Consider the following 57027-nt stretch of genomic DNA (forward strand, 5'->3'; position numbering starts at 1 on the left):
CGCTTTCGCGGGCAAGCCTCGCTCCTACGCTAGCGGGACGTGTTTCAGGTCGAGCGGCGCATAAACCCCGCAAACTCCGCCCACCGCCAACCGCAGCCATCCCCCCCGTAGGAGCGGGACGTGGTTTTGCGTAAAGCGTGAAACACCGGTCGCCGTTGGCCGCAAGCGGCAAGGCTTGTCCGCCGCGCGCCGCCAGCCTTGCCGCAAACCGGTGTCGAGGCCCGGCCCTGGGTGTCTCCAGGACCTGGCAGCGCGGCGGCATGCAAATTGCTCCCCAGCCCGGGACAGCCCTTACATGCAGGTACCCAATCATGTTGGTCAGTGCCCAGAAAACCTCGGCGATCCAGCCCACCCAGCGGTCCGACATGGACCCCAGCACCGCGGCCGCCAGCGCCCTGTACAGCGGCTTGATGCAGAACGTACAGAATGCGACGACCTTGCAGGCATCCCAGGCCGTGCAACAGGCCGGCAATACGGTCAGCGACAATGTCGCCGCGGCCTTCGCCAAGACGCGCGTGCTGCTGCAAGCCACCCCGCCGACCGCCAGCACCGCGCAGGCGAACAGCGCCACCCAGGGCTCGGCCCTGGACGAGTTCAAGGACTACATGAGCAAGTCCCCTGAACAGCGCATGCGCGACAGCATCCTCGAAGAGATGGGCATTACCGAGCAAGACCTGAAAAACATGCCGCCGGAGAAACAGCTCGCGGTGGCCCAGGAAATTGCCCAGCGGCTGCAGGACAAGCTGAAGCTCGCACAAGTCGAGAAAGACGCCAACGGCATCGAGAAACAAGTCACCGACACGTTCCTCGCGGCGCTTTAATCGGCCAGTCGACCCCGGGCTGCTCTCGGCAGCCCCGGTTTCATCTGCGCTTTACGCCGACGCACTCAACCCTGGCCCAGCATATCGAGCAAGGCCCGCAGCGCCGGCGACGGCTCACTGCCCTCGGCCAGCACCAGGGCAAAGGTGCGCTGGATCGGCACGCTCAATGGCAATACGCATAGCCCCTGGCGATGTTCCGGCAAGGTCATTTGTGGCACCAGGGTCACTCCCACCTGCTCGCGAACCAGGGTAAAGGCGCTGCTCCACTCCCGCACCTCGACTCGCACATCCGCCAGCTGCAGGCCGACGTCCGCGGCCAGGCTGCGGGCGTTGACCGAACAGCCGCCCGTGGCCAGCACAAAGGGTTGGCTCACCAGTTCCTGCAAGGTCACGCCCTGCTCCTGGCCACGGCGTGCCAGGGCATGCCCCGCCGGCAGCACCGCCACCCAGGCATCGCGCCCCAGCAGGCCGGCACTGCGCTCGGGCGGCGGGTTGAGCACCACCCCGACATCGATCAAGCGCGCGTCGAGCAAAGCCTCGACCTCGTCGTCGCTGACCTCCAGCGCCACCACCTGGATGCCCGGATACAACTGCTTGAAGCGCCGTAGCAGCGGCGGCAAGAAAGTCGCCAGCACCATGGGGAAGCTGGCCAGGCGAATGGTGCCGCGCTGAATGTCACGGCAGGCGTCCGCCGTGTCACGGATGTTCTGCAACGCCGCGAGCATCGACCGCGCCTGCTCGAGCACTTGCTCGCCGACGGCGGTCGGCAGGGCCTGGCGGCTCTCCCGGGTGAACAGTTGCACGCCCAGGTTGTCCTCAAGCTGCGCCAGGGCCTGGCTGGCGCCGGATTGGGTCATGCCGACCCGCTCGGCGGCGCGGGTGATGTTGCCGCTGTCCGCCACGGCCACCAGCAAGCGCCAGTGCATCAGGTTCATCATGCCAGTAGCTGTCCTTATGGAAGTTTTCTGAAAGATTAATTTTACTGAGAACGGCGCGGACTATGACACTGGCAAACCCTTTTCTGGAGAGCCCCCGATGAACCTGTATTTCTCGCCCGACGCCTGCTCGCTGGCCCCGCACATCGTGCTGCGCGAACTGGCCCTGCCGTTCAAGCTGATCCGGGTCGACAACCGCAACAAAACCACGGCCGACGGCGCCGATTTCCTGGCGATCAACCCCAAGGGCTATGTGGCGGCGCTGGAGCTGGACGACGGCCAGGTGCTGACCGAAGGCCCGGCGATCCTGCAATACCTGGCCGACCTCAAGCCGCAAGCGGGCCTGGCGCCAGCCAATGGCAGCTGGCAGCGCTCGAGGTTGCAGGAAATGCTCAACTTCATTTCCAGCGAGGTCCATGGCGGCCTCGGCTGGCTGTTCAACAGCGAGCTTCCCGTAGCGGCCCAGGCGCTGATTCGGCAAAAGCTGTTCAAGCGCCTGGCGTTGCTGGAGGGCACGCTGCAACAGCAGGAGTACCTGCTGGGCGAAGCCTTCAGCGTTGCCGACGCCTACCTGTTCACCGTGCTGCGCTGGACCGCCGGCTTCGCGATCGAACTGGAGCAATGGCCGGCGCTGTCACGCCTGCAGGCGCGAATCGCCCAGCGCCAAGCGGTGCAAGCGGCGCTGGCGGCCGAAGCGCGGTAATGCGCTGCCCGTCCGGCCCACCCTCGCCGCTCGATTAATCAGCAAGCAAAAACAAGGAAGCCCGCAGGGCGGGCTTCGTAGCGGGTCAATGACCGAAAATATTGTGTTCGGCCTTCTTGGCTTTCTTGTCCGCGCGCTTTTCATCAGCGCTGCGGCTGGGCTTTTTCTTGGCCGTCTTTTTGGCATTCATACCTTTGGACATGATGCACACTCCACTCGCGAGGGATTCGTTCGTCAGGTATACACCTATCCCGCGCGCTCCGTACTTTTATAATTCACCGCCCCGACCCACCTGCGAAACCTCATGCCTGACATCCAATACCTGCTGCTCGCCGACACCCTGCGACCGCTGCTGAACAAGTTCTATCGCGCCCACAATTCGCCGATGCGCGCCGCCAGCGACGGGCAATCCTGGGTAGCGAAACGGGGAACGATCATCGCCGGGCTGAACCTTGTGCCTGCGGCCCAGGGGTATTGGCTGACCGGGCTGTTCGTCGACCCGGCCCACCGCGGGCAGGGCGTGGCCGGCCGTTTGGTCGAGCGGGCACGAAACAGCAACGCAGGCCCGGTCTGGCTGTTTTGCCACCCGGACCTGCAAGGCTTGTATCAACGCATGGGGTTTACCCCGGCCTCGGCCCTGCCCCAAGGCCTGGCGGACCGGCTGGCCCGCTACCAGCGCAGCAAGCCGCTGGTCGCCATGGGCCACGGCGGCTGATCGAGAAGGCTCAATCGTCGGCGTTGGGATCGAGCTCGGGGAACATCACTTCGGTGAAGCCGAACTTGCTGAAATCGCTGATCCGCGATGGATACAAGCGGCCGATCAGGTGGTCGCATTCATGCTGCACCACCCGCGCATGGAACCCCGAGGCCAGCCGCACGATGGGCTCGCCCCTGGGGTCGACGCCTTCGTAGCGGATGTGCTGGTAACGCTCGACCGCGCCACGCAGCCCCGGCACCGACAGGCAGCCTTCCCAGCCCTCTTCCAGCACCGGGCTCAGGGGCGTGATCAGCGGGTTGATCAGGATGGTCTGCGGCACGGCCTCGGCTTGCGGATAACGCTCGCTGTGCTCGAAACCGAAGATCACCAGTTGCAGGTCGACACCGATCTGCGGCGCCGCCAGGCCCACGCCGCCGACGCTTTCCATGGTCTGGAACATGTCGTCGATCAATTGCCACAGCTCGGGGCTGTCGTACATCTCGGGCGGCACCGGCGGTGCGATGCGCAACAGGCGCTCGTCGCCCATTTTGAGGATTTCACGGATCATGTTCAGGCTTCGTCAGTGGTCGGCTTGAGCGAGTGGTCCCGGCCCAGTCCCGATATGTGTTGTTTGGGCTCGTCGTGCTCGCCGGGCACCCGTTCTCCCGGGTTCTTGCCGTCGGACGACATGTGTTCGATCGCCGCATTCATCTCGGCCCCCAGCAACAGCACCGCCGAGGAAATATAGAAGTACAGCAGCAGGACGATGATCGCGCCGATACTGCCATACATGGCGTTGTAGTTGGCGAAGGTCTTGACGTAGAACGCAAAGCCCAGCGAGGCGATGATCCACACCACCACCGCCAGCACCGAGCCGGGGGTGATAAAGCGGAACTCCTGCTTCACGTCGGGCATCACGTAGTAGATCAGCGCCACGGCGACCATCATCAAAATCACGATCACCGGCCAGCGCAGGATGGTCCAGACGGTGACGATAAAGTCTTCGAGGCCGACCTGGGAGGCGATCCAGCCCATGACCTGCGGCCCGAGCACCATCAAGGCCGCGGCCACCAGGAGCATGCCGGCGATGCCGATGGTGTAGAAAATCGACAGCGGAAAACGCTTCCACAGCGGGCGCTTCTCGACCACGTCATAGGCGGCGTTCATCGCGCTCATCATCAGGCGCACGCCGGCCGAAGCGGTATACAGGGCAATCACGATACCCACCGACAGCAAACCACCCTTGGATTGCTGCAACTGGTCGATCACCGGGTTGACCTGCTCCAGCGCCTGGGGTGGCAACACCAGTTCCGATTGCAGGCGCAACCAGGAGAAGAAGTCCGGCAGGTGCAGGAAACCGATCAAGGCGATCAGGAACAGAATGAAGGGGAACAACGAAAACAGCATCTGATAGGCCAGTGCCGAGGCGTAGGTCGACATTTCATCGTTGATGAATTCAGTGACCGTGCGCACCAGCACACGATGCAGGGGCAGGCCTTTCAAATTCGGCAAGAACATAGCGTCTCCTTTCGCCGCAAGAATTCAGGGTCGGTGGCGACTCAGGGGCCGTTTTGTACAACAAACTAGCCTAGTTTGGCGATTTTGAACCGTTTCATCGCAATTGGTGCCGTGCCCGGTATTAAAAACGGCCATCCGCGGATGGCCGTCGTATTGCATTGCGAGCCGGCGGATCAGGCTTTGTCGACGGTCTTTTTCACCGCGTCCTTGGCCTTGCCGACAGCTTGCTGGGCTTCACCTTTCTTCTCCTGAATCTTGCCTTCGGTTTCCAACCGTGTGTTGTCGGTAGCTTTGCCGACGCCTTGCTTGATCGTGCCAATGGCCTCATTGGCCAGACCTTTTGCCTTGTCCGCTGTGCTGCCCATGGTATTTCTCCTTAGAACAATCGAGGGTTTGGGGTCTTACCCAGAGGTTGACTCAAGGCCATCGCGCGGAGTTTCAATTATTTTCGGCGAGGCATTTCATCGCCTTATTTGCCCGCCGCACGCAGGTTGCGCTTTATGTTTGGCGGCCAACCCATGAGAATGCGCAACGTATTCAGGCTCTGCGCTGAAGATCCAATCCCGTAGGAATGTTATGAAACTCGATAAAAAGCTGGCCATCGCCCGCCGGAACCAGGAACTGGGTGGCGCGGTGCTGGGCGTCAACAACTGCCACTTCGCGGAATTGAGCCGCAGCCGCAATATCTGGTGGTTCGACCTTCCGGTCAGCCGCCTGGCCGTCGGCCAGTACGAATGGGTCCACCTGCTGCTGCACACCCCGAGCACCGACCAGTTGCTGCACCTGAAGGTGCCGACCGTGTTCCTGCGGGAAAAGCTCGAAGGCCTGGTGGTTCGCAACGCCGGCAAGCGCAAGGCGGCGCTGAGCCTGGAGCTGAGCGCCGACAAGGACTCCTTCCTCAAGGATGTACGCCCCGCCGGCACCGGCGTGAACTTCGCACAGTTCCAGCAGTGATCCAGCTGTAGCCGCTGCCGCAAGCTCCGCAGGACCTGCTGCGCCGGCAAGACAGCGCGCTCTGCGAGGTCGATCGCAGCCTTCGGCAGCGGCTACACAAACACCCAAAAAAAAGCCCCGCGGATGCGGGGCTTTTTTGTGCCTGGCGCCTTACTTCTTCACGCCCAGCTTTTTCAGCTCTTCGTCACGCAGTTCGCGACGCAGGATCTTGCCCACGTTGGTGGTCGGCAGCGCGTCGCGGAATTCGACAGCCTTGGGCACCTTGTAACCGGTGACATTGGCGCGCATGTGCTCCATCACCTGTTCCTTGGTCAGGGTCACGCCCGGCTTGGCGACGATGAAAATCTTGATCGACTCGCCCGATTTCTCGTCCGGCACACCGATCGCCGCGCACTGCAACACGCCTGGCAGGCCCGCCAGCACATCTTCCAGCTCGTTCGGATACACGTTGAAGCCCGAGACCAGAATCATGTCCTTCTTGCGATCGACGATGCGGATATAGCCATCAGGCTGGATCAGCGCGATATCGCCGGTCTTCAGCCAGCCGTCGCTCATCACCTCGTCGGTGGCGTCCTGGCGCTGCCAGTAGCCCTTCATGACCTGCGGGCCCTTGACGCAAAGCTCGCCGATCTCGCCCAGCGGCAGCTCGACGCCGGCGTCGTCGATGATGCGACACAGGGTCGACGGCACCGGAATGCCGATGGTGCCCATCTGGATGTTCTGGCCCGGGTTGACGGTGGCTACCGGGCTGGTTTCGGTCATGCCGTAACCTTCGCAGATCGCGCAACCGGTCACGTCCTTCCAACGCTCGGCCGCCGCCAGCTGCAGCGCCATGCCCCCGGACAAGGTGACCTTCAGCGCCGAGAAGTCCAGCTTGCGGAAGGCTTCGTTGTTGCACAGGGCGACGAACAGCGTGTTGAGACCGACGAAGCCGCTGAACTTCCACTTCGACAGCTCCTTGACCATCGCCGGCAAGTCGCGCGGGTTGCTGATCAGGATGTTGTGGTTGCCGCTCAGCATCATCGCCATGCAATGAAAGGTGAAGGCATAGATGTGGTACAGCGGCAGCGGAGTGATCAGGATCTCGCAACCTTCATTGAGGTTGGAGGCCATCAGCGCCCGGCATTGCAGCATGTTCGCCACCAGGTTGCGGTGGGTCAGCATGGCGCCTTTGGCCACGCCCGTGGTGCCGCCGGTGTATTGCAGCACGGCTACATCGCTGCTGGCCGGACTGGCGTCCTTGACCGGCTGGCCATGGCCTTTGCTCAGTACATCGTTGAATTTGACGGCATTGGGCAGGTGATAGGCCGGCACCATCTTCTTCACGTACTTGATGACGCTGTTGATCAGCAAGCGCTTGAGCGGCGGCAGCAGGTCCGCCACTTCGGTGACGATCACATGCTTGACGCCAGTCTTGGGCACCACGGCTTCGGCCAGGTGCGCCATGTTGGCCAGGCAGACCAGGGCCTTGGCGCCGGAGTCGTTGAATTGGTGTTCCATCTCCCGCGCGGTATACAGCGGGTTGGTGTTGACCACGATCAGCCCGGCGCGGATGGCGCCGAATACGGCGACCGGGTATTGCAGGACGTTGGGCAGTTGCACGGCGATTCGATCGCCGGGCTGCAAATCGGTATGCTGTTGCAGATACGCGGCAAAAGCTCCGGACAGTTCGTACAGCTCACCGTAGGTGAGTGTCTTGCCGAGGTTGCTAAAGGCCGGCTTGTTGGCAAAGCGTTGGCAGGACTGCTTCAACACCGCCTGAATATTCGGATACTCGTCTGGATTGATATCGGCAGCAATCCCAGCTGGGTACTTATCCTTCCAAAAGTCTTGGATCATGGAAGCCCACTCCTCAGCAACGCGAATTCGTCAGCGCATTTGATGCGATTATTATTGGTGTCTTTTTTGTGGTGAGTCTGGCTGTAATTCAGGCCGAGAAGTCACAAAGCGCGCCGAGAGTAGCAGCTTTGCCAAAGGCCGCCTAGAGCCAAAATTGGCCCATATAGTCACTTTCTTGACTCAAGAACATCAAATAGTCATTTTTAGAGTAAAAAATCTATAAAGCCGAATAAGGCTCTGGAACGGGCTTTTGCGCCCTTCAAAAGCATCACGAGCAAGCTTCGTTCCTACAGAAACCCTGGGTTCCGGTAAAAACGAGGCTTGCTCGCGATGGTCGCGCCATGGCGCATTGCTGTCACATCGGGTTGAACATCAAGCGATGTCGCGCAACTCCCGACGCAGGATCTTGCCTACCGGCGTCATCGGCAACGACTCACGCAACACGATGTGTTTCGGCACCTTGTAGCCAGTGAAATTCTCCTTGCAGTACGCCTTCAGCTCTTCGAGGCTGACTCCCGATTCGCGGGCCACCACGAACAGCTTCACCGCCTCCCCCGAGCGCTCGTCCGGCACACCGATCACCGCGCAGTTGGCGACTTTCGGGTGGGCCATCACCACGTCCTCGATCTCGTTGGGGTACACGTTGAAACCCGAGACGATGATCATGTCCTTCTTGCGATCGACGATACGCACGAAGCCGTCCGGATCGATCACCGCGATATCGCCGGACTTGAACCAGCCCTCGGCGTCGAGCACTTCCTCGGTGGCCTCCGGCTTCTGCCAGTAGCCCTTCATGATCTGCGGCCCCTTGATGCACAGTTCGCCACGCTCGCCCAGCGGCTGCTCGACGCCCTCATCGTCGATGACCTTGAGGGTCGTGCCCGGTACCGGCAGGCCCACCGTTCCCAGGCGCGACTGGTCGCCATAGGGATTGGTGCAGGCCACGGGCGAGGTTTCGGTCAGGCCGTAGCCTTCGGTGATGCGGCAACCGGTCAACTGCGCCCAACGCTCGGCGGTGGCCTTGACCAGCGCCGTGCCTCCCGAGTTGGTCAGCTTGAGATGAGAAAAGTCGAGGCTCTTGAATTCGGGGTGATCCATCAGCGCCGTGAACAGCGTGTTCAGCCCCAGCAGCGCCGAAAAGCGCCACTGCTTGAGCTCCTTGATAAACCCGCCGATGTCCCGCGGGTTGGTGATCAGCACGTTGTGGTTGCCGGTGACCATCATGCACATGCAGTTCGCGGTGAAGGCATAGATGTGGTACAGCGGCAGCGGCGCAATCATCACCTCCTGGCCTTCGCGCAACAGCGGGTGGCCATCCGGGCCCCGTTGCTCGAGGCAGGCACGGACCTGCTGCATGTTGGCCACCAGGTTGCCGTGGGTCAGCATCGCACCCTTGGCCAGCCCCGTGGTGCCGCCGGTGTATTGCAGCACCGCGACGTCGTCCAGGCGGGCGTTCAAAGGCTTGATCGGCACGCCACGGCCCTGGCGCAGCGCGCTCTTGAAGGAAATGGCCTGGGGCAGCCGATAGGCCGGCACCATTTTCTTTACCTTGTCGACCAGGGTGTTGACCAGCCAGCCCTTGGCGGAGGGCATCAGGTCGCCCATCTTCGCCTCGATCAGGAACTGGATATCGGTATCGGCCAGCACTTGCTCGACCTTCTGCCCGAACAGGTTCATGTACACCAGGGCACGCGCGCCGGAATCCTTGAACTGGTGGCGCATTTCCCGGGTGGTGTACAGCGGGTTGGTGTTGACCACGATCAGCCCGGCGCGCAAGGCGCCGAACACGGCGATCGGGTAATGCAGGACATTGGGCATCTGCACCGCAATGCGGTCGCCCGGCACCAGGTCGGTGCTGCTTTGCAGATAACCGGCAAAGGCCGCGCTGTAGCGCTCCAGCTCGGCGTAGGTCATGGTCACGCCCATGTTGCTGAAGGCCGGGCGGTCGGCAAATTTCTTGCAGGAACGCTCGAACACCTCGATCACCGACTTGTAGGCACCCAGGTCGATATCGACAGGCACTCCGGCCGGGCGTTTGTCATTCCAGAAATCAGGCTGCATTGTTCTTGTCCTCTTTACCTGAGTTGTCCGGGCCGCTTCTCTGACGCGACGAAAGGCGGGGCTCTGCGGACGTTAGCAGCTATGGCCAATAGGGCAAATATGGCCGGCAGCGTCATTGATAACGTGAATCTTGCCGCCATGGCGCGCGCGGATCGGACGGTGCCGACGACGATGAGCTATACAATGCAACGACCCCGTGCAAAGGAATCGCCATGATCCACCACTCTTTCTGGCTGACCGCGAGCGACCACAGCCAGCTCTACGTCAACCAGTGGCTCCCCGCGGCCCCGCTCAAGGCCGTGATCCTGCTGGCCCACGGCATGGCCGAACACAGCGGACGCTACGCCAGGCTCGCGGCGGCGCTGTGCAATGAAAGCTACGGTGTCTATGCGCCGGACCAGCGCGGCCACGGCAAGACCGCCGAGCACGGGGTACTCGGGCACTTCGCCGACGATGACGGCTGGTGCAAGGTGGTCGGCGACCTGGCCAGCCTCAACCAGCACATCGGCCAGCAGCACCCGGGAGTCCCGATCGTGTTGCTGGGCCACAGCATGGGCAGCTACATCGCCCAGGCCTACCTGCTGCACCATAGCGCCAGCCTGGACGGGGCGATTCTCAGCGGCTCGAATTTCCAGCCGGTGTCGCTGTACTGCATCGCCCGCCAGATCGCCCGCTTCGAGCGCTGGCGCCAGGGCCCCCTGGGGCGCAGCGCGTTGATCGAATGGCTGTCGTTCGGCTCGTTCAACAAGGCCTTCAAGCCCAACCGCACGCCCTTCGACTGGCTCAGCCGCGACCCCGACGAAGTCGACAAATACGCCCGGGACCCGCTCTGCGGCTTTCGCTGCAGCAACCAGTTGTGGATCGACCTGCTGGGCGGCCTGGAGCAAATCAGCAAGGCTTCCAACCTGGCCCAGATCGATCCGGGCCTGCCATTGCTGGTGATGGGCGGCGAATGTGATCCGGTGAGCAATGGCATACGTCTCAAGGATCTGGCCGGTGCTCTGCGCGAGGCCGGCAGCCAGTGCCTGCAGCTCAGCATCTACCCGCAGGCACGGCACGAATTGTTCAATGAAAGCAACCGCGACGAAGTGACGGCCGATGTACTGGCCTGGCTCGACCAGGCCCTGCGGCATCGCCGGCCACCGAAGACTGAATGACCCTGTTTCAAATCAATATGCCAATCAACGCTCAGCACAGGACTTGAGAGAGATGACCCAGGTTACCAACACCCCTTACGAAGCCCTCGAAGTCGGCCAGACCGCCAGTTACAGCAAGCACGTGCAAGAGCGTGACATCCAGTTGTTCGCCGCCATGTCCGGCGACCATAACCCGGTGCACCTGGACGCCGAGTTCGCCGCCGCCAGCATGTTCAAGGAGCGTATCGCCCACGGCATGTTCAGCGGTGCGCTGATCAGCGCCGCGGTGGCCTGCGAATTGCCTGGGCCGGGCACCATCTATATCGGCCAGAAAATGAGCTTCCAGAAGCCGGTGAAGATCGGCGACACCCTGACCGTGCGCCTGGAAATCCTCGAAAAACTGCCGAAGTTCCGCGTGCGTATCGCCACCCGCGTGTTCAACCAGCGCGATGAACTGGTGGTGGACGGCGAAGCTGAAATCCTCGCCCCGCGCAAACAACAGACCGTCACCCTGCCGACCTTGCCGGCCATCAGCATCGGCTGAAGCGCCCTGTAGCCGCTGGCGCAACCTGCGATCGGTTTGGGCGGCACTCCGATGTAGCAATCGCAAAATCAGCCACTGCGTTTCCCGGGCAGATCCGGGACTCGGGGCTAGCGGTTGCTACCCAACCGATCGCAGCCTCGCAGGCTCGGCGGCGGCTACAGGCGGGATTAGCGGCTCCCCTCTTCCACCTGCACGCTCGCCGTCATCCCGGCGCTCAGGTTGATGCCTTCGGGCACCTTGTCGAGCTTGATCCGCACCGGAATCCGCTGTGCCAGGCGCACCCAGTTGAAAGTCGGCTCCACCTCGGCCAGCAGTTGCCCGTCCGGCGTGGCGTTGCGGTCGGTGATGCCTCGGCTGATGCTTTCCACCTGCCCTTGCAAGGCTTCGCCAGCGCTCATCAGCCAAACCTTGACCGGGTCGCCGACCTTGATCCGCGGCAGTTTGGTTTCCTCGAAATAGGCCTGCACGTAGAACGTCGAATCGTCGATCAGGGCCATCACCGATTGCCCGGCGTTCACATAGTTGCCCTCGGCCAGGCGCAGGTTGGTGATATGCCCGCTGCGTGGCGCGCGGACCTGGCTGCGCGCCAGGTTGAGCTCGGCGACCTTGGCGTCGGCCTGGGCCTGGCGCAGCTCGCCGCGGGCGACCCCGGCATTGATCTGCGCGTTTTCCCGCAGCTCGGCGCTGATCGCCTGCGGACCGAGGCTGGCCCGGCGGCTGGCTTCGCGCTCTTTCAGGTTGAGCTGCTGCTGGCGGGTCTGCACCACCGCCTGGGCCTTTTCCAGCGCCGCCTCGAAGCGGTCGCGGTCGATGCTCAGCAACAGGTCGCCGGCCTTCACCGCCTGGTTGTCATGGACCTTGAGCTCATGCACCCAGCCCGCCACATCCGGGGCGACTATCACCACGTCGGCGCGAACCCGCGCGTCCCGGGTCCAGGGCGTGAGCATGTAGTACTGCCACAGATGAAAGCCGGCAAACAGCGCCGCCGCCACCAGGCACAAAGTAAAAGCGATACGCACGGAGGCACGCATGAACAACTCCTTATAAAGGTCCGAGTACGACAGTGACCAACGTCAGGACACAGACGTACAAGGCCACATCGAACAGTGCTTCGTGCCAGATCCAGCGTCCCAGCGGCGTTGCGCGCAACAGCATGCGCAACGCCCCGGTGAGCACCAGGGCCAGCACCACATAAATCAGAAACGGGCTGAGCAACACTCCGCCCAGCGACCACTCACGCAGCCCCATGGCTTTCCTCCTGCTGCCGGCACCAGGTGCGCCAGCTCTTTTGCAACTGCACCACCGCGCCCTGGGCCAGCTTCAACGCATCGCTGGGCGGATGCCTGTCCAGGGCCTCGAGCATGGCGCTGCTGGCGCCGGCCAGCGCCTCGCCGCGACTGGCCCCCGGCCCTTGTGCCAACACCTGTTCCAGGAATTGGAAATAACCTCGCTGCACGGCATCCGCCGGCACCTGGGCCACCGCCAGGCTCAGGCGCAGGTGCATCAGCTCGTCGCCGATGTCCAGGCCCAGCAGGCCATCGTCCCAACGGCTGCGCGCCTGCTCCGGCAACTCCGGGTAATGCCGCGCCAGTTGCAACAGGCGATCGGCCATGCGCCCGCCGAACCAGCTCTCCGCGCCACGCAGGTTGCGCCGGGTCAAGCGCACCAGGTCCTGCAAGGTCGCCGCCAGCAGGCGCCGCCCGTGCCAGGCCGGGTTGCGCAAGATCAACAGGTGAAACGCCAGCACCGCGGCGCCCACGCCCAACACCATCGCCTGGGCGCTGTTGAAGAAGCTCGCGACATCGAAGGTCATCTGGTTCTGCGGCGAAATCAGCACCACGAAGTGCAGGCAGAACGAGGTGGCCGTGGCGCCGATCTGCGGCTTGGCCATGCCCAGCGCGCCGAAAAACAACGGCACGCCCATGGCCATGGCGAGCAAGGCGAAACTGCTCCACTGCGGCAGCAGGATCTGCCCGACCACGAAGGCCACCGGAATCGCCAGGAAGATGCCACGCATGAAACTCATGCCGATCTGCGCGCCGTTCTCCCGACTGGCAAACAGGCCGCACACCACGCAGGTCAGCAGCATCGCCCCGGAGGCCGCCGGCCAGGCCGTGGCCAGCCAGAAGCTGGCAACGGTCAGGAAAGCCAAGGCGCTGCGCGCGCCAAACAGCAGCGCCAGCGACAGGTCGCGATGCGGGGTCAGGGTGGCGGCCTGCTCGGCCGGCGCCTTGCCCTCCTCCACCGCCTGCATCGCCGTGCTCGCGGCCAGAGCGGTGTCCAGCAGCAGGGTAAAACGGGCCAGGCAATAGCTTTGCGCCGAGCTGATGGCCGAGTCGTGTGACGCGTCCAGCAACTGCGGCCGCAGCGCCTGCAAGGTTGGCCCGTCCATGGCCGCCAGGGCCTGCTGCACCCGCTCCATCCATGGCGCCAGTTGCTGCGCCTCGGCCTGGTCCAGTTGTTTCCATTGCCGGCGCACCGAGCGCGAGATGCGCAACAGCATCAATAGCTTCTGGCTCAAGCCGCTGATCGCCCGCGCCCGCTGCCGGCCGAGTGAGCCTTCGAACCAGGCATGTTCGCGCTGGGAGTCCACGGCGACGATGCGCCCGAGGATCTCCAGCAGGCCCTTGCGCGCCAGGGCGTCGCCGGCCAGGGTCGCCCGCGCCGCCTGCATGCCGCTTTGCCAGGCGCTGCGCGCCTGCTCGGTCAACTGCCGCTCGACCCGCATCGGCCAGAGCAAGGCGCTGCTGGCGGTGGCGCAAATGATGCCCAGGGAAATTTCCGTGCAGCGCGCCACGGCCTGGTCGAAGATCGACAGCGGGTGGGAGATTGCCGGCAAGGCGATGATCGCCACGGTGTAGCCGGCCAGCACGAAGGAATAGGACCAGGCGCTGCGCAGCAGGGTCGAACTGGCGGTACACAACCCCAGCCACAAGGCCAGGGCCAGCAGGAACAGCCACGGGGCCTGGGCGAACAGCCCCATGAACAGCACCGACATGCAGGTTCCCACCAACGTCCCCACCAGCCGCGCCAGGCCTTTTTGCAGGACCATTCCCGACAGCGGCTGGGCCACGATGATCGCCGTCATCAGCGCCCAGGCCGGCTGCTCCAGGCCCCAGCGCATGGCCAGCCACAATGCCAGGCCGGCGCCGAACACGGTCTTGATCGCGAACTGCACGGCCGCAAGATTGGGGGCGAACAACGCCTGCAAAGTGATACGCACGGAAAGAACCCTGGAAGGACAAAACAACGATAGACGCAACTCGAGTGAGCGCTGGCAAATTATTAGCTAGCTAACTATCTGTCGTCCAGTATTTATTTCAGGCACAAAAAAACGCCAGGCAAGCTGGCGTTTTTGACAGGCTTGACCCGTTATGAGCGGGCGCGGGCCTGGTTGCGCAGGGCCTTGACCTGGTCGTGATTGCGCTGCACACCATGATACTGGCGCTCTACCAGGTCACGGATGCCTACCAGGTTGTGCTCGTTGATTTCCTCCAGGGCTTCCCGATAAGCCTTCAGCGCGTGATCTTCGCCGCGCTCGGCCTCATTGAGCACCGCTTCTTCGTCCTTGCCGGTCACCAGGGACTTGATGTCGACCCAACGACGGTGCAAGTCACCGCTGACGCTGGTGGAGGTTTCCGGATCGCCGCCCAATGAACGCACGCTGGCCTGCAATTCGCTCGCGGCGCTGGCGCATTCGCTGGAGCACCTCATGAACAGCGATTTGAGCTCAGGATGCTTGATGTCTTCTGCACAGGTCTTGAACCCCTCCTGACCGTCCTTGCAGGTTTCGATCAAGTCATTGAGGACCGAAATCGATTTTTTATTAATGTCAGTCATTTCTTAATTCCTTCCAGGTTGAGGGAGTCGTAATAGCTGTTGCACCCGGCGTGCCAGTCCTGGAATTAGAATTTTATTCTTATTTTTCAAATACTTAATTTTTACGCCGCTTTCTGTATCCGCGTTATTTGCATGATCTGTCATTTGGCCTGCATGCAGAATGCCTGTATTTTCCAGGCTATTCGTCACCTCAACAGACAGCTGCCATGAATCCCGAAAAACTCGAACTGCTGGTCACCCGAGAAATGCCCTACGGCAAGTACAAGGGCCGCATTCTCGCCGACCTGCCCGGCCCCTACCTGAACTGGTTCGCCCGCGAAGGTTTTCCCCACGGCGAGTTGGGCGGCCTGCTGGCCTTGATGCAGGAAATCGATCACAACGGCCTTTCCGATCTACTGGACCCGCTGCGCGCCAAACACGGCAAACCCAAACCCCGTCATTAAGAAGACCGCCATGCCATGTAATGCCCAACTCGCCCGCGACGAAGATTACTGGCTGGCGATTGCCCGCCGATATGACGTCGAACCTGGGCCGATCAACCTGGAAAACGGTTACTTCGGACGCATGAGCCGCGCCGTGGTCGATGAATACCAGCGCCAGATCGACTTCGTGAACCGCAGCAACTCGGTGCATGTACGCCAGCATTTCGAACAGATCGGCAATTTGCAGATTCGACAGCAATTGGCCGACCTGATCGACGTCGACCGCCAGGCCATCGCCCTCACCCGCAGCGCTTCGGAGGCGCTGCAATCACTGATTCGCAACTACAACCGCCTCCAGCCGGGCGACCAGCTGCTGATCAGCGACCTGGAATACGACAGCGTCAAGGGCGCCATGCGCTGGCTGGCACATAATCGCGGGGTCGAGCTGATCGAGATCGAGCATGCCCATCCGGCGAGTTTCGACAGCCTGCTGGCCAGCTATCGCCAGGCCTTCGAGCGTTACCCACGGCTCAAACTGATGGCCGTGACCCACGTTACACACCGCACCGGGCTGGTGTTGCCGGTCCAGGCCATCGCCCGTGAAGCCCGCGAACGTGGAATCGACGTCATTCTCGACGGCGCCCATGCCCTGGCCCAGGTCGATTTCAAGCTCGATGAACTGGGCGTGGCGTTCGCCGGCTATAACCTGCAGAAATGGATTGGCGCGCCCCTTAGCCTGGGTTTTGTCTATATAGACCCGCAACGCCTGGCCGATATCGATCCGGACATGGGCGAGCAGCGTTATGCCCTGGACGATATCCGCTCCCGCGCGCCTTATGGCACGCCGAACTTTCCGGCGTGGCTGACCTTGCCCCGGGTCTTCGAGGAACACCGCAGCATGGGCGGCTCGGCGCTCAAGGGCGCGCGCCTGAATTACCTGCGCGACCTGTGGGTGAGCCAGGTGCGCGACCTGCCCGGCATCGAAGTGCTGACCCCGGACGATCCGCGGCTGTATTGCGGCATCACCTCGTTTCTCTTCACCCGCCAACCGGACCAGCAGGCAATGGCCGAACGGCTGCTCAAGGAATATGGGCTGTTCACCGTGGTGCGCAGCGGCTCGCGCTGCGGGCCCTGCATCCGGGTGACCCCGGGCTTTACCACGTCGAGCGGGGATATCCAGCGGCTGGTCGAGGCATTGACTGAACTGGCAGTTGAATGACCTGTAGCCGCTGCCGCAGGCTGCGATCGGCCGAAAGGCCGTAGCGTTATCTGGATCGCAGAAGGTCCTTCGGACCTGTCGCAGCCTGCGGCAGCGGCTACAGGCAGTAACGACCATCTCATCGCGTTGCTCGCCCCGGCGTCATCGCGCGCAAGCTGCGCTCCTACGGAAGAGCGTCGCCAGGCAGCTTTTCTCCAGGCAAAAAAAAACGGTGCACCGACCAAGCGCACCGTAAAGCCGTAGAACACACCAACGAATCTTTAAAAAAGCAGGAAAACCTGTCAGTCCAGCAGGGCCAGGGCCTCGGCCGTGCACTCCTGGATCCGCGCCCAGTCGCCGTTCTTGATCCATTCAGGATCGAGCATCCAGCTGCCGCCGACGCACATCACGTTCTTCAACGCCATGTAGCTCTTGATATTGGCCGGGCCGACGCCGCCGGTCGGGCAGAATTTCACTTCGCCGAACGGGCCGCCCAGGGCCTTGATCGCGGCCACGCCGCCACTGACTTCCGCCGGGAACAGCTTGAAGCGGCGATAACCCAGGCTATAGCCCTCCATGATCCCGGAAGCATTGCTGATCCCCGGCAACAGTGGGATCGGGCTGGCGACGCTGGCCTCCAGCAGATCGCGGGTAATGCCCGGGGTAACGATGAATTGCGAGCCGGCGGCTTCGGCGGCAGCCAGCATCTGGCGATCGAGCACGGTACCGGCACCGGTCACTAGTTCCGGGCGCTGTTCGCGCAGGATCTGGATGGCCTTGAGGCCGAACTGCGAGCGCAGGGTCACTTCCAGCGCGGTCAAGCCACCGGCGGCCAGGGCGTCCGCCAGGGGCAGCACGTCCTGTTCGCGGGCGATGGTGATCACCGGCAGAATCCGCGCCTTGGCGCAGAGGCTGTCGATCAGGGCAACTTTGTCCGCCATGGAAACGGTCGGTTGTGGGTTTGTCATAGCGGCTGATCCTTGGCTCATGGGCACCAGTAAATCTCTAACGGAGGTTGCAGGAAGGCACGAATCGGCATCGCGGCGACATCGTCACCAGCCAGTGCGGCTCTCAGGGTGGTCAACTTGGATTGACCGGAAATCGACAGCACGCTGTAGGTGGCCGAGGCCAACAAGGCGCGGCTCATGCTCAGGCGCTGGTGCGGCACGCTCGGCGCCAGCATCGGCCAGCAACGGCGCTGGCCGTCGGGTTGCAGGGCTTCGCTCAGGTTCGGGCTGTTGGGGAACAGGGAGGCGGTGTGACCGTCATCGCCCATGCCCAGGATCAGCACATCGATGCCCGACAGCTCGCCCAACAGGCGATCGGCCTGCGCGGCCGCCTCTTCGAGGTTCGCCGCGGCGTTGTACAGGCTGAGGAACTTCGCCTTGGCCGCCGGGCCTTGCAGCAGGTAGCGCTTGAGCAGGCCGGCATTGCTGTCGGCGTGCTCGACCGGTACCCAGCGCTCGTCCGCCAGGGTGATCAGGACCTTGGACCAGTCCAGCTGCTGCTTGGCCAGGTGCTGGAAAAACGCCACCGGGCTGCGCCCGCCGGACACCACCAGCGTGGCTTCGCCGCGAACCTGGATCGCCTGGCTCAGTTGCCCGGCCACCTTCAGCGCCAGGCCTTCGGCCAGCAGCAGCGGGCTGCGGAACTCGTGGGCATGCACGCCCGCGGGCAGTTTCAATTCAGATATCGCCATACCACGACCTCCCATCCCGCGTGATCAGTGCAATGGAGCTCATCGGCCCCCACGACCCGGCCGCATACGGCTTGGGCGCATCGCCGGACTTCTTCCACCCGGCGATCAATTGGTCACACCACTTCCACGCGGCTTCGATTTCATCTTTGCGGACAAACAGGTTCTGATTGCCACGCATCACTTCCAGCAACAGCCGCTCGTAGGCATCGGGAATCCGCGCGCTGCGATAGGTGTCGGAAAAATTCAGCTGCAACGGGCCGCTGCGCAGCTGCATGCCCTTGTCCAAGCCTTGTTCCTTGGTCATCACCCGCAGGGAGATCCCTTCGTCCGGCTGCAGGCGGATGATCAGTTTGTTGCTGATCTGCAAGCGCTGCTCGGGAGCGAAGATGTAGTGCGACGGCTCCTTGAAGTGGATGACGATCTGCGACAGCTTCTGCGGCATGCGCTTGCCGGTACGCAGGTAGAACGGCACCCCGGCCCAACGCCAGTTGCGGATGTCGGCCCGCAGGGCAACGAAGGTTTCGGTGTCGCTCTGGGTGTTGGAATTCTCTTCCTCCAGGTACCCCGGTACCGCCTTGCCTTCGCTGTGCCCGGCGATGTACTGGCCACGCACCACCTGGGTGGTCAGGCCTTCCGGGCTGATTGGCGCCAGGGCCTTGAGCACCTTGACCTTCTCATCGCGGATGCTGTCGGCCGAAAGGTCGGCGGGCGGGTCCATGGCGATCAGGCAAAGCAGTTGCAGCAGGTGGTTCTGGATCATGTCCCGCAGCTGGCCGGCCTTGTCGAAATAGCCCCAGCGGCCTTCGATGCCGACCTTCTCGGCCACGGTGATTTCCACGTGGGAGATGTAGTTCTGGTTCCACTGGGTTTCGAACAGGCTGTTGGCGAAACGCAGGGCGATCAGGTTCTGCACCGTCTCCTTGCCCAGGTAATGGTCGATGCGATAGATGCGGTTCTCCGGGAAGAACTGCGCCACCGCGTCGTTGACCTTGCGCGACGATTCCAGGTCCGAACCGATGGGCTTTTCCAGCACCACGCGAGTGTTTTCGCTCAGGCCAGCCTTCGACAGGTTCTCGCAGATCGCGCCGTACACCGCCGCCGGCGTGGCGAAATAGGCGATCAGGCGTTGCTCGCTGCCGGCCATCTCGGCCAGGGCGAGGTAATCCTCGGCCTTGAGGAAGTCCACGTGCAGGTAGCTCAGGCGCGCCAGGAAGCGCTCCAGCACCGCGGCATCGATCTCCTTGGCGCCTACGTACTTGCGCAGCTGCGCTTCAATGAACGCCAGGTGTTGCTGCTCGCTGCCCGGCTCGCGAGCCAGGGCGAGAATGCGCGTGTCGTCGTGCAGCAGGCCGGCACCATCGAGTTGATAGAGGGCAGGAAACAATTTGCGAAGCGCCAGATCGCCCAGCGCGCCGAACAAGGCGAAGGTGCACGGTTCAACCGTTATCGAAGGCATGATGTTTGTTCTTTTATCAAGTTAAGCTACAAATACCTTTTTTCAAGGCATCACTCAAGGGAAAATGTAGTAATAACCACAACATTTTAGCAAAATATAGATTCGAAGTGGTGGTCAGTCAGAGCCATCAGTAGGATAGGCCACCGCCGAAGACCGGCTAAGACCGGCTTCCTTTGCATTGCCGAACCAGGAAAACCTTAATGGACCGCGTGCGAAATCTTCTGGAACAGATCCAGAACCGCCTTGAAGAATTGAACAAGGCTGAACGTAAAGTCGCCGAAGTCATCCTGCTCAACCCGCAGCAGGCGACCCGCTTCAGTATCGCCGCCCTCGCCCAGGCCGCTTCGGTCAGCGAGCCGACGGTCAACCGCTTCTGCCGCTCGTTCGGCGTCAGCGGCTACCCCGAACTCAAGCTGCAACTGGCGCAGAGCCTGGCCAGCGGCGCGGCCTACGTCAGCCGCGCGGTGGAAGCCGACGATAATCCCGAGGCCTACACCCAGAAAATCTTCGGCAGCGCCATCGCCTCGCTGGACAGCGCCTGCCAGGCCCTGGACCCGAACCTGATCAGCCGCGCCGTCGACCTGCTGATCCAGGCCCGGCAGATCCATTTCTTCGGCCTCGGTGCCTCGGCGCCGGTGGCGCTGGATGCGCAGCACAAGTTCTTCCGCTTCAACCTGGCCGTTACCGCCCACGCCGATGTGCTGATGCAACGGATGATTGCCTCGGTAGCCCATACCGGCGAGCTGTTCGTGATCATTTCCTACACCGGGCGCACCCGCGAGCTGGTGGAAGTGGCGCGCATCGCCCGGGAGAACGGCGCCTCGGTACTGGGCCTGACCGCCGAGAACTCGCCGCTGGCCAAGGCCAGCACCCTGAGCCTGAATATCCCGCTGCCGGAAGACACCGACATCTACATGCCAATGACGTCGCGGATCATCCAGCTCACCGTGCTCGACGTCCTCGCCACCGGCATGACCCTGCGCCGTGGCGTGGACTTCCAGCCGCACCTGCGCAAGATCAAGGAAAGCCTCAACGCCAGCCGCTACCCCATAGGCGACGAGTTCGGCTGAGGCCCGCAGGGCCAGTACTGCCTGTATCGGCCTGTATCGGCCTGTATCGGCCTGTATCGGCCTGTATCGGCCTGTATCGGCCTGTATCGGCCTGTATCGGCCTTATCGCGGGCAAGCCTCGCTCCTACAGAGGCATTCGCATATCCCTGCAGGAGCGAGGCTTGCCCGCGATGACGGCATAAGCCCCCACGCAACTCAAGCCTGAGCGGCGTTCATCTCCAGCCCCGCCCGCGCCTGCAGGCTCAGGTGCGCCCGCTCCCCCGGCGCCAGGCACAGGCTGTCGGTGCCCCCCGCCGCCGCCTCGACGCAGACAAATCCGGACACTTCGTTCCAGCTCACCCCAAGCAACGGCCGGCTGCCCGGATGCCAGACCACGGTGTCGGCGGTGTCGCCGGTGTCGATGCGCAATTCGCGCTGCCAGGCGTGGTCCTTGAGCTGCAATTCGCCTTCATGCTGGAACACCCGCTGGCAGCCGCCATCGACCCGCAACTCGCCCGTTTGCCGGCATGCCTGGCGGCTCAACTGGTCGTAACCCTCGGCGCCGTCGAGCCCAGACAGCGCTACCTCACCGACGTCGCCAATACGCCAGTAGGCGTGCAAAGCCTGGCTCAACTGGCATGGCAGGCTGTCCTGGTGCTCGGTGCTCAGGCGCAAGTCCATGCTGTCGCCCAGGTGCGCGTGCAGGTCGACCTGCCAATCGCACAGCTGCAATTGCCAATGCAGGTACACGCCCTCGTCGTCGCTGCGACTGTCGAGCAGTTTCCAGTCGATCAGCCGGGCCCAGCCATGGGACGGCCAGGCGTTTTCGCTCGGGTGACGGCCGTACCAGGGCCAGCACACCGGCACCCCGCCACGGATCGCCCCGACCTGCGGCCACTTCGCCGCGCACCACAGCCAGGGCTTCTGCCCCGTCGGCTGGAAATGCAGGAGCTGCGCGCCCTGGCGACTGAACACCGCCTGGCACAGCGGATGGTCGATCACCAGCACGTCGCGCATCTGATAGCGCTCCCAGGCGAAGGTCGGGCGCTCGCGCAAGGATTTGAAAAAGCGTTGTAGCGGATGCTCATGCATGGGCCACGGTCCTGAAGATCATTGCTGTACCGATATTCATCATTGATGCGCAAAGCCCTGTAGCCGCTGCCGCAGGCTGCGATAAGGCCGCAGGCCTTTAGCGATCTTGAGGACGCTACGGCCGTTCCGGCCGATCGCAGCCTGCGGCAGCGGCTACAGGGAACGGGTTCGTCCCCAAAAAAAAGCGGATAGCCAAGGCCATCCGCAAAAATGCGCACATAGAGGAGGAGCTTATCGCAACAGCGTTAGAACACCGACTGAATTTTCAGGCCGGCCACCAGGGCGTTGTCGACTTCATCCACACCGCCCGGATGGGTGATGTATTGCAGGTTGGGACGCACGGTCAGCCAGTTGGTGACATGGAAACCGTAGTTGATTTCATAGTTGTATTCAGTCTCGCGCAGTGGCGAGAACAGCGGATCGTCGTAGTTGCTGACGCCGTTGGTGTCATTGAGCAACTGGGCGTTCTTCTTCACGTCGTCGTTGACATGGATACGGGCGAAACCGATGCCGACGTCGTCCTTCGGACGGGCGTCGAACGGGCCTTTGTAGACGAACATCAGCGACTGGTAGTTGTCGATGAAGTTGGTGTCCTTGTCGTGGAACGTGGCGTTGGCCGCGATGTTCAGGCCGCGGGTCGCATCGCCGTTGTGAGTGGTGAGTTGCTGCTGCCCGACGAACCAGTAGCCGTGCTTGCTGCTGTGCACGCGATAGCTTTCACCGGTGACGGCCGCGTCCTGGCCATTGACGTCTTCGCGCACGTCGCTGGCATCGGCCGTGCTCTTGTAGTAACCCACGCGGTACTCACCCGGCAGGTTGTTGACCTTCGGCGACCAGACCAGCTCGACCGGCAGGACGGTGCCCTTGGTACCGCTGCCGCTGAGCTTGAAGCCGTTGCCGTGCTCCAGTTGCGACGGGTTCTGGTTGTACGCGCCGATCTGCGCATACAGCTCGGGGGTGATGTGGTATTTCACGCGCAGCGCCGCCTGGCTGACGGGCCAGTTGTACCAGATGTTGGTCGCCCAGTTGCCCACCTGGGAGCCGCAGAACGCCAGGTTCTGGAAGTCGCAGGGGAAGGTGTTGAAGTCTTCGCCTTCGCCGAAGTAACCGGCCTTGACGTCCAGCTTGCCGTCGAGGAACTGGTGCTGGATCCACAATTGGGTCAGGCGGACCATATGGCCACGGCCGTAGACTTCCTGGGAGGAACTCAAGGTCCCGGCACGCGGGTCGCCGATACGGTCGTTGGAGATGTTTTCGCCGTTACGGTTGGTCAGCTGGATCTTGGCCTGGGTGTTGTCCCAGCCCCACAGTTTTTCCAGGTCCAGGGCCACGCCCAGGCCGAACTGGTCGCTGTAGCGCCCGGTCTTGTCGTCGTTGTAGCCGCCATGCAGGTTGGCGCCCATTTCGCCAACGTAATCGGCCTTGATGTCGATCCCCCGCTCGATCAGCTTGGTCCGCTCGCCGCCCCAGTCGCCGGTCATCCATTTCGAATCGGCACTGAACGCTTCGTCAGCGTGCGCGCTACCGGCCAGGGTCATGGCCGCAATCGCTGACAACTGGCAGATCAAGCGTGCATTGGTGCTCTTGTTTTTCATCCCTACATCCTCGTCTTTATTGTTATTAACTGTTTTTCTCTAACGCGGTTTACACCTGATGCGACGGATGACAGGCCATCCGCCGCGCATTCGGTATGTCCTTGCTCCAATAACGCGGGCTTCAACGCCCCTTGAACTGCGCCACGTTGCTGGCATGGGCGGAGGCGGACGCAGGGGCCGCAACACCCAGGCGCTCGCCACTCTTGGCATCGAACAGCAAGACCTTGGCCGGATCGAATTGCAGGGTCAGGGTTTCGCCGACCTGCGGCGCCACATCCGGCGCCAGGCGGCAGCAGACCTTGGTGCCGTTGAGGTTGACGAACACCAGGGTGTCCGGACCGGTCGGCTCGGTGACCTGGACCTCGGCGCGCAGGGTCGGCAGGCCGTTGCCCTCGCCGTTCGCCAGGCCGATCTGTTCCGGGCGGATGCCGAGAATCACTTCGCGGTCTTCCAGGCCGGCGTCCTGCATGCCCAAAGGCAGCTCGCAACGCGCCTGGCCGCTGTCCAGCAGGGCCAGCAGGCGGCCGTCCTTGCGCTGCAGGCGCAGGGGGATGAAGTTCATCGGCGGCGAACCGATGAAGCTCGCCACGAACAGGTTGGCCGGGTCGTTGTAGATCTGCTTCGGGGTACCGAACTGCTGGATGATGCCGTCCTTCATCACCGCCACCTTGTCGCCCAGGGTCATGGCTTCGATCTGGTCGTGGGTGACGTAGACCGTGGTGGTTTTCAGGCGCTGGTGCATCAGCTTCATTTCGGTGCGCATCTCGACCCGCAGCTTGGCGTCGAGGTTGGACAGCGGTTCGTCGAACAGATATATCTTCGGCCGCCGCGCCAGGGCCCGGCCCATGGCCACGCGCTGTTGCTGGCCACCGGACAACTGGCCCGGCTTGCGACTGAGCAGGTGTTCGATCTGCAGCAGCTTGGCCACCCGCGCCACTTCCTCATCGATCTCGGCGGCCGGCATCTTGCGGATCTTCAGGCCGAAGGCGATGTTGTCGCGCACGCTCATGGTCGGGTACAGCGCGTAGGACTGGAACACCATGGCGATGTCCCGGTCCTTGGGGCTCATGCCGCTAATGTCGGCGTCATCCACCAGGATCGCCCCACCGCTGATGTTTTCCAGGCCGGCGATGCAGTTCATCAAGGTGGATTTACCGCAGCCCGAAGGCCCCACGAGAATCAGGAACTCGCCGTCATCGATCTTCAGCTCGATGTTCTTCAGGGTGTCCGGCAAGCCGCTGCCGTAGGTCTTGTTGACGTTGCGTAATTCGAGAGTTGCCATCTTTTACCCCTTGACCGCGCCGGACGTCAGCCCACGCAGGAAATACTTGCCAGCGAATATGTAGACCAGCAGTGTCGGCAGCCCAGCGATCATCGCCGCCGCCATGTCAACGTTGTATTCCTTGGCCCCGGTGCTGGTGTTGACCAGGTTGTTCAGGGCCACGGTGATCGGCTGCGCATCGCCGCTGGCGAACACCACGCCGAACAGGAAGTCGTTCCAGATCTGGGTGAACTGCCAGATCAGGCAGACCATGACGATCGGCACCGACATCGGCAGCAGGATCTTGCCGAAGATGGTGAAGAAGCCCGCGCCGTCCAAACGCGCGGCCTTGACCAGGGCGTCCGGGATGCTCACGTAGTAGTTGCGGAAGAACAAAGTGGTGAACGCCAGCCCGTAGACCACGTGCACCAGCACCAGGCCGCTGGTGGTGTTGGCCAGGCCGAACTTGCCGAGGGTGAACGACGCCGGCAGCAGCACGGTCTGGAACGGCAGGAAGCAGCCGAACAGCAGCAGGCCGAAGAACAGCTGCGAACCGCGAAAGCGCCACATCGACAGCACGTAGCCGTTCATGGCACCGACGAACGTCGAGATGATCACCGCCGGCACGGTGATCTTCACCGAGTTCCAGAAGTAGCCGCCCACGGTGTCCCAGGCCTTGATCCAGCCGATGCCGTCGATCACGGTCGGCCAGCTCAGCAGGTTGCCGGTACGGATGTCTTCCGGGGTCTTGAAGCTGGTCAGCAGCATCACCACCAGCGGCACCAGGTACACCGCCGCAGCCAGCAGCAGGGTGGCGTAAATGGCGATGCGGCTGAAGTTCAGCGCAGGTTTTCCGAGCTGGTTAGTCATGGCGTTTGCCTCGCAGTTCGGAGTACAGGTACGGCACCAGGATGGTCAGCACGGCGCCCAGCATCAGCATGGCGCTGGCCGAACCGATACCCATCTGCCCACGGCTGAAGGTGAAGGAATACATGAACATCGCCGGCAGGTCGGACGAGTAGCCAGGCCCGCCAGCGGTCATCGCCGCCACCAGGTCGAAGCTCTTGATCGCGATGTGCGCGAGGATCATGAAGGCGCTGAAGAACACCGGGCGCAGGCTCGGCAGGACGATCTTCAGGTAGATGGTCGGCAGGCTCGCGCCATCGACCTGGGCGGCGCGGATGATCGACTGGTCGACCCCGCGCAAGCCGGCGAGGAACATCGCCATGACAAAGCCCGAGGCCTGCCACACGGCGGCGATCACCAGGCAATACACCACGCGATCCTGATCCACCAGCCAGTCCAGGCGAAAGCCTTCCCAGCCCCAGTCACGCAGCATCTTGTCCAGGCCCAGGCCCGGGTTGAGCAGCCATTTCCAGGCGGTACCGGTGACGATCATCGAGAGCGCCATCGGGTACAGGTAGACGGTGCGGATAAAGCCTTCCTTGCGGATGCGCTGGTCCAGCAGCACCGCCAGGAACACCCCGAGCACCAGGCTGATGCCGATGAACATGCCGCCGAACAGCGCCAGGTTCTTGCTCGCCACCCACCAGCGGTCGTTGTCCATCAGCCGCATGTATTGCTGCAGGCCGACCCACTTGTAGCTCGGCATGAAGCTGGAGTTGGTGAAGGACAGAATAAACGTCCAGATGATGTAACCGTAGAAACCGACCAGGACGATCAGCATGCTCGGCGCCAGAACCAATTTTGGGAGCCAGCGTTGCAGCGCGTCGAACGGTGAGGCTTTGCTGAAAACCGCCACAGAGCTCATCGGGATAATCCAGTTTGAAGGAGTGAATATCTGTAGGAGCGAAGCTTGCTCGCGATGAACGATCACGCATCGTGTCAGATACGACGCTTTCGCGGGCAAGCCTCGCTCCTACAGGGGAAGAGCGCTCTCAGGAACAGCCGCAGGCTAGCCTGCGGCACCGGACCTTACTGGGCAGCCTTGACCGCCGACGCCAGCTGCGCACTGGCCTTGGCCGGGTCCGCATCCTTGTCGTTCATGAAGTTGGTCACGACATCGAAGATCGCGCCCTGCACGGCCAGGGAAGTGGCCATGTTGTGCGCCATGCTCGGTTGCAGGCCGCCAGTCTTGTCGTCAGCCAGGAAGTCCTTGGCCGCCGCCTGGGCGCAGGAGTCGAAGCCTTGCGCGGCCATGTCGTTGAGCATGTCGGTGCGCACCGGGATCGAGCCCTTGTTGATGCTGAAGACCTTCTGGAAGTCCTTGCCCAGGGCAACCTTGGCCAGATCCTGCTGCGCGGCGATATCGCCTTTGCGGTCGGCCTTGAGCTTGAACACCGCCAGGGAGTCGATGTTGTAGGTGAAGGCTTTTTCGGTGCCCGGGAAGGCCACGCACTGGTAGTCCTTGCCGGCGACTTTGTTCGCCGCGGTCCACTCGCTCTTGGCCCAGTCGCCCATCATCTGCATGCCGGCCTTGCCGTTGATCACATCGGCGGCGGCAATGTTCCAGTCACGCCCGGCGCGGTTCGGGTCCATGTAGCTGGTGACTTTCTTCAGCTCGGAGAAGGCCTTGGTCATCTCCGGGCCGGCGAGGGTTTTCTGGTCCAGGTCGACCAGGGCTTTCTTGTAGCCATCGGCGCCCATGACCGAGAGCACCACGTCTTCGAACACGGTGCTGTCCTGCCATGGCTGGCCGCCGTGGGCCAGGGCGATGAAACCGGCGGCCTTGAGCTTGTCGCCGGCGGCATAGAATTCTTCGAGGGTGGTCGGGGCCTTGTCGATCCCGGCTTTCTTGAAGACCTCCGGGTTGATCCACAGCCAGTTGACGCGGTGGATGTTCACCGGCACGGCGACATAGTCACCTTCGTACTTCACGGTGTCGGAGACTTTCTTGGAAAGCAGGCCGTCCCAGTTTTCCGACTTGGCCACGTCTTTCAGGGCGTCGGTGCTGAGCAGGCCGGTGCTGCCCCACTCCTGGATGTCCGGGCCCTTGATCTGGGCAACGCCGGGTGGGTTGCCGGAAACCGCGCGGCTTTTCAGCACGGTCATGGCCGTGGCACCGCCACCGCCGGCGACTGCGCCGTCTTTCCAGGTGAAGCCGTCTTTTTCGACCTGGGCCTTGAGCACATCGACCGCCGCTTTTTCACCGCCGGACGTCCACCAATGGACGACTTCCACGGAGCCCTTGGCATCGGCGGCAACGGAAACGAGAGGGAATGCACTGAGGGGAAACAACGAGGCAACGGAAATGACAGCAGCTAGACGAGAAATCGCATTCATCTGAGGTGTACCTTTCTTGTTGTTATGCATGCAAGTCTGGTGCTTGCGCTGCATAGGATTCTAAACAGGAGGGTGACCCGCGCAGGTAACGAAGGGATGCGCGAATGTCACCACATGGTTACACAATGCCCAGTCTAGACACTTCGGCCAAGGCCGACGCCATGCTCGGTGCCAGGGGCAGGCGCGGAATCAGCACCGCCTGCCAGGCGTGATACAGGTCCGGCTTGCCGGCCCAGATCTCGGCGCTGGGCCTGTTGTTGCTGTCCAGCTCGTGATGCCAGCTGCCGTGCAGCGGGTCGATGAAATGCTCGGCGGTGAACTCCCAAAAGCGCCGATACCAGGTTTCGTACTGCGCCTCGCCGGTGCGTTGCAGCAAGGCGCTGGCCGCCGCCGCGGCTTCGGCGTGAGTCCAGTGCAGGCGCTGGCGCACCACCGGGCGCTGCTGCCAGTCCAGGGTGTAGACGATGCCCGGCGCGCCATCGACGTCCCAGGCGTCACGGCAGGCGGTTTCGAACAGCTTCTGGGCATCCAGCAGCAGCCAGCCAGGGCTGAGCATGCCGGCCTGGCAGCGCGCGGCTTCCAGGTGCAGCAGCAAGCGGGCCCATTCGAACGCGTGCCCGGGCGTGGTGCCGTAGGGGCGAAAACCGTCGGCCGGGTGCTGCTGGTTGTAATCCGGCAAGGGCTGCCACTGCCGGTCGAAATGCTCGATGACCCGGTAATCACCGGCGGCGGCATGCTCATGGATGACCCGCTCGACAATGTGCAGGGCACGGTTGAGCCAGCGCGGGTCCTGGGTGACATCGGCCAGGGCGAGGAACGCCTCGGTGGCGTGCATGTTGCTGTTGGCGCCGCGATAGGCCTCCTCTCCGCTCCAGTCACGGTTGAAGGACTCGCGCATCGCGCCCTCCTCCTCGCTCCAGAAATGCGTTTCGATGACCCGGATCGCCTCCGCCAGCAAGACCTCGGCGCCGGGGCGCGCGGCCACCACCGCGGAACTCGCCGCCAGGGCGACGAAGGCATGCAGGTAGGCGGCCTTGCCGCTATTGCCGTCGCCCTGTCCAGGGCTGGCGAACCAGCCGCCGTACTGGCCATCGCGCAGCGCACCGTTGAGCGCGGCGATGCCGTGGTCCACCAGCGCGGCGTAGCCGGGAATGCCCTGGATATGGGCCATGGCGAAACTGTGAGTCATGCGCGCGGTGTTCATGGTGCCGGCGCGGGCACCGCCCGGCAGGCGCCCGCGTTCGTCCAGGTCGCCGAAGCCGTCGGGCAGCCGTGCCGCGCGGGCGAACCTCAGCAGGCGCTGGCCTTCGGCGGCCAGCCATTGATGATGGGCAGGAGCATTCAGCCAGCTGCTGAACGCCAGGGGAATACTGTTCATGGCGGACCTGTTGTTGTTTTTATCAGGGCCTTGAGTCTAAACAACGGGTTCGCGCGGGCAGGTAACGAAGGTCACGGGAAATGTCACCAAGCCGTGACAAACACCGCCTCCGTAGGAGCGAAGCTTGCTCGCGATCAACGATAACGCGGCCTGCCAGATACGACGCTTCGCGGGCAAGCCTCGCTCCTACAAAGGCATCAATCCATGGAGCGCGGCAGGTACAGGGTTACGCGCAAACCGCCTTCGCGCAGGTTCTGCAGGCTCACCTCGCCGCCATGGCTGTGGGCGATGTTGCGCGCGATGCCCAGGCCCAGGCCGTAGCCCTGCTGCTGGCCGGACAGGCGAAAGTGCGGCTCGAACACTTGCTCCAGGCGCTGCTCGGGCACGCCCGGGCCTTCGTCGTCGACATGCAGGATGAACGCATTGGCATCGTCGTCAATGTGCAGGTGCGCGTTCTGCCCGTACTTCAACGCGTTATCGATCAGGTTGCCCATGCAGCGCTTGAGCGCCAGCGGCTTGCCCGGATAAGGCGCCAGCGCCCGCCCCTGCAGGGTCATGCGGCCATTGCCGGTGGGCGCCAGGTAAGGCTCCACCAGGCAATCGAGCACCTGGTTGAGGTCCACCGGCTCGATGTTCTCGTGGATGTCGGTGTCCTTGACGCATTGCAGCGCGCCCTTGACCAGCAACTCCAGCTCATCCAGGTCGCGGCCGAACTTGGCTTGCAGTTGCTCGTCTTCGAGCAGTTCGACCCGCAGCCGCAAGCGCGTGATGGGCGTGCGCAGGTCGTGGGAAATCGCGCTGAACAGCTGGCTGCGCTCGGTCAGGTAACGGCTGATGCGCTCGCGCATGGCATTGAAGGCCCGGCCGACTTCCACCACCTCGCTGCCGCCGCCTTCGGCCACCGGCTGCACGTCCGCGCCGAGGGACATGTCGCGCGCGGCCCGCGCCAGGCGCTTGAGCGGCCGGCTCTGCCAATGCACCAGCAGGCCGATGAACAGCAACAGCAAACCGCTGGTGAGCACGATGAACCACACCTGCTGCGCCGGCAGACCCTGCTCTTCGAGGCTGGTGTAGGGCTCGGGCAACAGCGAGGCGATGTACAGCCACTCGCCCGGCGCCATCTGGATCTGCGTGACCAGCACCGGCGGGTTCACCGGCTCCAGGGTCAGGGCGTAGTGGGCCCAGGAACGCGGCAGCTCGTCGAGCTTCAGGCCGCCATTGAAAATCCGCAGGTCCTCGGGGCTGACGAAGGTCACCGAGATATAGGCGTCGTTGCCCAGGGATTGGCGCAGCACCTGCTCCACCGCCTTGAGCACCGCCTGCTTGCGCGGGGTGATGGGCAGCACTTCCATGCCCAGCGGCTTGTCATTGAGGGTCACGACAAAACGGGTGCCGCCCATGCTGCGCAACTGGTCGAGCACCAGCGGCCGGTACGCCACCGGCAGCGAGCGAAAGTAACTGACGCTGGCGGTCATCGAATGGGCCAGGCTGCGGGCGCTGGTGACCAGGCCTTCGAGCTGGGTGGCCCGCAGCTGCGATACCCAGATCACGCTGGACAAGGCCTGGGCGAACAACACCACCAGCAGCGTCAGCAGCAACATCCGGCCGAGCAGCGAACGCGGCACCGGCACCCGTGCCAGCAGCTTGCGCGGCAACTCAGTGAGCATTGCCGGCAACCACATTGGCTGCCAACTGGTAACCGCTACCGCGCACGGTGCGGATCAGCCGCGGCGGCTTTTCGGTGTCGCGCAGGCGCTGGCGCAGGCGGCTGACCGCCATGTCGACAATGCGGTCCAGGGGCATCAGCTCGCGCCCACGGGTGGCATTGCCGATGGTGTCGCGGTCGAGGATTTCCTGGGGATGATCGAGGAACAGCTTGAGCAGGGCGAAGTCGGCGCCGGAGAGGATCACTTCCTCGCCGTCGTTGTGGAACAGCCGGTGGCTGACCATGTCCAGGCGCCACTCATCGAAGCACAGCACCTCGCCACCGACGCGCTCCTGGCCGAACTGCGCGCGACGCAACAGAGCCTTGATCCGCGCCTGCAACTCACGCGGGCTGAAGGGCTTGCCCAGATAGTCGTCGGCCCCCAGCTCCAGGCCAATGACCCGGTCGGCTTCGTCGGAGCTGGCGGTGAGCATGATGATCGGCACCTGGCCGACCCGCGGGTGCTGGCGAATCCAGCGGCACAGGCTGAAGCCGTCTTCGTCCGGCAGCATCACGTCGAGAATCACCAGGTCGCTCGGCGCCTCGTTCAGCGCCTGGCGAAAACCGGCGCCGTTGGGCGTGCTGCGGACCTGGAAGCCGGCGCGACTGAGGTAGGTCTCCAGCAGCTCGCGGATTTCCTGATCGTCATCAACCAACAAGATCGACTTACTGACTGAACTCACGCGGGCCGTCCTTTGTTGTTATGAATGGGGCCGGATTATGCCTTACCGATCAATAAAACGTAGACACCAAGGCTCTGTAGCCGCTGCCGAGCCCGCGAGGCTGCGATCGACCTGGGCGGCATTCCGACGAAGCGGGCGCGGAGGATTTAAAGATCGCTGAAGGCCTTCGGCCTTATCGCAGCCTCGCAAGCTCGGCAGCGGCTACAGAGGTAGAACCGGATCAGGCAAACGCCTGCTCCAGCGCCACCCCGGCGCCGGTCAGGCCCGAGTAAGGCGCGGTCACCAGCCACACCGGGATGCCCTTGAAGTAATCGCTCATGCAGCCCTTGTCGGCAAAACAACGGGCGAAACCGCTCTGGACGAAAAAGTCGGCAAACCGCGGAACCACCCCACCGACGATGTATACGCCACCGCGCCCGCCAATGGTCAGCACGTTGTTGCCCGCCACCCGGCCCAGCCAGCAGCAGAACTGCTCCAGCACTTCCAGGGCGATCGGGTCGCCGGCCAGGCCCGCGGCGGTGATCGCTTCCGGGGTGTCGAGCAGCGGCTCGTGCCCGTCCACCGCGCAGATCGCCCGGTACACCCGCGGCAAACCGCCGCCGCTGAGCGCGGTCTCGGCACTGACATGGCCGATCTCGCTGTAGATGTGCTGCCACAGCTGGGTTTCCCGCAGGCTGCTCAACGGCAGGTCGACATGCCCGCCTTCGCCCGGCAAGGCGCTCCAGCGGCCTCCGCCCTGGTCCAGCAAGGTGCCGACCCCAAGGCCGGTGCCCGGCCCGATCACCACCGCCGGGCGCAACGGCTCGGCCGTGCCTTCGCAAACCACCCGGAACTCGCCCGGCTGCAAGCGGGTCATGCCCAGGGCCATGGCCGAGAAGTCGTTGACCAGCAACAGTTCGTCGACCTGCAAGGTGTTGCAGAAGGCCTTGCGGCTCAGGCGCCAGTGATTATTGGTAAAGCGAAATTCGTCGCCGCCGACCGGGCCGGCCACCGACAGGCACACCGCGCCGATCGCTCCCGGCGCCAGGCCGAGGCCGGCCAGGTAGACGCCTATCGCTTCTTCCGGGCTGGCGTGGTCCGCCGTCGCCAGCACCTGGATCGACTCCAGGCGCTGGTCTTTCCACAACGCAAAACGCGCATTGGTTCCACCAATGTCACCGACCAGCGCTAACTTCACTTAAGGTTCTCCAGGGCAGAGGTAAAGGCGCTGGCGCCCTGCTCCGCCGAGCTGAAGGCCATGCGCATGAAACCGAACATTTCGCGGCCGCAGCCGACGTTGTTGCCGAGCAGGCCCTGGGCCGGCTCGCGGGCGGCGAACTCATCGGCGTCTACCTTAAGCTCCAGCGTGCCCTTTACGCCATCCACGCGAATGATGTCGCCGTCGCGCACCCGCGCCAGCGCACCGCCGACCTGGGCTTCCGGGCTGACGTGGATCGCCGCCGGGATCTTGCCCGAGGCTCCGGACATGCGCCCGTCGGTGACCAGCGCGACCTTGAAGCCACGGTCCTGCAACACGCCCAGGAACGGGGTCATCTTGTGCAGTTCCGGCATGCCGTTGGAACGCGGGCCCTGGAAGCGCATCACCGCCACGAAATCTTTTTCCAGCTCGCCGGCCTTGAACGCATCGGCCAGGTCCTGCTGGTCCTGGAACACCACCGCCGGCGCTTCGACGATCTGGTGCTCGAGGGCCACGGCCGAGACTTTCATCACCCCGCGCCCGAGGTTGCCTTCCATCACCCGCAGGCCGCCTTCCGGCGAGAACGCACGGGCCACCGGCCGCAGGATGTTTTCGTCGAGGCTCTCGATCGGGCCGTCGCGCCAGACCAGCTTGCCGTCGTCCAGGAAGGGTTCCTGGGTGTAGCGGCTCAGGCCGCGGCCAGCCACGGTGTTGACGTCTTCATGGAGCAGGCCGGCTTCCAGCAGTTCGCGGATCAGGAACGCCATGCCGCCCGCGGCCTGGAAGTGGTTGATGTCGGCCTTGCCGTTCGGATAGACGTGGGACAGGGTCGGCACCACCTCGGAGAGGTCGGCCATGTCCTGCCAGGTCAGCTGGATGCCCGCGGCCTGGGCAATCGCCGGCATGTGCAGGGTGTGGTTGGTCGAACCGCCGGTGGCGTGCAGGGCAACGATGGAGTTGACCAGCGAGCGCTCGTCGACGATCTCGCCGATCGGCGTGAAGTTGCCGCTCTGCTTGGTCAGGCGGGTGACCTGCTGCGCCGCCTCGTAGGTCAGGGCATCGCGCAGTGGCGTGTAGGGGTTGACGAAGGATGCGCCCGGCAAGTGCAGGCCCATGACTTCCATCAGCAGCTGGTTGGTGTTGGCGGTGCCATAGAAGGTGCAGGTGCCTGGGCTGTGGTAGGACTTCATCTCCGATTCCAGCAGCTCTTCGCGGGTCGCCTTGCCTTCGGCGTAACGCTGGCGCACGTCGGCCTTTTCCTTGTTGGAAATGCCCGACGGCATCGGCCCGCCCGGGACGAAGATGGTCGGCAGGTGGCCGAAGCGCAACGCGCCCATCATCAGGCCCGGGACGATCTTGTCGCAGATGCCGAGCATCAGCGCGGCGTCGAACATGTTGTGGGACAAGGCCACCGCAGTGGACAGCGCGATTACCTCGCGGCTTGGCAGGCTCAGCTCCATGCCGGCCTCGCCCTGGGTCACGCCATCGCACATGGCGGGTGTGCCGCCGGCGAACTGGCCGACCGAACCCATCTCGCGCAGGGCCTTCTTGATCTGTTCCGGGAAGTGCTCGTACGGCTGGTGCGCCGAGAGCATGTCGTTATATGACGAAACAATCGCCACGTTGGCGGCATTCATCATGCGCAGGCTGTGCTTGTCTTCCGAACCGCAGCCGGCAACGCCGTGGGCGAAGTTCGCACACTGCAGCTTGCCCCGTTGCGGGCCATCGCTGGCGGCGCCGCGGATCAGGGCGAGGTAAGCCTCGCGAGTGGCGCGACTGCGGGCGACAAGCCGTTCGGTGACCTCAAGAACGCGGGGATGCATGTGTAGAACTCCAGGCTAACGGATGTGGCGACCTGTTTGTCTATGCTGGTCAAGACGCCCGCGGCACAGGGATGGCAGAGGGTTTCTTGACCATTTGGACCAGTTGATTCAGGTCACTCGTTGTAGATAAAACAAAATATTGCCACCAAAAAGGCTTGTTTTCTATTTTTTTGCGAATAATCTTGTAATTCCAACAACAAAACTACAGCAGGCGCTTTTCTAATGACTCTACGAATCGCAATCAATGGTTTTGGCCGTATCGGCCGTAACGTCCTGCGCGCACTTTATACCCAAGGCTATCGGCAGGATCTGCAGATCGTCGCCATCAACGATCTGGGCGATAGCTCGATCAATGCCCACCTGCTCAAATACGACACCGTGCACGGCACCTTCGATGCCCAGGTGCAGCACGATCAGGAAAGCCTGACCGTCAACGGCGACCGGATCGCCGTCAGCGCCATTCGCAACCCGGCCGAACTGCCCTGGGCCGCCGAGAAGATCGACGTGGTATTCGAATGCACCGGTCTGTTCACCGACCGTGCCAAGGCCGCCGCCCATATCAGCGCCGGCGCCCGCAAAGTGATTATTTCCGCCCCGGCCAAAGGCGCCGACGCCACCGTGGTGTATGGCGTGAACCACGACATCCTGCGCCAGTCGCACCAGATCATTTCCAACGCTTCGTGCACCACCAACTGCCTGGCGCCGGTGGCCCAGGTGCTGAACCGCGAGCTGGGCATCGACAGCGGGCTGATGACCACCATCCACGCCTACACCAACGACCAGAACCTGACCGACGTCTACCACAGCGATCCATACCGCGCCCGTTCGGCGACCCAGAACATGATCCCGAGCAAGACCGGCGCGGCCGAAGCCGTGGGCCTGGTGCTGCCGGAGCTGGCGGGCAAGCTGACCGGCATGGCGGTGCGGGTTCCGGTGATCAACGTATCGCTGGTCGACCTGACCGTGCAGCTCAAGCGCGAGACCACCGCCGAGGAAGTCAACGCCCTGCTCAAGAGCGCCAGCCAGCATTCGAAGATCCTCGGCTACAACAGCCTGCCGCTGGTCTCCAGCGACTTCAACCACAACCCGCTGTCGTCGATCTTCGACGCCAACCACACCAAGGTCAGCGGTGGCCGGCTGCTCAAGGTGCTGGCCTGGTATGACAACGAGTGGGGCTTCTCCAACCGCATGCTGGATAACTGCCTGGCCCTGTGCAACGCCGAGTAAAACCGGCGGCCAGCGACGCAGGAGCTGCCGGAGACTGCGATCTTTTGATCCTCATAGTCGAGATTCAAGCGCGCAGAGATCGCAGCCTCGGCAGCTCCTGCAGACTCCATTGACGGGCGAGTAGCGACCGATGATCGGTATCAGCTTTACCCAGGCCGGCATGGCGGCGCGCAAGCGCATTGCCCTGGTGGCCCACGACCACTGCAAGAGTTTCCTCCTCGACTGGGCCGAACGGCAGAAAGCCGGGCTCGCCGAGCATGACCTGCTCGCCACCGGCACCACCGGCCTGCTCCTGCAGCAGCGCCTGGGCCTGCCGGTGGAAAGCATGATCAGCGGCCCCCTGGGCGGCGACCAGCAACTCGGCGCGCGAATCGCCGAGCAGCGGGTGGACATGCTGGTGTTCTTCTGGGACCCCTTCGAGCCCCAGCCCCACGACCCGGACATCAAGGCCCTGCTACGGGTCGCGGCCGTCTGGAACATCCCCGTGGCCTGCAACGAATGCAGCGCCGACTACCTGCTCAGCAGCCCGCTGATGACCCAGGCGCACAACTACCGGATTCCCGATTACGCCGCCTACCTTTCCGGGCGTCGTTGATTCACGAAGGACTTGACCTGAAGCGCAGATGATAAGCATTATCATCTGCTGAAAAATCAGCCAGGTCCTGTTGTGAGCCAATCGCACTTCAATCACGTCTTTCTTACCCAGCGCGTTTCGCTGCTGCGCACGCTGGAGCGGATGGTCAACAACCACAGCACCGCCGAGGACCTGCTGCAGGAAACCTACCTGCGGGTGACCCGCGCCCTGAGCGAACGGGCCATCGACCACCTCGAACCCTTCGTCTTCCAGACCGCCCGCAACCTGGCGCTCGACCACCTGCGCTCGCGACGCATCCAGGCCCGCACCCTGCTCGAAGACGTGCCGGTGGAAGTGGTCGAAAGCGTGGCCGCGCCCCTGAGCAGCGCCGAGGATGCCGCCCATGCCGAACAGTTGCTGGAACGCCTGAACATGAGCCTCGCCCAACTCAGCCCGCGCCAACAGCAGATCTTCATCCTCAGCCGCCTGCACGGCCACAGCTACCTGGAGATCGCCGAGAAGCTCGAGGTTTCCCAAAGCACCGTGCAAAAGGAACTGAAACTGATCATGGCCATCTGCATCGGCGTCGCCGAGCGCTTGAACGGTCGTTGAGGCCCAAGCCGGGCGGGCGTCAGCCGCGACCCTTTGCTACCCTTGACCGCCCTGCGCTCTCCATCTAAAAAAACAGCCGTGCACAGACACAGCCGAGGAACACCCGTGACGGACATCCACCGCACCCAGCCGCCTGCCCAGGATGGGGCAACCCCCATTAGCTGTAGCGCGGAGCAGGCCATGGACCAGGCCCTGGACTGGCTGATCCTGCTGGAGAACCCGAGCCCCGAGCAGAGCCGGCAATTCCACGACTGGCTGAACGCCTCGCCCGTGCACCGTGCAGCCTTCGACAAGGCGCAAGCGATCTGGGACGGCCCGCAGGTGGCCCGCTGCGCGCAAAACCTGCACACGCAAAAGCCCAAGGTCAGCGTGCTGTCGCGCTTGCGCCCGCACTGGCGGCCCCTGGCGACCGCGGCGGTGCTGATCCTCGGCCTGTTCAGTTTCAGCAACCTGCCCCTGCGCCTGCAGGCCGATCACCTGACCGTGGTCGGCGAGCGCCAGCGCCTGCAGCTGGAAGACGGCTCGAAAGTCCTGCTCAACACCAATTCGGCATTCTCCAGCACCATCGACGAGCGCCAGCGCGTGGCCCGCCTGTACCAGGGCGAAGCCTTCTTCGAGATTCCCGCCAGCCGCGGCCAGCCGCTGGAAATCGACGCCGGCCCGGTCCGCGCCAGCGTGCACGACACCGCCTTCGCCGTGCGTTACCTGGACGGCGTGGCCCAGGTGCGGGTGCAGCGCGGCGATGTCGACCTGCGCGCCACCCATGACGACGCGCGGGTGCGCCTGTCGGCCGGCGAAAGCATCCGCATCGGCCCCAACGGTTTCGACCGCCCGGCCAAGCTCGACCTCGACAAGGACCTGGCCTGGGTCCAGGGCCGGCTGGTGTTCGAGAACTGCCCGCTGGACCAGGTGCTGGCCGAATTGCGCCGGTATTACCCAGGCTGGATCGTCAACAACAACGAGCGCCTGGCCGACGTCGCCGTCACCGGCAATTACCGCCTCGACCAGCCGCTGGACGTGGTGCGCTCCCTGGCCCACATCACCTCGGCGCGCCTGCAGGAATTCCCCGCGCTGGTCATCCTCAACTAGCCTTTGCACGAAAACCGCCTGCGCGCCTACCAGGAACAGGCCGGCGCGCGAGCCCGAGCGGAACGCCCATTCAGGCCCCTGGTTCGGGGGCCACTCGACCATCCCTTGCCGACTTCTTAGCATCTGACGCATTTATTTTTACGCGATCGCCGACGGTCGTTCGTCTCGTTATAGCCAATGCAATTGATTCGCATTAAAAATGGCGAATCAGCACCTATAAAGATTCGTGCGACACGGAGCGCTATCGATGTCCTCTCGCCTCAACAGCCGGTCCTCTTCACTCTCCCGCCAGGCCCGCCTGCAGAACGGCACGCTGTCCCTGCTGACCGCCGCCATCCTGCTGGCCGGGGCACAAGCCGCGCCGGTCCTGGCTGCCACCGCTTCCACCCCGCCAGCGCGCAACATGGGCGACTACAGTTTTGCCATCGACCAGCAACCGCTGGTGTCGGCACTGAACGCCTTTACCGCCGTCACCGGCTGGCAGGTCGGCCTGCCGGCGGAATTGGGCGAAGGCATCGCCTCGCCGGGCGTTCGCGGCTCGCTGCCACCGGAGAAAGCCCTGGACCGCCTGCTGATGGGCACCAACCTGAGCTACCGCAAGCTGGGCGCCAACAACATCGTCTTGGAAAAGCGCGCCAGCGGCAGCGCCCTCAACCTGCAACAGGTGACCATCAGCGCCACGCGCCAGGAACAGGACGTCAACAGCGTTCCCAGCACCGTGACCGTGCACGACCGCCAGGACCTGGACCGCAACAACGTCAACACCATCAAGGATCTGGTGCGCTACGAGCCGGGCGTTTCGGTCGGCGGCGCCGGCCAGCGTGGCGGCGGCATCAGCGGCTACAACATCCGCGGCATCGACGGCGACCGCATCCTGACCCAGGTCGACGGCGTGGAGATTCCCAACGGTTTCTTCAACGGCCCCTATGCCAAGACCCAGCGCAATTACGTCGACCCGGAAATCATCAAGCGTGTGGAAATCCTCCGCGGCCCGGCATCGGTGCTGTACGGCAGCAACGCCATCGGCGGCGCGGTCAGCTACTTCACCCTCGACCCGGACGACATCATCAAGCCAGGCCAGGACGTCGGCGCCCGCCTGAAGACCGGCTACAGCTCGGCCGACGACAGCTGGCTGAAATCCGCCACCGTCGCCGGGCGCAGTGGCAAGTTCGACGGCCTGCTGCATTTCAGCCAGCGCGACGGTCACGAAACCGAGTCCTACGGCAACAACAACGGCACCGGCCTGGCGCGCACCGCCGCCAACCCGGAAGATGTGCGCACCACCAACGTGCTGGCCAAGGCCGGCTGGAACTATGCCGACGACGCCCGCCTGGGCCTGACCTACGAGAAGTACAAGGACGACCGCGACACCAACCAGAAAAGCGCGGTGGGCGGCCCGTTCAACGCCGGCCAACCGCTGGGCATGTACCGCTCGCGCACCGGTAACGACACCATCACCCGCGAACGCTTTGGCCTGGACAACCGTTTCGCCCTCGATAGCCTGCTGGCCGACCATGTCAAATGGAGCCTGAACTATCAGATCGCCAAGACCGACCAGAGCACCCTGGAAAACTATTTCCCGTTCAGCCGCAACGTCATGCGCAGCCGCGAAACCCTCTACGAAGAGAAGCAGTGGGTCTTCGACGCCCAGGCCGACAAGGCCTTCGCCATCGGTGAAACCGAGCACCTGCTGACCTACGGCACCACCATCAAGCAGGAAAAGGTCACCGGCTCGCGCAGCGGCAGCGGCACTTGCCTGGCGGTCGGCCGCGGATGCTCGACGGTCGGCGCCATCAGCCCGTCCGACGTGCTGAAGAAGTCCAGCGACTTCCCGGACCCGACCATCAACACCTACAGCCTGTTCGCCCAGGACCAGATCACCTGGAACAAGTGGACCTTCCTCCCAGGCCTGCGCTACGACTACACCCAGCTCAAGCCGCACATCACCCAGGAGTTCCTCAACACCGTGGCCGCCGACGGCCAGGGCCAGGTGAGCGACGAGAACAAGACCTGGCACCGGGTATCGCCCAAGTTCGGCCTGACCTACGCCCTGACCGACAACTACACCTGGTACGGCCAGTACGCCGAAGGGTTCCGCACCCCGACCGCCAAGGCGCTGTACGGCCGCTTCGAAAACACCACCACCGGTTACCGCGTGGCGCCGAACTCGAACCTCGAGCCGGAGAAAAGCCAGAGCTATGAAACCGGCCTGCGCGGCAACTTCGAGTCCGGCAATTTCGACGTGGCGGTGTTCTATAACAAGTACCGTGATTTCATCAACGAAGACGCGGTGACCCCGGGCTACGACGAACTGACGTTCCAGAGCAACAACATCAAGCACGCCACCATCAAGGGCGTGGAAGTCAAAGGCCGGCTCAACCTCGACGCCCTGGGCGCGCCGCAGGGCCTGTACACCCAGGGTTCGGTGGCCTATGCCTACGGTCGCAACAACGACACCGGCGAACCCTTGAACGCGGTCAACCCGCTGACCGGCGTGTTCGGCCTGGGCTACGACCAGGATAACTACGGCGCCCTGCTCAGCTGGACCCTGGTGAAGAAAAAGGACCGCGTCGACAGCAGCAGCTTCAAGACCCCGGATGGCACCAGCAGCCAGTTCAAGACCCCGGGCTACGGCGTGCTCGACCTGACCGGCTTCTACAAGGTCAGCGACGACGTCACCGTCAGCGCCGGCCTCTACAACCTGGCCGACAAGAAGTACTGGCTGTGGGATGACGTGCGCGGCTACGACAGCGTCGGCGAAGCCGCCGTGCTCAGCCCGGCCAACCTCGACCGCCTGACCGAGCCGGGTCGCAACTTCGCGGTCAACCTGATCTGGGACATCTGACCCGGTCTGCCTCACTGCGCTTTTTTCGAGGAAGCGCAGTGAGGATTTTTTACGCTGCCGCGTCTTCTTGTTCGTCTAGTTAGCAGTGCCTCTCATTTTCAATAGCTTCATTTTCATTGACCAAGGACATCGTCATGACCACCCAGGATTCCCCACAGCGCCCAAGCCTGCGCTCCCAGCGCCTGAACCAGATCACCCACGAACCGCATGCCAGGCTCGACGCCCTGGTCAAGGCCCATGCGCCGTTTGAAAGCACCAGCAGCTTTGCCCGTTTTGTCGTCGCCCAGTACCTGTTCCAGTCCGAACTGGTCGCCCTGTACAACGACCCGGCGCTGATCGCCATCGTCCCGGACCTGGCGCAGCGCTGCCGTGCCGAAGCGGCCAAGGCCGACCTCGCGGACCTCGACACCGAAGTCCCGGCGCCGGTGGCAGGCGCGGTGCAGAACCCGAGCAAGGCCGAAGCCCTGGGCTGGCTGTTCGTCTCCGAAGGTTCCAAGCTGGGCGCGGCATTCCTGATCAAGCGCGCGGTCGGCCTGGGCCTCGGCGAAACCTTCGGTGCCCGGCACCTGGGCGAGCCGGCCGGCGGTCGCGCCGAAGGCTGGAAAACCTTCACCCGCATCCTCGACGGCCTGCCATTGAGCGCCGAAGAAGAAGCCGCGGCGGAAAAAGGCGCGCTGGATGCCTTCAACCGGTTTACCGTATTGCTGGAAAAGGCGTACGACACAGCGCCCGAGCTGGCCTGACGTTTTGATCGCGAGCACGCTCGCTCCTGCAGGTTCAAGGCGCCCCCTGCGGAAGCGAGCGTGCTCGCGATAGCCGCCCCACCCTTCCTTAGGCTCTCAATCATCGACCCATGACCGGCACAACCCGATCCCCGTCCAAAGCCTCCCGCCTGTTCTTCGGTTGCCTGGCTTACGTCAGCCTGGCCATCGGCCTGGTCGCCATCGTCATCCCCGGCCTGCCGACCACCGAATTCGTGCTCCTGGCGGCCTGGGCCGCGACCAAAAGCTCGCCACGCCTGAGCGCCTGGATGGAAAACCATCGCCTGTTCGGCCCCATCCTGAGCAACTGGCGCAACGGCCGGATCGTCAGCCGCCGGGCCAAGGTCAGCGCCACCGTCAGCATGCTGCTGTGCGCCGGCCTGATGCTGAGCCTGCTCAACCATCACTGGACCCTGTACCTGGCACTGGCCGGCATGGGCCTGGGCAACCTGTGGATCTGGTCACGCCCCGAAGCCCTGGCCCAGGCTTCCTGAGGCCTGGACAAGAGCCGCCGACGGACGCCCGGTTGCTCACGCCCTTCCCCGCAGCAAGACCTCCCGCTTTCTGGTTTATGTCAGACACATGACCGCTCGTCGGCTTTCTCTCAGGCAAATGCCGCCCAAGCCGATGTTCCGGGCATGGCGCTGAATGGACTTGGCGACCGGAGTCAGCCGACTCACCGCTCACCACCTGTCCATTCGCGAGATCGCCCTATGTTCGACGCCCTGTCCATTCGCCTGAAAATCGTGCTGTTGTCCGGCCTCTGCCTGCTCGGCGTGGTGGGCCTGATCGTCGGGATGAACATCTACCAGACCAACCAGAACGATCAGCTGGTCAGCACTTCCAGTTCGCGGATGCTCACCGACAGCGTGCAGAACCTGCTGCAGGCGCGGGCTGCGGAGCAGGCGGTGCGGGTACAGAAAACCTTTGGCGAGAGCCTGCTGGTGATCACCGCCCTGGGCGACCAGATCAACGACCTGCGGGCCATGGCCGGCAAGCGCTCGCTGGACGCCGCGGCGCTGCGTGAAGAGCTCAACCACAGCCTGAAGACCGCCTTCGAACGCAATACCCAGGTGCTGGGTATCTGGCTCGCCTTCGAGCCCAACGCCCTCGATGGCAAGGACAGCGAGTTCGCCGGCGACGCCGTTCGTGCCTCCAACGAAGCCGGGCGCTTCGCCAGTTACTGGAGCCGCGCCGGCGGCACCGGGCTGAATACGGTGATGGTCGAAGACGACATGAACAAGACCACCCTGAGCGTCAGCGGCACGCCCTACAACAGCTGGTACACCTGCCCGCGCGACAGCAAGCGCACTTGCCTGCTGGACCCGTACGCCGACACCGTGGGCGGCAAGCTGATGCTGATGACCACCATTTCCCTACCCCTGATCGCCAATGGCAAAGTCGTCGGCGTGGTCGGCGTGGACATCGCCCTGGATGCCTTGCAGGCCGCGGCCGGCGATTCCCAGCGCGGCCTGTTCGACGGCGCCGGGCACATGCTGATCGTCGCCGGCAGTGGCGTCCTCGCCGCCTACAGCAACGATGCGAGCAAGGTCGGCAAAGGCATCGCCGAGACCCTCGGCACCGAAGGCAGGGACGTCCTGCAACTGCTGGCCGGCAATACCCCGAAAATCCTCAAGCAGGGCGACCTGATCCGCGCCGTGTATCCGGTCAGCCCGATCGCCGACGCCCGCCCCTGGGGCGTGGTGATCGACCTGCCGGAGCAGGTGCTGCTGGCCGACACGGTGAAGCTCCAGGGCGTGCTCGACGACGCCCAGGCCCAGGGCACCCTGGTGTCGCTGCTGGTGGCCGCGGTCGCCGGCGTGGTCGGCCTGCTGCTGATCTGGCTGACCGCCTCCGGCGTGACCCGGCCGATCAACAGCGTGGCGCAGATGCTCAAGGAAATCGCCAGCGGCGACGGTGACCTGACCCAGCGCCTGAAGTACGGCAAGCAAGACGAACTGGGCGAGTTGGTGGGCTGGTTCAACCGCTTCCTCGACAAGCTGCAACCGACCATCGCGCAGATCAAGCAGAGCATCACCGACGCCCGCGGCACGGCCGACCAATCCTCGGAAATCGCCCGCCAGACCAGCGAAGGCATGCAGGTGCAGTTCCGCGAAATCGACCAGGTGGCCACCGCCTCCAACGAAATGAGCGCCACCGCCCATGACGTCGCCAACAGCGCGTCGAACGCCGCCAACGCCGCCCGTGGCGCCGACCAGTCGGCCAGGGACGGCATGACCATCATCGAGCGCAGCACCCGCGACATCAGCACCCTGGCCGAGGAAGTGAGCAAGGCGGTGGTCGAGGTCGAAGCCTTGGCGGTCAACAGCGAGCAGATCGGCTCGGTGCTGGAGGTGATCCGCAGCATCGCCGAACAGACCAACCTGCTGGCCCTGAACGCCGCCATCGAAGCGGCGCGCGCCGGGGAAAGCGGGCGCGGCTTTGCCGTGGTCGCCGACGAGGTGCGCAACCTGGCCAAGCGCACCCAGGATTCGGTGGAAGAAATCCGCCTGGTGATCGAGCGCATCCAGAGCGGCACCCGGGGCGTGGTGGCGACCATGCATTCGAGCCAGGCCCAGGCCCAGAGCAACGCCGGGCAGATCCAGCAAGCGGTGCAGGCCCTGGGCAAGATCAGCGACGCGGTCACCGTGATCAGCGACATGAACCTGCAGATCGCCAGCGCCGCCGAACAGCAGAGCGCGGTGGCCGAAGAGGTCAACCGCAACGTCTCGGCGATCCGCAGCGTGACCGAATCCCTCACCGAACAGGCCACCGAATCGGCCCAGGTCAGCAGCCAGCTCAACGCCCTGACCACTCAGCAAATGAAGCTGATGGATCAATTCCGCGTCTGATCCCACCCGTAGGAGCGAAGCTTGCTCGCGATGAACCCGAGAGCGCCGCGTTGAGCCAGTGATTACGCGTCATCGTTGACGACCATCGCGAGCAAGCTTCGCTCCTACGGGGACTGCGGTGCCTTGGGCTTTTGATTTATGCTGCCCCCTCTCTTGCGGAGGGCCTGCCATGACCGATGTCTTGTCGTCTATTCAAGCCGCGCTGGGCTTGCCTGTTACCCCGATTGCCATGACTTCGGGCGGCGCCCTGCCCTCGGCCTTCGCCGTGACCGAACTGGCCAGCGCCAGCATCGCTGCGGCCGGCCAGGCAACGGCCGAGTTGCTGCTCGGCCAGACCGGGCGTTTACCTGCCGTGAGCGTCGACCGGCGCCTGGCCTCCTTCTGGTTCGCCACCGCCCTGCGGCCGCTCGGCTGGAAGGTACCGCCGCTGTGGGACCCGATCGCCGGCGACTACGCCACGCAAGACGGCTGGATTCGCCTGCACACCAACGCGCCGCATCATCGCCGGGCGGCCGAACAGGTGCTCGGCCGGGCCGCGGATCGCCCGGCCATGGCCGCCAAGGTCGCGCAATGGAACAAACGCGACCTGGAACAGGCGGTGGTCGCCGCCGGAGGTTGCGCCGCCGAAATGCGCAGCTGGGCCGACTGGCAGGCCCATCCCCAGGGCCAGGCGGTGAATGCCGAGCCGCTGGTGCATTGCCAGGCCCACGGCGGCGGCGCCGCGCAGCCCTGGCGCGGGTCGCTGGCCCGGCCCCTGGCCGGGATCAAGGTGCTGGACCTGACGCGGGTGCTGGCCGGCCCCGTCGCCAGCCGTTTTCTCGCCGGGCTGGGCGCCGAGGTGCTGCGCATCGACCCGCCGGACTGGAACGAACCCGGGGTGGTTCCCGAAGTCACCCTGGGCAAACGCTGCGCCCGCCTGAACCTGCACGACGCCGACGATCGCCAGGTCTTCGACGGCCTGCTGAGCGAAGCCGACCTGTTGCTGCACGGCTACCGCGCCGATGCCCTGGAACGCCTCGGCTACGGCGCGGCCGAACGCCAGCGCCTCGCCCCGGGGCTGATCGATGTGTGCCTGAACGCTTACGGCTGGAGCGGCCCCTGGCAGAACCGCCGCGGCTTCGACAGCCTGGTGCAGATGAGCTGCGGCATTGCCGAGGCCGGCCAGCACTGGCGGCAGGCCGATAAACCGGTGCCGCTGCCGGTGCAGGCCCTGGACCATGCTACCGGCTACCTGATGGCGGCCGCGGCGATCCGGGCCCTGACCGAACAGCTGAACAGCGGCGCCGGCAGCAGCGCGCGGCTGTCGCTGGCGCGCACCGCCAAGCTGCTGATCGAGCACGCCAAGGGCCATGTCGAACCCGCCTTGCGCGACGAAGACCAGGCCGACCAGGGGCTGGTGGTGGAGCAGACCGCCTGGGGCCCTGCGCATCGCTTGAAGGTCCCGTTGCAGATCACCGGTTCGCCCCTGCAATGGGAATTGCCGGCCAGCGAACTGGGTACCCACCGGGCCCAATGGTGAGCCTGTAGCCCTGTAGCCGCTGCCGAGCCCGCGAGGCTGCGATCGGCCGCGAAGCGGACGTCAATCAGGCCCCGCGTCATGTCATTCATACCGCGTGCGCAGGGTTGGCGAGGACTGCGTCCTCGAGCGCAGCCTCGCGGGCTCGGCAGCGGCTACAGAAACCGGGATGGGCTACAGCGTCGTCCACAGATGCTGCGCCGCGTAGCCGCGCCATGGGCGCCAGGCCTCGGCGCGGGCCAGTAGCTGGCTGGCGCTGACCGGCCCGCCTTCGAGCGCCGCCAGGGCATTGAGCAGGCCCACGTCCGCCGCGGGAAAAGCATCCGCCTGACGAAACTGGCGCAGGGCCACGTTATGCGCGGTCCAGTCGCCAACGCCCCACAGCGCCAGCAAGGGCGCCAGGCTCTGTTCAAGGCTGGCCTTGGGGGCAAACAACTGCGGATCGTCGAGCAGCGCTTGAGCCACGCCCGACAACGTCCGCCCACGACTGCGCGGCATGCCCAGGCTCGCCAGGTCGGCGCCGGCCATCCGCGCCGGCTCGGGAAACACATGGCTCAACCCCGCAGGCATCGCGGCACAACACAACGGCTGGCCATACTGCGCCACCAGCTTGCCCGCCAGGCGGATGGCGGCGCCCACCGTGATCTGCTGCCCCAGCACCGCGCGCACCGCCAGCTCGAAGCCATCCCAGGCGCCGGGCACGCGTAGCCCCGGGCGCGAGGCAATCAAGCGCGCCATCAGCGGGTCGGCGGACAGTTGCCGGTGGATCGGCGCCAGGTCGGTATCCAGGTCCAGCAGGCGCCGGATGCGCGCAACGATCTGTGCCTGCGCCCGTGGCTCGGGAAAATGCAGGGTCAGGGCCAGCGCATCGGTGCCGCCCGGGGCCACGCTGAACCAGCCGTGCACGCCGTCGAGGCTGATGCTGCGCGTATAGCAATCGCCGTTGACGATCTCCAGCCCGGCGATGGCCCGCGCCCGGAGAAAGGCCAGCATCGCCGGCCAGTCATAAGGCGGCTGGTAGGCCAGCCTCACAGCGACAGCACGCCGCTGAACAGGCCATAGGCGGCGAGAATGGCGCCGGCAACCACGCAGGCGAAGATGCCTTTCTCGATGCCGGTGAACAACGGCTCGCCCTGCTCGCGCTTGGCCTTGGCGAACAGGATCACCCCGGGCGCGTAGAGCAAGGCGGAGAGCAGCAGGTACTTGACCCCGCCGGCGTACAGCAGCCAGACCGCGTAACACAGGGCAACCCCGCCGATGCACAGGTCTTTCATGCGTTCGGCCGAGGCGTGCTCGTAGGTTTCGCCACGGCCGCTGAGCAACACCGCATAGGCCGCCGACCACAGGTAAGGCACCAGGATCATCGACGAGGCGAGGTAGATCAGGCTGGTGTAGGTCCCGGCGGAAAACAGGGTGATCAGCAGGAATACCTGGATCATGCTGTTGGTCAGCCACAGGGCATTGACCGGCACATGGTTGGCGTTTTCCTTTTTCAGGAAGGCCGGCATGGTCTTGTCGCGGGCCGTGGCGAACAGGATCTCGGCACACAGCAGCGCCCAGGACAGCAAGGCACCGAGCAGGGAAATGGCCAGGCCGACGCTGATCAGCAACGCGCCCCAGGGGCCGACGATGTGTTCCAGCACCGCCGCCAGGGACGGGTTCTGCAAGGTCGCCAGCTCCGGCTGGCTCATGATCCCCAGCGACAGCACATTCACCAGCACCAGCAGGGCCAGCACGCCGATAAACCCGATCACCGTCGCCCGGCCAACATCCGCGCGCTTCTCGGCCCGCGCCGAATAGACGCTGGCGCCTTCGATGCCAATGAACACGAATACCGTGACCAGCATCATGTTGCGCACCTGGTCCATCACCCCGCCGAAGTTCGGGTTGCTGCGCCCCCAGATGTCGCGGGTAAAGATGTCCGCCTTGAACGCCACCGCGGCGATCACGATGAACATCACCAGCGGCACGATCTTGGCCACGGTGGTCAGCAGGTTGATGAAAGCCGCTTCCTTGATCCCGCGCAGCACCAGGAAATGCACGGCCCACAGCAGGACCGAGGCACAGGCGATGGCCACCGGGGTGTTGCCCTGGCCAAACACCGGAAAGAAATAGCCCAGGGTGCTGAACAGCAGCACGAAGTAGCCAACGTTGCCCAGCCAGGCGCTGATCCAGTAGCCCCAGGCGGAGGAGAAGCCCATGTAGTCGCCGAAGCCGGCCTTGGCATAGGCGTAGACACCGGAGTCGAGTTCCGGCTTGCGGTTGGCCAGGGTCTGGAAGACGAAAGCCAGGGTCAGCATGCCCACCGCGGTGATCGCCCAGCCGATCAGGATCGCTCCCGCATCGGCCCGGGCCGCCATGTTCTGTGGCAAGGAAAAGATCCCGCCGCCAATCATCGAGCCCACTACGAGGGCGATCAGCGCGCCGAGTCGTAACTTCTGTGTGGTTTGTGGCATGCCTACCTCTGCATCCAGTCCGATTGTCCAACAAACTATATGCAATTAAACAACTTCTGCCGCTTTGCATTAGACAAAAAGAGTCAATTATTCGTCCATTGCACAGGCCATAACCTGACATTGATCAGAACATCTTGAATAACAGCATTTTTTTATTAGTTTCTGATACTGAATACCGTCAGCGCGCCCTGTCACTTATAACTTTTTAACTAGTTGCACATTCTTGAAAGCAGACTAGTTTCAATCTCGACACTCCTGAAAAGCCCGTTATTACGCATCCGAAGCCTTCTGGAGTGGCTCTCCCAAGCCATCGTCCATCTGCTGGAAAGACTGCTTAAGTCATTCATTCACAATGGAATATCGCGATGACCTGATCTAAGTCAGTTGTTTGAAATTCTTGCAGATCTACGCTGACGTCTCTCTTCTCCTGCAATGGAGTCATGCAATGTCTGACACTCCCGGAAAACTGCGGCTTGGTGCATTAGTCGCCTTGGTAGTCGGCTCGATGATTGGCGGCGGGATCTTTTCCTTGCCACAAAACATGGCCGCAAGTGCCGATGTAGGCGCCGTTCTTATTGGCTGGGCTATTACCGCTGTCGGTATGTTGACGCTGGCCTTCGTCTTTCAAACACTGGCCAACCGCAAGCCTGATCTGGACGGCGGTGTCTACGCCTATGCCAAGGCCGGCTTCGGCGACTACATGGGCTTTTCTTCGGCCTGGGGCTACTGGATCAGCGCCTGGCTGGGCAACGTGGGGTACTTCGTACTCTTGTTCAGCACTCTGGGCTACTTCTTCCCGATATTTGGAGAGGGGAATACTCCTGCCGCGGTGATTGGCGCCTCGCTGCTGCTATGGGCCGTACACTTCCTGGTGCTGCGCGGCATCAAGGAAGCCGCCTTCATCAACCTGGTGACCACGGTCGCCAAGGTGGTGCCGTTGCTGCTGTTCGTGCTGATCGCCCTGTTCGCCTTCAAGCTGGACATCTTCACCGCAGACATCTGGGGCTTGAAGAACCCTGACCTGGGCAGCGTGATGAACCAGGTGCGCAACATGATGCTGGTCACCGTCTGGGTGTTCATCGGCATCGAAGGCGCGAGCATCTTCTCGGCCCGGGCGGAAAAACGCTCGGACGTGGGCAAGGCCACGGTGATCGGCTTCATCACCGTGCTGCTGTTCCTGGTGCTGGTGAACGTGCTGTCGCTGGGCATCATGACCCAGCCGGAACTGGCGAAACTGCAGAACCCGTCGATGGCGGCGGTGCTCGAGCATGTCGTCGGCCACTGGGGCGCGGTGCTGATCAGCGTCGGCCTGATCATCTCGCTGCTGGGGGCGTTGCTGTCGTGGGTGCTGCTGTGCGCGGAGATCATGTTCGCCGCGGCCAAGGACCACACCATGCCGGAGTTCTTGCGCCGCGAGAACGCCAACCACGTGCCGGTCAACGCCCTGTGGCTGACCAACGCCATGGTGCAGATCTTCCTGATCATCACCCTGTTCTCGGCCAGTACCTACCTGTCGCTGATCTACCTCGCCACCTCGATGATCCTGGTGCCCTACCTGTGGTCGGCGGCCTATGCGGTGCTGCTGGCGGTGCGCAGCGAAACCTACGAGACAGCCCTGGCCGAACGCAGGAAAGACCTGATCATCGGCGGCATCGCCCTGATCTACGCGATCTGGCTGCTGTACGCCGGCGGCATCAAGTACCTGCTGCTTTCCGCCCTGCTCTATGCCCCCGGCGCGATCCTGTTCGCCAAGGCCAAGCTGGAGCTGGGCAAACCGATTTTCACCAACGTCGAGAAGCTGATTTTCGCCGCGGTGGTCGCAGGCGCCCTGGTGGCTGCCTACGGTCTCTACGACGGCTTCCTGACCCTGTAACAGCACGATTGTTCTTACCTCTGGAGGATCACTGTAATGACCACGGAAAAAGTTAAGTACGGCGTCCATTCCGAAGCCGGCAAACTGCGCAAAGTCATGGTTTGCTCCCCCGGCCTGGCCCATCAGCGGCTGACCCCGAACAACTGCGATGAACTGCTGTTCGATGACGTGATCTGGGTCAACCAGGCCAAGCGCGACCACTTCGACTTCGTTACCAAGATGCGCGAGCGTGGGATCGAGGTCCTGGAAATGCACAACCTGCTGACCGACACGGTCCAGAACCCCGAAGCCCTGAAATGGATTCTGGATCGCAAGATCACCCCCGACACCGTCGGCGTCGGCCTGACCAATGAAGTGCGCAGCTGGCTCGAAGGCCTGGAGCCGCGCAAGCTGGCCGAGTTCCTGATCGGCGGCGTGGCCGGCGAGGACCTGCCGGAAAGCGAAGGCGCCAGCGTGATCAAGATGTACCGCGACTACCTGGGCCACTCCAGCTTCCTGCTGCCGCCGCTGCCCAATACCCAGTTCACCCGCGACACCACCTGCTGGATCTACGGGGGCGTAACGCTGAACCCGATGTACTGGCCGGCGCGCCGCCAGGAAACCCTGCTGACCACCGCCATCTACAAGTTCCACCCCGAGTTCACCCATGCCGATTTCGAGATCTGGTACGGCGACCCGGACAAGGATCACGGCCAGGCCACCCTCGAAGGCGGCGACGTCATGCCGATCGGCAATGGCGTGGTGTTGATCGGCATGGGCGAACGGACCTCGCGCCAGGCTATCGGCCAGCTTGCCCAATCGCTGTTCGCCAAGGGCGCGGTGGAGAAAGTCGTGGTCGCCGGCCTGCCGAAATCCCGTGCGGCGATGCACCTGGACACGGTGTTCAGCTTCTGCGACCGCGACCTGGTCACGGTCTTCCCGGAAGTGGTCAAGGAAATCGTGCCGTTCGTAATCCGTCCCGACACCAGTAAGCCGTATGGCATGGACGTGCGACGGGAGAACAAATCGTTCATCGAGGTGGTGGCCGAGTCCCTGAACCTCAAGCAACTGCGCGTGGTGGAAACCGGCGGCAACAGCTTCGCCGCCGAACGCGAGCAGTGGGACGACGGCAACAACGTGGTGGCCCTGGAACCGGGCGTGGTCATTGGCTATGACCGCAACACCTACACCAACACCCTGCTGCGCAAGGCCGGTGTGGAAGTGATCACCATCAGCGCCGGCGAACTCGGTCGCGGCCGTGGCGGCGGCCACTGCATGACCTGCCCGATCGTGCGCGACCCGATCGATTACTAAACGACCTTTCCCCGGCCGCACCCCTGCGGTGCTGGCCGGGCCGATTACAGAATCCCTGGAGAATTATCATGGCGTTCAACATCCACAACCGTAACCTGCTCAGCCTCGAACACCATACCGCCCGCGAGCTGCGCTACCTGCTCGACCTGTCGCGCGACCTCAAGCGCGCCAAGTACACTGGCACCGAACAGCAGCACCTCAAGGGCAACAACATCGCCCTGATCTTCGAGAAAACCTCGACCCGTACCCGCTGCGCCTTCGAAGTCGCCGCCTATGACCAGGGCGCCAACGTCACTTACATCGACCCGAACTCGTCGCAGATCGGCCACAAGGAAAGCATGAAGGACACCGCCCGCGTGCTCGGGCGCATGTACGACGCCATCGAATACCGCGGCTTCAAGCAGGAAATCGTCGAGGAACTGGCGAAGTTCGCCGGCGTGCCGGTGTTCAACGGCCTGACCGACGAATACCACCCGACCCAGATGATCGCCGACGTGCTGACCATGCGTGAGCACGCCGACAAGCCGATCCACGACATCAGCTACGCCTACCTGGGCGATGCCCGCAACAACATGGGCAACTCGCTGCTGCTGGTGGGCGCCAAGCTCGGCATGGATGTGCGCATCTGCGCGCCAAAGGCCCTGTGGCCTCATGACGATCTGGTCAGCCGCTGCAAGAAGTACGCGGAAGAAAGCGGCGCTCGCATCACCCTGACCGAAGATCCGAAAGCCGCGGTCAAGGGCGTCGACTTCATCCACACCGATGTCTGGGTGTCGATGGGCGAGCCGGTGGAAGCCTGGGCCGAACGTATCCAGCAACTGCTGCCGTACCAGGTCAACGCCGAGCTGATGAAGGCCACCGGCAACCCACGGACCAAGTTCATGCACTGCCTGCCGGCGTTCCACAACAGCGATACCAAGGTCGGCAAACAGATCGCCGAGCAGTATCCGAACCTGGCCAACGGCATCGAAGTGACTGACGACGTGTTCGAATCGCCGGCCTGCATCGCCTTCGAGCAAGCGGAAAACCGCATGCACACCATCAAGGCGATCCTGGTCTCGACCCTGGCCGACCTGTAACCACGAGGTCCGTGGCCGACCGCCTGGCGGTCGGCCCCTCGACCTGTAGGCGCAAGGCTTGCCCGCGAAGGCGTCAAACCTGACACCGGACCACGCAGGCAAGCCACGCGCCCACGGGCTCACCGAATTCTGGAAGGAATGCATTATGCGTATCGTCGTCGCACTGGGCGGCAACGCCCTGCTCCGCCGTGGCGAACCCATGACCGCGGACAATCAACGCGCCAATATCCGCATCGCCACCGAACAGATCGCCAAGATCCATCCCGGCAACCAGCTGGTGATCGCCCATGGCAACGGCCCGCAGGTCGGCCTGCTGTCGCTGCAGGCAGCGGCCTACACCTCGGTGTCGCCTTACCCGCTGGATGTGCTCGGCGCCGAAACCGAAGGCATGATCGGCTACATCATCGAACAGGAACTGGGCAACCTGCTGGATTTCGAAGTGCCCTTCGCGACCCTGCTGACCCAGGTCGAAGTCGACGCCAAGGACCCGGCGTTCCAGAGCCCGAGCAAGCCCATCGGCCCGGTCTACAGCAAGGAAGAAGCAGAAAAGCTGGCCAAGGAAAAAGGCTGGGCCATCGCCCCCGATGGTGACAAATACCGGCGCGTGGTCGCCAGCCCGAAACCCAAGCGCATCTTTGAGATCCGTCCGATCAAGTGGCTGCTGGAAAAGAGCAGCATCGTGATCTGCGCCGGCGGTGGCGGCATCCCCACCATGTATGACGAGAACGGCAAGCTCAGGGGCATCGAGGCGGTCATCGACAAAGACCTGTGCTCGGCGCTGCTGGCCGAACAGCTGGAAGCCGATCTGCTGGTCATCGCCACCGACGTCAATGCGGCCTTTATCGACTGGGGCAAGCCGTCGCAGAAAGCCATCGCCGAGGCGCACCCCGACGAAATGGAAAAACTCGGCTTCGCCGCCGGCTCCATGGGCCCCAAGGTCCAGGCAGCTTGCGAGTTCGCCCGCCATACTGGAAAAGTCGCGGTGATCGGTTCACTCTCGGACATCGAAGCAATCGTCCAGGGCAAGGCCGGCACGCGCATCAGCACGGCCAAGCCGGGCATCACTTACCGATAAAAAAGCAGGGTGCAGGCCGCCGGCCTGCATCGCTCCCCATGCCTTGAAAGGAGAGAGCCATGGCCCAGTTCGAACCCGGTCATCTACACATCGAGCGACACGCACTGACCAAGGACGACGTCAGTTACAACATCTGCATCGACTATGAAGTCGCGCAGGATCCCAAGGAAGGCAAAGGGATGCAGTTCAAGATGCATGGAACGATCGAAGGCAAGGAGGTCAACGAACCGTTCTTCCTGCCCAAGGACCAGGCGTACAACTTCGCCAGCAACGTGACGAAAATCGCCGAGAAACATGGGATTCCCAAGGCTTTGAGCAGTATCGGCTCGCTCCACAAATATTACGACGCGATGTTTGAGGACGTGCGGGTGCAGCTGAACATGAAATCCGGAGACCCGGTCAAGCCCGAGCATTTCGAATAACCCCAGCCCGTGAGTCGCGGGCGCCCGCTTAACCTGTAGGAGCGAGGCTTGCCCGCGATGAACTCAAGGACGCCGCGGCGTATCAGGCGTCATCGTTGAGGCTATCACGGGCAAGCCGCGCTCCTGCAGAAGCCTGGCGCCACGGCGCATTTCGCCAAACCCTGTCCGCCAAGGCATACTTGCCACCCTTCGTTTTCCAGAACCCTTGACCGTCCCATGCGTATCCACGTCAGCTTTATCGACCGCGTCGGTATCACCCAGGAAGTCCTGGCCCTGCTCGGTGGACGCAATCTCAACCTGGATGCGGTGGAGATGGTGCCGCCCAACGTCTACATCGACGCCCCGACCTTGAGCCCGCAAGTGCTCGAAGAGCTGCGCGACGCGCTGTTCAGCGTGCGCGGAGTGCAGGCGGTGACGGTGGTCGACATCCTGCCCGGCCAGCGTCGCCACCTGCAGCTCGACGCCCTGCTGGCGGCGATGACCGACCCGGTGCTGGCCCTGGACAGCGCCGGCAAGGTGCTGCTGGCCAACCCGGCGCTGATTGCCCTCTATGGCCGCGAGCCGGCCGGGGAAAGCGTGGCCGAACTGTTCGACGACCCGGCGCTGCTGGACACCTTGCTGGAACAGGGTTTTCGCTTGCCCCTGCGGGAAATCACCCTCAACGGCCAGACCTTGCTGCTGGAGGCGACCCCGATCACCGACGCCGGCGCGCTGCTGACCCTGTATCAGCCCAACCGCATCGGCGAACGCCTGTCGGCCCTGCACCACGACCATGCCGAGGGCTTCGATGCCCTGCTCGGCGATTCACCGGTCATCCGCACCCTCAAGGCCCGTGCCCAGCGTGTCGCCGCGCTGGATGCGCCGTTGCTGATCCAGGGCGAAACCGGCACCGGCAAGGAGCTGGTGGCGCGCGCCTGTCACGCCATCAGCGCGCGGCACGGCGCGCCGTTCCTGGCGCTGAACTGCGCTGCCTTGCCGGAAAACCTCGCCGAAAGCGAGCTGTTCGGCTATGCCCCCGGTGCCTTCACCGGCGCCCAGCGCGGCGGCAAGCCGGGGCTGATGGAACTGGCCAACCAGGGCACGGTGTTTCTCGACGAGATCGGCGAAATGTCGCCCTATTTGCAAGCCAAGCTGCTGCGTTTTCTCAACGACGGCAGTTTTCGCCGGGTGGGCGGCGACCGTGAAGTCAAGGTCAACGTGCGGATCCTCAGCGCCACCCACCGCGACCTGGAAAAGATGGTCGCCGAAGGCAACTTTCGCGAAGACCTGTTCTATCGCCTCAACGTGCTGAATGTCGAGGTGCCGCCCCTGCGCGAGCGCGGCCAGGACATCCTGTTGCTGGCGCGCTATTTCATGCAGCAGGCCTGCGCGCAGATCCAGCGCCCGGTCTGTCGCCTGGCGCCCGGCACCTATCCGGCACTGCTGGGCAACCGCTGGCCCGGCAACGTGCGCCAGCTGCAGAACGTGATCTTTCGCGCGGCGGCGATCTGCGAAAGCAGCCTGGTGGACATCGGCGACCTGGATATCGCCGGCACCTCGGTGGCGCGCCAGAACGACACCGAAGTCGAAAGCCTGGAACAGGCGGTCGAGGAGTTCGAAAAGGCGCTGCTCGAAGGCCTCTACGTCAACTACCCCTCGACCCGCCAACTGGCCAGCCGCCTGCAGACCTCCCACACCGCCATCGCCCATCGCCTGCGCAAATACGGCATCCCCAACAAACCCTGAACCTCCCTCTCCCGTTCCCGTAGGAGCGAAGCTTGCTCGCGAAAAATTTAACGCTGACGCAGGGCTTGAGGCGCGCAGCGAGCTCAGGTTTTTCGCGAGCAAGCTTCGCTCCTACGCGTAGAAAAAGGCGGAAAGGGGCGAAAAGCGACCTCTATCTGTACTGAAAGCGCTACAGCGGAACGATATCGCTACAGGTGGTTGTAATCGGCGCCGCGCAAGGCTTTGATCCCCAAAGGCTTTTTTCCACGCCCCCAACTGTAGCGATTTCGCTACAGCCGTTCATTTACGCTCGCCCACAAAAATTCGTAACTGATTGATAAATAACAACAAAATAACATTGGCCGTGTTTTTGCTAAGGGTTTATCCATCAGCTCTGCCCTGCATGAGCATTCAATCGCGTCCACCAGACGAATCTGGCCCCTTGAGGAGTTTCCATGAGCGAATTGCGTTTTACTGAAGATCACGAATGGCTGCGTACCGAAGCCGATGGCAGCGTTACCGTCGGCATCACGGCTTTCGCGCAAAACGCCCTGGGCGATGTGGTGTTCGTGCAATTGCCGGAACTGCAGGCCTACGACAAGGGCGCCGAAGCCGCCACCGTGGAATCGGTAAAGGCCGCCAGCGGCGTGTACATGCCCCTGGACGGAGAAGTGGTGGAAACCAACCCGGCTCTGGACGCAAGCCCCGAGCTGGTCAACGAAGACCCGCTGGGCCAAGGCTGGTTCTTCCGCTTCATCCCCGCGGACGCCGCCGCGGTCGGCCAACTGCTGGATCAGGATGCCTACGATCGCCTGATCAA

Annotated in this window: 51 protein-coding genes (1 of these 51 running past the window's edge); 25 read left to right on the forward strand and 26 right to left on the reverse strand. The window is 63.5% G+C overall.

Translation table 11 applies throughout. The annotated features are described in order from the left end of the window. Positions 1 to 311: 311 nt before the first annotated feature. Positions 312 to 821: a hypothetical protein gene (locus BLV20_RS10885; protein ID WP_092300884.1), complete on the forward strand. Its 510-nt coding sequence runs from the start codon at positions 312 to 314 to the stop codon at positions 819 to 821. Positions 822 to 886: 65 nt separating this feature from the next. On the opposite strand, the gene BLV20_RS10890 is transcribed toward BLV20_RS10885, so the two are convergent. Continuing rightward, a complete protein-coding gene (locus BLV20_RS10890) occupies positions 887 to 1759 on the reverse strand; it encodes a LysR family transcriptional regulator (RefSeq protein ID WP_092300887.1) in 873 nt (290 codons plus the stop codon). Between the two features lie 97 nt (positions 1760 to 1856). Here BLV20_RS10890 and gstA point away from each other — a divergent pair, with 97 nt between their 5' ends. Both gstA and BLV20_RS10900 read left to right on the forward strand, forming a co-directional pair. Then, positions 1857 to 2459: a glutathione transferase GstA gene (gene gstA / locus BLV20_RS10895; RefSeq protein ID WP_092300890.1), complete on the forward strand. Its 603-nt coding sequence runs from the start codon at positions 1857 to 1859 to the stop codon at positions 2457 to 2459. A 304-nt stretch (positions 2460 to 2763) separates the two neighbouring features. Beyond that, positions 2764 to 3174, forward strand: coding sequence for a GNAT family N-acetyltransferase (locus BLV20_RS10900; protein ID WP_092300893.1), 411 nt, complete (start codon positions 2764 to 2766; stop codon positions 3172 to 3174). A 10-nt stretch (positions 3175 to 3184) separates the two neighbouring features. Here BLV20_RS10900 and def read toward each other — a convergent pair whose 3' ends face one another. The 3 genes from def to BLV20_RS10915 all read right to left on the reverse strand — a co-directional run bounded on the left by def (position 3185) and on the right by BLV20_RS10915 (position 5039). After that, positions 3185 to 3724 carry a peptide deformylase gene (def, locus tag BLV20_RS10905; protein ID WP_092300896.1) on the reverse strand — a complete coding sequence of 180 codons (540 nt, stop codon included), beginning with the start codon at positions 3722 to 3724 and terminating at the stop codon, positions 3185 to 3187. A gap of 2 nt (positions 3725 to 3726) precedes the next feature. Next, positions 3727 to 4674: a YihY/virulence factor BrkB family protein gene (locus BLV20_RS10910; protein WP_092300899.1), complete on the reverse strand. Its 948-nt coding sequence runs from the start codon at positions 4672 to 4674 to the stop codon at positions 3727 to 3729. A 173-nt stretch (positions 4675 to 4847) separates the two neighbouring features. Beyond that, positions 4848 to 5039 carry a CsbD family protein gene (locus tag BLV20_RS10915; protein WP_092300902.1) on the reverse strand — a complete coding sequence of 64 codons (192 nt, stop codon included), beginning with the start codon at positions 5037 to 5039 and terminating at the stop codon, positions 4848 to 4850. Between the two features lie 211 nt (positions 5040 to 5250). On the opposite strand from BLV20_RS10915, the gene BLV20_RS10920 reads away from it, so the two are divergent. Continuing rightward, positions 5251 to 5628 carry a hypothetical protein gene (locus BLV20_RS10920; RefSeq protein ID WP_092300905.1) on the forward strand — a complete coding sequence of 126 codons (378 nt, stop codon included), beginning with the start codon at positions 5251 to 5253 and terminating at the stop codon, positions 5626 to 5628. Positions 5629 to 5778: 150 nt separating this feature from the next. Here the strand turns inward: BLV20_RS10920 and fadD1 are convergent, their stop codons facing one another. Then, positions 5779 to 7467, reverse strand: a complete 1689-nt coding sequence (gene fadD1, locus BLV20_RS10925; RefSeq protein WP_092300908.1) for a long-chain-fatty-acid--CoA ligase FadD1 — start codon at positions 7465 to 7467, stop codon at positions 5779 to 5781. A 372-nt stretch (positions 7468 to 7839) separates the two neighbouring features. Then, complete coding sequence (fadD2, locus tag BLV20_RS10930) at positions 7840 to 9528, reverse strand: long-chain-fatty-acid--CoA ligase FadD2 (RefSeq protein ID WP_092300911.1); 1689 nt, start codon at positions 9526 to 9528, stop codon at positions 7840 to 7842. A 212-nt stretch (positions 9529 to 9740) separates the two neighbouring features. Between fadD2 and BLV20_RS10935 the strand changes: the two genes are divergently transcribed. Both BLV20_RS10935 and BLV20_RS10940 read left to right on the forward strand, forming a co-directional pair. Then, on the forward strand, positions 9741 to 10685 hold the full coding sequence (locus BLV20_RS10935) for an alpha/beta hydrolase (protein ID WP_092300914.1): 945 nt from the start codon (positions 9741 to 9743) through the stop codon (positions 10683 to 10685). A 52-nt stretch (positions 10686 to 10737) separates the two neighbouring features. After that, positions 10738 to 11208: a MaoC family dehydratase gene (locus BLV20_RS10940; RefSeq protein ID WP_092300917.1), complete on the forward strand. Its 471-nt coding sequence runs from the start codon at positions 10738 to 10740 to the stop codon at positions 11206 to 11208. A 167-nt stretch (positions 11209 to 11375) separates the two neighbouring features. Here BLV20_RS10940 and BLV20_RS10945 read toward each other — a convergent pair whose 3' ends face one another. The 4 genes from BLV20_RS10945 to BLV20_RS10960 all read right to left on the reverse strand — a co-directional run bounded on the left by BLV20_RS10945 (position 11376) and on the right by BLV20_RS10960 (position 15048). After that, entirely contained in the window at positions 11376 to 12239 is an 864-nt protein-coding gene (locus BLV20_RS10945) for an efflux RND transporter periplasmic adaptor subunit (protein WP_092300920.1), read from the reverse strand. A 10-nt stretch (positions 12240 to 12249) separates the two neighbouring features. Further along, the gene (locus BLV20_RS10950) at positions 12250 to 12456 is read right to left on the reverse strand and encodes a DUF1656 domain-containing protein (protein WP_023966774.1); all 207 of its coding nucleotides are present in this window, start codon (positions 12454 to 12456) and stop codon (positions 12250 to 12252) included. Next, complete coding sequence (locus BLV20_RS10955; protein WP_092300923.1) at positions 12443 to 14431, reverse strand: FUSC family protein; 1989 nt, start codon at positions 14429 to 14431, stop codon at positions 12443 to 12445. The genes BLV20_RS10950 and BLV20_RS10955 overlap by 14 nt, the downstream gene beginning before the upstream one ends. Positions 14432 to 14580: 149 nt before the next feature. Further along, positions 14581 to 15048 (reverse strand): ferritin-like domain-containing protein, encoded by a 468-nt coding sequence (locus tag BLV20_RS10960; protein ID WP_092300926.1) that lies wholly within the window; start codon positions 15046 to 15048, stop codon positions 14581 to 14583. 206 nt (positions 15049 to 15254) lie between these two features. Here BLV20_RS10960 and BLV20_RS10965 point away from each other — a divergent pair, with 206 nt between their 5' ends. Next, a complete protein-coding gene (locus tag BLV20_RS10965; RefSeq protein ID WP_007925076.1) occupies positions 15255 to 15491 on the forward strand; it encodes a DUF3820 family protein in 237 nt (78 codons plus the stop codon). 10 nt (positions 15492 to 15501) lie between these two features. Further along, positions 15502 to 16689 (forward strand): aminotransferase class V-fold PLP-dependent enzyme, encoded by a 1188-nt coding sequence (locus BLV20_RS10970; protein ID WP_092300929.1) that lies wholly within the window; start codon positions 15502 to 15504, stop codon positions 16687 to 16689. A gap of 281 nt (positions 16690 to 16970) precedes the next feature. On the opposite strand, the gene BLV20_RS10975 is transcribed toward BLV20_RS10970, so the two are convergent. From BLV20_RS10975 to zwf, 3 genes are read right to left on the reverse strand one after another with little or no spacing between them, the layout of a single operon-like run. Continuing rightward, positions 16971 to 17636, reverse strand: a complete 666-nt coding sequence (locus BLV20_RS10975; protein WP_023966782.1) for a bifunctional 4-hydroxy-2-oxoglutarate aldolase/2-dehydro-3-deoxy-phosphogluconate aldolase — start codon at positions 17634 to 17636, stop codon at positions 16971 to 16973. Between the two features lie 17 nt (positions 17637 to 17653). Beyond that, positions 17654 to 18367 (reverse strand): 6-phosphogluconolactonase, encoded by a 714-nt coding sequence (pgl, locus tag BLV20_RS10980; RefSeq protein WP_092300932.1) that lies wholly within the window; start codon positions 18365 to 18367, stop codon positions 17654 to 17656. Continuing rightward, a complete protein-coding gene (zwf, locus tag BLV20_RS10985) occupies positions 18354 to 19823 on the reverse strand; it encodes a glucose-6-phosphate dehydrogenase (protein WP_092300935.1) in 1470 nt (489 codons plus the stop codon). Before zwf ends, pgl begins: the two co-directional genes overlap by 14 nt. Before the next feature lie 209 nt (positions 19824 to 20032). On the opposite strand from zwf, the gene BLV20_RS10990 reads away from it, so the two are divergent. Next, positions 20033 to 20893: a MurR/RpiR family transcriptional regulator gene (locus BLV20_RS10990; RefSeq protein WP_175540183.1), complete on the forward strand. Its 861-nt coding sequence runs from the start codon at positions 20033 to 20035 to the stop codon at positions 20891 to 20893. Between the two features lie 195 nt (positions 20894 to 21088). Here the strand turns inward: BLV20_RS10990 and BLV20_RS10995 are convergent, their stop codons facing one another. The 11 genes from BLV20_RS10995 to edd form a co-directional block, all read right to left on the reverse strand. Continuing rightward, positions 21089 to 21964, reverse strand: a complete 876-nt coding sequence (locus tag BLV20_RS10995; protein ID WP_092300941.1) for a D-hexose-6-phosphate mutarotase — start codon at positions 21962 to 21964, stop codon at positions 21089 to 21091. Positions 21965 to 22209: 245 nt separating this feature from the next. Next, a complete protein-coding gene (locus BLV20_RS11000) occupies positions 22210 to 23559 on the reverse strand; it encodes a carbohydrate porin (protein WP_092300944.1) in 1350 nt (449 codons plus the stop codon). A 121-nt stretch (positions 23560 to 23680) separates the two neighbouring features. Then, entirely contained in the window at positions 23681 to 24841 is a 1161-nt protein-coding gene (locus tag BLV20_RS11005; protein ID WP_092300946.1) for an ABC transporter ATP-binding protein, read from the reverse strand. A gap of 3 nt (positions 24842 to 24844) precedes the next feature. Beyond that, positions 24845 to 25690, reverse strand: a complete 846-nt coding sequence (locus BLV20_RS11010; protein ID WP_092300949.1) for a carbohydrate ABC transporter permease — start codon at positions 25688 to 25690, stop codon at positions 24845 to 24847. Continuing rightward, positions 25683 to 26591, reverse strand: coding sequence for a carbohydrate ABC transporter permease (locus BLV20_RS11015; protein WP_008032969.1), 909 nt, complete (start codon positions 26589 to 26591; stop codon positions 25683 to 25685). The genes BLV20_RS11010 and BLV20_RS11015 overlap by 8 nt, the downstream gene beginning before the upstream one ends. Before the next feature lie 164 nt (positions 26592 to 26755). Beyond that, on the reverse strand, positions 26756 to 28063 hold the full coding sequence (locus BLV20_RS11020) for an ABC transporter substrate-binding protein (protein WP_092300952.1): 1308 nt from the start codon (positions 28061 to 28063) through the stop codon (positions 26756 to 26758). A 118-nt stretch (positions 28064 to 28181) separates the two neighbouring features. Next, complete coding sequence (locus tag BLV20_RS11025) at positions 28182 to 29441, reverse strand: D-mannose isomerase (RefSeq protein WP_092300956.1); 1260 nt, start codon at positions 29439 to 29441, stop codon at positions 28182 to 28184. Between the two features lie 197 nt (positions 29442 to 29638). Then, positions 29639 to 31066, reverse strand: coding sequence for an ATP-binding protein (locus tag BLV20_RS11030; RefSeq protein ID WP_371914308.1), 1428 nt, complete (start codon positions 31064 to 31066; stop codon positions 29639 to 29641). Positions 31067 to 31097: 31 nt separating this feature from the next. Beyond that, the gene (locus BLV20_RS11035; protein ID WP_053280575.1) at positions 31098 to 31829 is read right to left on the reverse strand and encodes a response regulator; all 732 of its coding nucleotides are present in this window, start codon (positions 31827 to 31829) and stop codon (positions 31098 to 31100) included. A gap of 220 nt (positions 31830 to 32049) precedes the next feature. Beyond that, entirely contained in the window at positions 32050 to 33006 is a 957-nt protein-coding gene (locus tag BLV20_RS11040) for a glucokinase (RefSeq protein WP_092300962.1), read from the reverse strand. Beyond that, positions 33003 to 34829: a phosphogluconate dehydratase gene (edd, locus tag BLV20_RS11045; protein ID WP_092300965.1), complete on the reverse strand. Its 1827-nt coding sequence runs from the start codon at positions 34827 to 34829 to the stop codon at positions 33003 to 33005. The genes BLV20_RS11040 and edd overlap by 4 nt, the downstream gene beginning before the upstream one ends. Positions 34830 to 35051: 222 nt before the next feature. Here edd and gap point away from each other — a divergent pair, with 222 nt between their 5' ends. The 9 genes from gap to BLV20_RS11090 all read left to right on the forward strand — a co-directional run bounded on the left by gap (position 35052) and on the right by BLV20_RS11090 (position 46308). After that, entirely contained in the window at positions 35052 to 36056 is a 1005-nt protein-coding gene (gene gap, locus BLV20_RS11050; RefSeq protein ID WP_092300968.1) for a type I glyceraldehyde-3-phosphate dehydrogenase, read from the forward strand. A gap of 130 nt (positions 36057 to 36186) precedes the next feature. After that, positions 36187 to 36651: a methylglyoxal synthase gene (locus tag BLV20_RS11055; protein WP_092300971.1), complete on the forward strand. Its 465-nt coding sequence runs from the start codon at positions 36187 to 36189 to the stop codon at positions 36649 to 36651. A gap of 72 nt (positions 36652 to 36723) precedes the next feature. Next, a complete protein-coding gene (locus BLV20_RS11060) occupies positions 36724 to 37242 on the forward strand; it encodes an RNA polymerase sigma factor (protein ID WP_092300974.1) in 519 nt (172 codons plus the stop codon). A 105-nt stretch (positions 37243 to 37347) separates the two neighbouring features. Then, positions 37348 to 38331 (forward strand): FecR family protein, encoded by a 984-nt coding sequence (locus BLV20_RS11065; RefSeq protein WP_092300977.1) that lies wholly within the window; start codon positions 37348 to 37350, stop codon positions 38329 to 38331. A 247-nt stretch (positions 38332 to 38578) separates the two neighbouring features. Next, positions 38579 to 41176, forward strand: a complete 2598-nt coding sequence (locus BLV20_RS11070) for a TonB-dependent receptor (protein ID WP_092300980.1) — start codon at positions 38579 to 38581, stop codon at positions 41174 to 41176. A 134-nt stretch (positions 41177 to 41310) separates the two neighbouring features. Next, positions 41311 to 41919 carry a biliverdin-producing heme oxygenase gene (locus BLV20_RS11075; protein ID WP_092300983.1) on the forward strand — a complete coding sequence of 203 codons (609 nt, stop codon included), beginning with the start codon at positions 41311 to 41313 and terminating at the stop codon, positions 41917 to 41919. Between the two features lie 110 nt (positions 41920 to 42029). Next, entirely contained in the window at positions 42030 to 42431 is a 402-nt protein-coding gene (locus BLV20_RS11080; RefSeq protein ID WP_092300986.1) for a YbaN family protein, read from the forward strand. Between the two features lie 219 nt (positions 42432 to 42650). Continuing rightward, positions 42651 to 44789 carry a methyl-accepting chemotaxis protein gene (locus BLV20_RS11085; protein WP_092300989.1) on the forward strand — a complete coding sequence of 713 codons (2139 nt, stop codon included), beginning with the start codon at positions 42651 to 42653 and terminating at the stop codon, positions 44787 to 44789. A gap of 169 nt (positions 44790 to 44958) precedes the next feature. After that, positions 44959 to 46308 carry a CoA transferase gene (locus BLV20_RS11090; RefSeq protein WP_092300992.1) on the forward strand — a complete coding sequence of 450 codons (1350 nt, stop codon included), beginning with the start codon at positions 44959 to 44961 and terminating at the stop codon, positions 46306 to 46308. A 171-nt stretch (positions 46309 to 46479) separates the two neighbouring features. On the opposite strand, the gene BLV20_RS11095 is transcribed toward BLV20_RS11090, so the two are convergent. Both BLV20_RS11095 and arcD (BLV20_RS11100) read right to left on the reverse strand, forming a co-directional pair. After that, the gene (locus BLV20_RS11095) at positions 46480 to 47337 is read right to left on the reverse strand and encodes a DNA-3-methyladenine glycosylase family protein (RefSeq protein ID WP_092300995.1); all 858 of its coding nucleotides are present in this window, start codon (positions 47335 to 47337) and stop codon (positions 46480 to 46482) included. Then, entirely contained in the window at positions 47334 to 48761 is a 1428-nt protein-coding gene (arcD, locus tag BLV20_RS11100; protein ID WP_092300998.1) for an arginine-ornithine antiporter, read from the reverse strand. Before arcD (BLV20_RS11100) ends, BLV20_RS11095 begins: the two co-directional genes overlap by 4 nt. A gap of 445 nt (positions 48762 to 49206) precedes the next feature. On the opposite strand from arcD (BLV20_RS11100), the gene arcD (BLV20_RS11105) reads away from it, so the two are divergent. The 7 genes from arcD (BLV20_RS11105) to gcvH all read left to right on the forward strand — a co-directional run. Next, complete coding sequence (gene arcD / locus BLV20_RS11105) at positions 49207 to 50634, forward strand: arginine-ornithine antiporter (RefSeq protein WP_092301000.1); 1428 nt, start codon at positions 49207 to 49209, stop codon at positions 50632 to 50634. A 36-nt stretch (positions 50635 to 50670) separates the two neighbouring features. Further along, positions 50671 to 51927, forward strand: coding sequence for an arginine deiminase (gene arcA / locus BLV20_RS11110; RefSeq protein ID WP_092301003.1), 1257 nt, complete (start codon positions 50671 to 50673; stop codon positions 51925 to 51927). 68 nt (positions 51928 to 51995) lie between these two features. Beyond that, a complete protein-coding gene (locus BLV20_RS11115; protein ID WP_023966828.1) occupies positions 51996 to 53006 on the forward strand; it encodes an ornithine carbamoyltransferase in 1011 nt (336 codons plus the stop codon). Between the two features lie 145 nt (positions 53007 to 53151). Beyond that, positions 53152 to 54081: a carbamate kinase gene (arcC, locus tag BLV20_RS11120; protein ID WP_092301006.1), complete on the forward strand. Its 930-nt coding sequence runs from the start codon at positions 53152 to 53154 to the stop codon at positions 54079 to 54081. Between the two features lie 59 nt (positions 54082 to 54140). After that, positions 54141 to 54503 carry a DUF5064 family protein gene (locus BLV20_RS11125; protein ID WP_092301009.1) on the forward strand — a complete coding sequence of 121 codons (363 nt, stop codon included), beginning with the start codon at positions 54141 to 54143 and terminating at the stop codon, positions 54501 to 54503. A gap of 216 nt (positions 54504 to 54719) precedes the next feature. After that, positions 54720 to 56228, forward strand: coding sequence for a sigma-54-dependent transcriptional regulator (locus BLV20_RS11130; RefSeq protein WP_092301012.1), 1509 nt, complete (start codon positions 54720 to 54722; stop codon positions 56226 to 56228). Positions 56229 to 56662: 434 nt separating this feature from the next. Further along, a protein-coding gene (gene gcvH / locus BLV20_RS11135; protein WP_092301015.1) for a glycine cleavage system protein GcvH crosses the window boundary here: on the forward strand, positions 56663 to 57027 show its 5' portion. The gene runs 19 nt beyond the window's last position; only the first 365 of its 384 coding nucleotides appear in the window; its start codon is at positions 56663 to 56665; the stop codon falls past the right edge of the window.

Origin of the sequence: Pseudomonas sp. NFIX28 (genome assembly GCF_900107395.1) — a bacterium.
In the GTDB taxonomy this organism is placed as follows: Bacteria; Pseudomonadota; Gammaproteobacteria; order Pseudomonadales; family Pseudomonadaceae; genus Aquipseudomonas.

What these genes read in the sequence shown, in the direction of transcription:
- BLV20_RS10885 (WP_092300884.1), top strand. Translation starts at nt 312, where the DNA reads ATGTTGGTCAGTGCCCAGAAAACCTCGGCGATCCAGCCCACCCAGCGG.
- BLV20_RS10890 (WP_092300887.1), bottom strand. Translation starts at nt 1,759, where the DNA reads ATGATGAACCTGATGCACTGGCGCTTGCTGGTGGCCGTGGCGGACAGC.
- gstA (WP_092300890.1), top strand. Translation starts at nt 1,857, where the DNA reads ATGAACCTGTATTTCTCGCCCGACGCCTGCTCGCTGGCCCCGCACATC.
- BLV20_RS10900 (WP_092300893.1), top strand. Translation starts at nt 2,764, where the DNA reads ATGCCTGACATCCAATACCTGCTGCTCGCCGACACCCTGCGACCGCTG.
- def (WP_092300896.1), bottom strand. Translation starts at nt 3,724, where the DNA reads ATGATCCGTGAAATCCTCAAAATGGGCGACGAGCGCCTGTTGCGCATC.
- BLV20_RS10910 (WP_092300899.1), bottom strand. Translation starts at nt 4,674, where the DNA reads ATGTTCTTGCCGAATTTGAAAGGCCTGCCCCTGCATCGTGTGCTGGTG.
- BLV20_RS10915 (WP_092300902.1), bottom strand. Translation starts at nt 5,039, where the DNA reads ATGGGCAGCACAGCGGACAAGGCAAAAGGTCTGGCCAATGAGGCCATT.
- BLV20_RS10920 (WP_092300905.1), top strand. Translation starts at nt 5,251, where the DNA reads ATGAAACTCGATAAAAAGCTGGCCATCGCCCGCCGGAACCAGGAACTG.
- fadD1 (WP_092300908.1), bottom strand. Translation starts at nt 7,467, where the DNA reads ATGATCCAAGACTTTTGGAAGGATAAGTACCCAGCTGGGATTGCTGCC.
- fadD2 (WP_092300911.1), bottom strand. Translation starts at nt 9,528, where the DNA reads ATGCAGCCTGATTTCTGGAATGACAAACGCCCGGCCGGAGTGCCTGTC.
- BLV20_RS10935 (WP_092300914.1), top strand. Translation starts at nt 9,741, where the DNA reads ATGATCCACCACTCTTTCTGGCTGACCGCGAGCGACCACAGCCAGCTC.
- BLV20_RS10940 (WP_092300917.1), top strand. Translation starts at nt 10,738, where the DNA reads ATGACCCAGGTTACCAACACCCCTTACGAAGCCCTCGAAGTCGGCCAG.
- BLV20_RS10945 (WP_092300920.1), bottom strand. Translation starts at nt 12,239, where the DNA reads ATGCGTGCCTCCGTGCGTATCGCTTTTACTTTGTGCCTGGTGGCGGCG.
- BLV20_RS10950 (WP_023966774.1), bottom strand. Translation starts at nt 12,456, where the DNA reads ATGGGGCTGCGTGAGTGGTCGCTGGGCGGAGTGTTGCTCAGCCCGTTT.
- BLV20_RS10960 (WP_092300926.1), bottom strand. Translation starts at nt 15,048, where the DNA reads ATGACTGACATTAATAAAAAATCGATTTCGGTCCTCAATGACTTGATC.
- BLV20_RS10965 (WP_007925076.1), top strand. Translation starts at nt 15,255, where the DNA reads ATGAATCCCGAAAAACTCGAACTGCTGGTCACCCGAGAAATGCCCTAC.
- BLV20_RS10970 (WP_092300929.1), top strand. Translation starts at nt 15,502, where the DNA reads ATGCCATGTAATGCCCAACTCGCCCGCGACGAAGATTACTGGCTGGCG.
- BLV20_RS10975 (WP_023966782.1), bottom strand. Translation starts at nt 17,636, where the DNA reads ATGACAAACCCACAACCGACCGTTTCCATGGCGGACAAAGTTGCCCTG.
- pgl (WP_092300932.1), bottom strand. Translation starts at nt 18,367, where the DNA reads ATGGCGATATCTGAATTGAAACTGCCCGCGGGCGTGCATGCCCACGAG.
- zwf (WP_092300935.1), bottom strand. Translation starts at nt 19,823, where the DNA reads ATGCCTTCGATAACGGTTGAACCGTGCACCTTCGCCTTGTTCGGCGCG.
- BLV20_RS10995 (WP_092300941.1), bottom strand. Translation starts at nt 21,964, where the DNA reads ATGCATGAGCATCCGCTACAACGCTTTTTCAAATCCTTGCGCGAGCGC.
- BLV20_RS11000 (WP_092300944.1), bottom strand. Translation starts at nt 23,559, where the DNA reads ATGAAAAACAAGAGCACCAATGCACGCTTGATCTGCCAGTTGTCAGCG.
- BLV20_RS11005 (WP_092300946.1), bottom strand. Translation starts at nt 24,841, where the DNA reads ATGGCAACTCTCGAATTACGCAACGTCAACAAGACCTACGGCAGCGGC.
- BLV20_RS11010 (WP_092300949.1), bottom strand. Translation starts at nt 25,690, where the DNA reads ATGACTAACCAGCTCGGAAAACCTGCGCTGAACTTCAGCCGCATCGCC.
- BLV20_RS11015 (WP_008032969.1), bottom strand. Translation starts at nt 26,591, where the DNA reads ATGAGCTCTGTGGCGGTTTTCAGCAAAGCCTCACCGTTCGACGCGCTG.
- BLV20_RS11020 (WP_092300952.1), bottom strand. Translation starts at nt 28,063, where the DNA reads ATGAATGCGATTTCTCGTCTAGCTGCTGTCATTTCCGTTGCCTCGTTG.
- BLV20_RS11025 (WP_092300956.1), bottom strand. Translation starts at nt 29,441, where the DNA reads ATGAACAGTATTCCCCTGGCGTTCAGCAGCTGGCTGAATGCTCCTGCC.
- edd (WP_092300965.1), bottom strand. Translation starts at nt 34,829, where the DNA reads ATGCATCCCCGCGTTCTTGAGGTCACCGAACGGCTTGTCGCCCGCAGT.
- gap (WP_092300968.1), top strand. Translation starts at nt 35,052, where the DNA reads ATGACTCTACGAATCGCAATCAATGGTTTTGGCCGTATCGGCCGTAAC.
- BLV20_RS11055 (WP_092300971.1), top strand. Translation starts at nt 36,187, where the DNA reads ATGATCGGTATCAGCTTTACCCAGGCCGGCATGGCGGCGCGCAAGCGC.
- BLV20_RS11070 (WP_092300980.1), top strand. Translation starts at nt 38,579, where the DNA reads ATGTCCTCTCGCCTCAACAGCCGGTCCTCTTCACTCTCCCGCCAGGCC.
- BLV20_RS11075 (WP_092300983.1), top strand. Translation starts at nt 41,311, where the DNA reads ATGACCACCCAGGATTCCCCACAGCGCCCAAGCCTGCGCTCCCAGCGC.
- BLV20_RS11080 (WP_092300986.1), top strand. Translation starts at nt 42,030, where the DNA reads ATGACCGGCACAACCCGATCCCCGTCCAAAGCCTCCCGCCTGTTCTTC.
- BLV20_RS11085 (WP_092300989.1), top strand. Translation starts at nt 42,651, where the DNA reads ATGTTCGACGCCCTGTCCATTCGCCTGAAAATCGTGCTGTTGTCCGGC.
- BLV20_RS11090 (WP_092300992.1), top strand. Translation starts at nt 44,959, where the DNA reads ATGACCGATGTCTTGTCGTCTATTCAAGCCGCGCTGGGCTTGCCTGTT.
- arcD (WP_092300998.1), bottom strand. Translation starts at nt 48,761, where the DNA reads ATGCCACAAACCACACAGAAGTTACGACTCGGCGCGCTGATCGCCCTC.
- arcD (WP_092301000.1), top strand. Translation starts at nt 49,207, where the DNA reads ATGTCTGACACTCCCGGAAAACTGCGGCTTGGTGCATTAGTCGCCTTG.
- arcA (WP_092301003.1), top strand. Translation starts at nt 50,671, where the DNA reads ATGACCACGGAAAAAGTTAAGTACGGCGTCCATTCCGAAGCCGGCAAA.
- BLV20_RS11115 (WP_023966828.1), top strand. Translation starts at nt 51,996, where the DNA reads ATGGCGTTCAACATCCACAACCGTAACCTGCTCAGCCTCGAACACCAT.
- arcC (WP_092301006.1), top strand. Translation starts at nt 53,152, where the DNA reads ATGCGTATCGTCGTCGCACTGGGCGGCAACGCCCTGCTCCGCCGTGGC.
- BLV20_RS11125 (WP_092301009.1), top strand. Translation starts at nt 54,141, where the DNA reads ATGGCCCAGTTCGAACCCGGTCATCTACACATCGAGCGACACGCACTG.
- BLV20_RS11130 (WP_092301012.1), top strand. Translation starts at nt 54,720, where the DNA reads ATGCGTATCCACGTCAGCTTTATCGACCGCGTCGGTATCACCCAGGAA.